The organism is Pseudomonas sp. P110(2024) (assembly GCF_057480795.1).
Genome location: NZ_JBLIYT010000014.1, coordinates 113455 through 165811, shown reverse-complemented (window position 1 = coordinate 165811; position 52357 = coordinate 113455). Strand labels below are relative to the sequence as shown.

Annotated in this window: 48 protein-coding genes and 2 tRNA genes (1 of these 50 cut by a window edge); 21 read left to right on the top strand and 29 right to left on the bottom strand. The window is 63.7% G+C overall.

All coding sequences use genetic code 11. From position 1 onward, the window contains the following. Window positions 1–239: 239 nt before the first annotated feature. The 9 genes from msrQ to mrcB form a co-directional block, all read right to left on the bottom strand. On the bottom strand, window positions 240–848 hold the full coding sequence (gene msrQ / locus AC25ND_RS21835) for a protein-methionine-sulfoxide reductase heme-binding subunit MsrQ (protein WP_028691213.1): 609 nt from the start codon (window positions 846–848) through the stop codon (window positions 240–242). Beyond that, complete coding sequence (msrP, locus tag AC25ND_RS21830; protein ID WP_486976584.1) at window positions 848–1861, bottom strand: protein-methionine-sulfoxide reductase catalytic subunit MsrP; 1014 nt, start codon at window positions 1859–1861, stop codon at window positions 848–850. The genes msrQ and msrP overlap by 1 nt, the downstream gene beginning before the upstream one ends. Before the next feature lie 77 nt (window positions 1862–1938). After that, window positions 1939–2790: a CDP-diacylglycerol--serine O-phosphatidyltransferase gene (gene pssA / locus AC25ND_RS21825; protein ID WP_028691215.1), complete on the bottom strand. Its 852-nt coding sequence runs from the start codon at window positions 2788–2790 to the stop codon at window positions 1939–1941. A 151-nt stretch (window positions 2791–2941) separates the two neighbouring features. Continuing rightward, window positions 2942–3958: a ketol-acid reductoisomerase gene (gene ilvC, locus AC25ND_RS21820; protein ID WP_028691216.1), complete on the bottom strand. Its 1017-nt coding sequence runs from the start codon at window positions 3956–3958 to the stop codon at window positions 2942–2944. A 54-nt stretch (window positions 3959–4012) separates the two neighbouring features. Then, complete coding sequence (gene ilvN, locus AC25ND_RS21815; RefSeq protein WP_003250040.1) at window positions 4013–4504, bottom strand: acetolactate synthase small subunit; 492 nt, start codon at window positions 4502–4504, stop codon at window positions 4013–4015. Between the two features lies 1 nt (window position 4505). Continuing rightward, window positions 4506–6230 (bottom strand): acetolactate synthase 3 large subunit, encoded by a 1725-nt coding sequence (locus AC25ND_RS21810; protein WP_028691217.1) that lies wholly within the window; start codon window positions 6228–6230, stop codon window positions 4506–4508. 407 nt (window positions 6231–6637) lie between these two features. Next, entirely contained in the window at window positions 6638–6970 is a 333-nt protein-coding gene (locus AC25ND_RS21805; protein ID WP_062360937.1) for a YqcC family protein, read from the bottom strand. Beyond that, the gene (locus tag AC25ND_RS21800) at window positions 6967–7746 is read right to left on the bottom strand and encodes a tetratricopeptide repeat protein (protein ID WP_028691219.1); all 780 of its coding nucleotides are present in this window, start codon (window positions 7744–7746) and stop codon (window positions 6967–6969) included. Before AC25ND_RS21800 ends, AC25ND_RS21805 begins: the two co-directional genes overlap by 4 nt. Window positions 7747–7772: 26 nt before the next feature. Next, on the bottom strand, window positions 7773–10094 hold the full coding sequence (gene mrcB / locus AC25ND_RS21795) for a penicillin-binding protein 1B (RefSeq protein ID WP_028691220.1): 2322 nt from the start codon (window positions 10092–10094) through the stop codon (window positions 7773–7775). Window positions 10095–10211: 117 nt separating this feature from the next. Here mrcB and AC25ND_RS21790 point away from each other — a divergent pair, with 117 nt between their 5' ends. The 3 genes from AC25ND_RS21790 to AC25ND_RS21780 all read left to right on the top strand — a co-directional run bounded on the left by AC25ND_RS21790 (window position 10212) and on the right by AC25ND_RS21780 (window position 12784). Beyond that, window positions 10212–11774, top strand: coding sequence for a bifunctional aminoglycoside phosphotransferase/ATP-binding protein (locus tag AC25ND_RS21790; protein WP_236179472.1), 1563 nt, complete (start codon window positions 10212–10214; stop codon window positions 11772–11774). A gap of 100 nt (window positions 11775–11874) precedes the next feature. Continuing rightward, window positions 11875–12228 carry a pentapeptide repeat-containing protein gene (locus tag AC25ND_RS21785; protein ID WP_088851449.1) on the top strand — a complete coding sequence of 118 codons (354 nt, stop codon included), beginning with the start codon at window positions 11875–11877 and terminating at the stop codon, window positions 12226–12228. Between the two features lie 277 nt (window positions 12229–12505). After that, window positions 12506–12784: a TfoX/Sxy family protein gene (locus tag AC25ND_RS21780; RefSeq protein WP_028691223.1), complete on the top strand. Its 279-nt coding sequence runs from the start codon at window positions 12506–12508 to the stop codon at window positions 12782–12784. 171 nt (window positions 12785–12955) lie between these two features. On the opposite strand, the gene AC25ND_RS21775 is transcribed toward AC25ND_RS21780, so the two are convergent. Genes AC25ND_RS21775 through AC25ND_RS21760 form a run of 4 tightly spaced genes read right to left on the bottom strand, consistent with a single transcriptional unit; the run spans window position 12956 to window position 16538 of the window. Next, a complete protein-coding gene (locus tag AC25ND_RS21775; protein WP_062360931.1) occupies window positions 12956–13840 on the bottom strand; it encodes a ChaN family lipoprotein in 885 nt (294 codons plus the stop codon). A gap of 12 nt (window positions 13841–13852) precedes the next feature. Continuing rightward, window positions 13853–14620: a heme ABC transporter ATP-binding protein gene (locus tag AC25ND_RS21770; RefSeq protein ID WP_069017547.1), complete on the bottom strand. Its 768-nt coding sequence runs from the start codon at window positions 14618–14620 to the stop codon at window positions 13853–13855. Further along, the gene (locus AC25ND_RS21765) at window positions 14620–15603 is read right to left on the bottom strand and encodes a FecCD family ABC transporter permease (protein ID WP_182321998.1); all 984 of its coding nucleotides are present in this window, start codon (window positions 15601–15603) and stop codon (window positions 14620–14622) included. Before AC25ND_RS21765 ends, AC25ND_RS21770 begins: the two co-directional genes overlap by 1 nt. A gap of 50 nt (window positions 15604–15653) precedes the next feature. Continuing rightward, on the bottom strand, window positions 15654–16538 hold the full coding sequence (locus AC25ND_RS21760; RefSeq protein ID WP_062360927.1) for a heme/hemin ABC transporter substrate-binding protein: 885 nt from the start codon (window positions 16536–16538) through the stop codon (window positions 15654–15656). 161 nt (window positions 16539–16699) lie between these two features. Between AC25ND_RS21760 and AC25ND_RS21755 the strand changes: the two genes are divergently transcribed. After that, complete coding sequence (locus AC25ND_RS21755; RefSeq protein WP_236179473.1) at window positions 16700–17017, top strand: Rieske (2Fe-2S) protein; 318 nt, start codon at window positions 16700–16702, stop codon at window positions 17015–17017. Here AC25ND_RS21755 and sfsA read toward each other — a convergent pair. Beyond that, window positions 17007–17720: a DNA/RNA nuclease SfsA gene (gene sfsA / locus AC25ND_RS21750; protein WP_028691229.1), complete on the bottom strand. Its 714-nt coding sequence runs from the start codon at window positions 17718–17720 to the stop codon at window positions 17007–17009. The two genes, AC25ND_RS21755 and sfsA, sit on opposite strands and share 11 nt — an antisense overlap. A gap of 3 nt (window positions 17721–17723) precedes the next feature. Further along, window positions 17724–18896: a pyridoxal phosphate-dependent aminotransferase gene (locus AC25ND_RS21745; protein WP_028691230.1), complete on the bottom strand. Its 1173-nt coding sequence runs from the start codon at window positions 18894–18896 to the stop codon at window positions 17724–17726. A gap of 212 nt (window positions 18897–19108) precedes the next feature. Here AC25ND_RS21745 and dksA point away from each other — a divergent pair, with 212 nt between their 5' ends. The 16 genes from dksA (at window position 19109) to AC25ND_RS21665 (ending at window position 39670) form a co-directional block, all read left to right on the top strand. Next, complete coding sequence (dksA, locus tag AC25ND_RS21740; protein WP_028691231.1) at window positions 19109–19552, top strand: RNA polymerase-binding protein DksA; 444 nt, start codon at window positions 19109–19111, stop codon at window positions 19550–19552. A gap of 100 nt (window positions 19553–19652) precedes the next feature. Beyond that, window positions 19653–20540 carry a tRNA glutamyl-Q(34) synthetase GluQRS gene (gluQRS, locus tag AC25ND_RS21735; protein ID WP_236179474.1) on the top strand — a complete coding sequence of 296 codons (888 nt, stop codon included), beginning with the start codon at window positions 19653–19655 and terminating at the stop codon, window positions 20538–20540. Window positions 20541–20764: 224 nt separating this feature from the next. Further along, window positions 20765–20941, top strand: coding sequence for a hypothetical protein (locus AC25ND_RS21730; RefSeq protein ID WP_003250005.1), 177 nt, complete (start codon window positions 20765–20767; stop codon window positions 20939–20941). After that, a complete protein-coding gene (locus AC25ND_RS21725) occupies window positions 20925–23900 on the top strand; it encodes a sensor histidine kinase (protein ID WP_028691233.1) in 2976 nt (991 codons plus the stop codon). The genes AC25ND_RS21730 and AC25ND_RS21725 overlap by 17 nt, the downstream gene beginning before the upstream one ends. 4 nt (window positions 23901–23904) lie before the next feature. Continuing rightward, window positions 23905–25347 carry a sigma-54-dependent transcriptional regulator gene (locus tag AC25ND_RS21720; RefSeq protein ID WP_069017543.1) on the top strand — a complete coding sequence of 481 codons (1443 nt, stop codon included), beginning with the start codon at window positions 23905–23907 and terminating at the stop codon, window positions 25345–25347. A 761-nt stretch (window positions 25348–26108) separates the two neighbouring features. After that, window positions 26109–27503, top strand: coding sequence for a polynucleotide adenylyltransferase PcnB (locus tag AC25ND_RS21715; RefSeq protein ID WP_028691235.1), 1395 nt, complete (start codon window positions 26109–26111; stop codon window positions 27501–27503). Window positions 27504–27505: 2 nt separating this feature from the next. After that, window positions 27506–27985 (top strand): 2-amino-4-hydroxy-6-hydroxymethyldihydropteridine diphosphokinase, encoded by a 480-nt coding sequence (folK, locus tag AC25ND_RS21710; protein WP_236179475.1) that lies wholly within the window; start codon window positions 27506–27508, stop codon window positions 27983–27985. 250 nt (window positions 27986–28235) lie between these two features. Further along, a complete protein-coding gene (panB, locus tag AC25ND_RS21705) occupies window positions 28236–29036 on the top strand; it encodes a 3-methyl-2-oxobutanoate hydroxymethyltransferase (RefSeq protein ID WP_028691237.1) in 801 nt (266 codons plus the stop codon). Beyond that, window positions 29033–29896: a pantoate--beta-alanine ligase gene (panC, locus tag AC25ND_RS21700; RefSeq protein ID WP_028691238.1), complete on the top strand. Its 864-nt coding sequence runs from the start codon at window positions 29033–29035 to the stop codon at window positions 29894–29896. Before panB ends, panC begins: the two co-directional genes overlap by 4 nt. Before the next feature lie 188 nt (window positions 29897–30084). Beyond that, complete coding sequence (pgi, locus tag AC25ND_RS21695; protein WP_028691239.1) at window positions 30085–31749, top strand: glucose-6-phosphate isomerase; 1665 nt, start codon at window positions 30085–30087, stop codon at window positions 31747–31749. 156 nt (window positions 31750–31905) lie between these two features. Continuing rightward, window positions 31906–33840, top strand: coding sequence for an acetate--CoA ligase (acs, locus tag AC25ND_RS21690; RefSeq protein WP_062360920.1), 1935 nt, complete (start codon window positions 31906–31908; stop codon window positions 33838–33840). A gap of 76 nt (window positions 33841–33916) precedes the next feature. Beyond that, window positions 33917–34219 (top strand): ArsR/SmtB family transcription factor, encoded by a 303-nt coding sequence (locus AC25ND_RS21685; protein WP_028691241.1) that lies wholly within the window; start codon window positions 33917–33919, stop codon window positions 34217–34219. Window positions 34220–34388: 169 nt separating this feature from the next. After that, the gene (locus tag AC25ND_RS21680; RefSeq protein WP_186596642.1) at window positions 34389–35372 is read left to right on the top strand and encodes a zinc-dependent alcohol dehydrogenase family protein; all 984 of its coding nucleotides are present in this window, start codon (window positions 34389–34391) and stop codon (window positions 35370–35372) included. 27 nt (window positions 35373–35399) lie between these two features. Then, window positions 35400–35753: an antibiotic biosynthesis monooxygenase family protein gene (locus AC25ND_RS21675; protein ID WP_028691243.1), complete on the top strand. Its 354-nt coding sequence runs from the start codon at window positions 35400–35402 to the stop codon at window positions 35751–35753. Window positions 35754–35784: 31 nt separating this feature from the next. Then, the gene (locus AC25ND_RS21670) at window positions 35785–36654 is read left to right on the top strand and encodes an oxygenase MpaB family protein (RefSeq protein ID WP_486976583.1); all 870 of its coding nucleotides are present in this window, start codon (window positions 35785–35787) and stop codon (window positions 36652–36654) included. Between the two features lie 79 nt (window positions 36655–36733). Continuing rightward, the gene (locus AC25ND_RS21665; protein ID WP_486976582.1) at window positions 36734–39670 is read left to right on the top strand and encodes a DUF748 domain-containing protein; all 2937 of its coding nucleotides are present in this window, start codon (window positions 36734–36736) and stop codon (window positions 39668–39670) included. A 69-nt stretch (window positions 39671–39739) separates the two neighbouring features. Here AC25ND_RS21665 and AC25ND_RS21660 read toward each other — a convergent pair whose 3' ends face one another. Continuing rightward, a complete protein-coding gene (locus AC25ND_RS21660) occupies window positions 39740–40153 on the bottom strand; it encodes a VOC family protein (RefSeq protein ID WP_028691246.1) in 414 nt (137 codons plus the stop codon). 61 nt (window positions 40154–40214) lie between these two features. On the opposite strand from AC25ND_RS21660, the gene AC25ND_RS21655 reads away from it, so the two are divergent. Further along, window positions 40215–40517 (top strand): heme-binding protein, encoded by a 303-nt coding sequence (locus AC25ND_RS21655; protein ID WP_028691247.1) that lies wholly within the window; start codon window positions 40215–40217, stop codon window positions 40515–40517. Window positions 40518–40611: 94 nt separating this feature from the next. On the opposite strand, the gene AC25ND_RS21650 is transcribed toward AC25ND_RS21655, so the two are convergent. The 13 genes from AC25ND_RS21650 to glmM form a co-directional block, all read right to left on the bottom strand. Beyond that, window positions 40612–40962: a BON domain-containing protein gene (locus tag AC25ND_RS21650; protein WP_028691248.1), complete on the bottom strand. Its 351-nt coding sequence runs from the start codon at window positions 40960–40962 to the stop codon at window positions 40612–40614. 260 nt (window positions 40963–41222) lie between these two features. Then, the gene (gene pnp, locus AC25ND_RS21645; RefSeq protein ID WP_028691249.1) at window positions 41223–43328 is read right to left on the bottom strand and encodes a polyribonucleotide nucleotidyltransferase; all 2106 of its coding nucleotides are present in this window, start codon (window positions 43326–43328) and stop codon (window positions 41223–41225) included. A gap of 248 nt (window positions 43329–43576) precedes the next feature. Then, the gene (gene rpsO, locus AC25ND_RS21640) at window positions 43577–43846 is read right to left on the bottom strand and encodes a 30S ribosomal protein S15 (RefSeq protein WP_486976581.1); all 270 of its coding nucleotides are present in this window, start codon (window positions 43844–43846) and stop codon (window positions 43577–43579) included. 149 nt (window positions 43847–43995) lie between these two features. Further along, window positions 43996–44913, bottom strand: coding sequence for a tRNA pseudouridine(55) synthase TruB (gene truB / locus AC25ND_RS21635; RefSeq protein WP_062360905.1), 918 nt, complete (start codon window positions 44911–44913; stop codon window positions 43996–43998). Window positions 44914–44916: 3 nt separating this feature from the next. Continuing rightward, window positions 44917–45315 (bottom strand): 30S ribosome-binding factor RbfA, encoded by a 399-nt coding sequence (gene rbfA / locus AC25ND_RS21630; protein ID WP_028691251.1) that lies wholly within the window; start codon window positions 45313–45315, stop codon window positions 44917–44919. A gap of 116 nt (window positions 45316–45431) precedes the next feature. After that, on the bottom strand, window positions 45432–47972 hold the full coding sequence (gene infB / locus AC25ND_RS21625) for a translation initiation factor IF-2 (RefSeq protein WP_186596636.1): 2541 nt from the start codon (window positions 47970–47972) through the stop codon (window positions 45432–45434). A gap of 27 nt (window positions 47973–47999) precedes the next feature. Next, on the bottom strand, window positions 48000–49481 hold the full coding sequence (gene nusA / locus AC25ND_RS21620) for a transcription termination factor NusA (RefSeq protein ID WP_028691253.1): 1482 nt from the start codon (window positions 49479–49481) through the stop codon (window positions 48000–48002). A gap of 59 nt (window positions 49482–49540) precedes the next feature. Further along, window positions 49541–49999, bottom strand: coding sequence for a ribosome maturation factor RimP (rimP, locus tag AC25ND_RS21615; protein ID WP_036986186.1), 459 nt, complete (start codon window positions 49997–49999; stop codon window positions 49541–49543). A 130-nt stretch (window positions 50000–50129) separates the two neighbouring features. Then, window positions 50130–50206: transfer RNA gene (locus tag AC25ND_RS21610), tRNA-Met, on the bottom strand. A 98-nt stretch (window positions 50207–50304) separates the two neighbouring features. After that, a tRNA-Leu gene (locus AC25ND_RS21605) sits at window positions 50305–50390 on the bottom strand. Between the two features lie 21 nt (window positions 50391–50411). Continuing rightward, window positions 50412–50804, bottom strand: coding sequence for a preprotein translocase subunit SecG (secG, locus tag AC25ND_RS21600; protein WP_028691255.1), 393 nt, complete (start codon window positions 50802–50804; stop codon window positions 50412–50414). A gap of 4 nt (window positions 50805–50808) precedes the next feature. Further along, window positions 50809–51564: a triose-phosphate isomerase gene (gene tpiA / locus AC25ND_RS21595; RefSeq protein ID WP_236179478.1), complete on the bottom strand. Its 756-nt coding sequence runs from the start codon at window positions 51562–51564 to the stop codon at window positions 50809–50811. A gap of 66 nt (window positions 51565–51630) precedes the next feature. Continuing rightward, window positions 51631–52357: the 3' portion of a phosphoglucosamine mutase gene (gene glmM / locus AC25ND_RS21590; protein ID WP_028691257.1), read on the bottom strand. The gene runs 614 nt beyond the window's last position; 727 of the gene's 1341 nt are visible here — the last part of the coding sequence; its start codon lies off the right edge, out of view — the gene reads right to left on this strand; it ends in the stop codon at window positions 51631–51633.

Below are 52357 nucleotides of genomic sequence, written 5' to 3'. Positions count from 1 at the left end.
TCACTTCAAACACTTGACTCGCTGCGATCTCTCGTAGCGGGAGGCGAATCATACAGCGTTACAACCTGCTGTCAACTGCCTTTTTCACCGCTGCCGATCAGATGATCGAAGCACCTCCGATACCACCTGAAACATTCAACCTATTGATTAACAAGAGGTTTTTCGTTTCGACTACGTCGGAAGTGGGGCGCATTGTAAGGGAATCTGAGAGGGCGTCAAGCTTTTATTAAAGAAAGATTTCAGGCCGCCCTCCCCCGCCCCATCAATCGTGGAACACGCCGCCATACCGGGGGAATGCGCAGCACCAGCAGCAAGACTCCGATAGCGGCATACACCGCCCATTCCTTCAGGTCCGAGCGCACGATCCACAGGAAGTGCAACAGCCCCAGCCCGAGAATCACATAGACCAGCCTGTGCAGCTTTTTCCACCGCGCCCCCAGGCGCCGCTGGCTGTACCGGTTGGAGGTAACCGCAAGCGCCAGCAGGCCAAGGAAACCCAAGGCGCCAACAATGATGTAGGGCCGCTTGCGCAGCTCGACGCCGAACTGCCCCCAATCCAGCCCCAGGATGAACACCATGTACGCCGTCATGTGCAGGACTATATAAGCAAAGCACCACAGCCCCAGCTGGCGCCGCACCACAATCCACCCCGACCACCCCGTCAGCCGCTGCAGCGGCGTCATGCCCAGGGTGATAAGCAAAAACACCAACGCCCCCAAACCAAGTCGGTCCATCATGATCTTCCCAGGATCCGGCCCAAGCAGCCCCATGGCAGCTTCATAGAACCACCACAGTGGAAATAGGCACCCCACGACGAAGATCGCCAGACGAAACCAGGGATAGCGCATCAGTAGTTCTTCCGCAGGTCGAGACCGGTATAGAGCGACGCCACTTCATCGGCATAGCCGTTGAACATCAGCGTATCGCGCACATTGGGACTGAACAGCCCGCTGGGCAAGCGGCGCTCCCGCGCCTGGGTCCAGCGCGGGTGGTCGACCGTCGGGTTGACGTTGGCATAGAAGCCGTATTCGTCCGGCGCCAGCCCCTGCCAGGTGGTCTGCGGCTGCTCCGCGACCAGGCTGATGCGCACGATCGACTTGATGCTCTTGAATCCGTACTTCCATGGCACCACCAGGCGCAGCGGCGCGCCGTTCTGGTTGGGCAGCTCGCGGCCATACATGCCCACCGCCAGAATCGCCAACCGGTTCATCGCCTCATCCAGGCGCAAGCCCTCCACATACGGCCAGTTGATCAGGGCGAAGCCGGAACGCTGGCCGGGCATGCTCTTGGGGTCTTCCAGGGTTTCGAAACGGATGTAGCGCGCCTTCGAGGTAGGCTCGACCTGTTTGAGCACCTGCGCCAAGGGGAAGCCCAACCAGGGAATCACCATCGACCAGGCCTCCACGCAGCGCAGGCGGTAGATCCGCTCCTCGAGCTGGTAAGGCTTGATGAAGTCCTCCAGCGCATAGCGCCCAGGCTTGGCCACCTCGCCATCGACCACCAGGCTCCAGGGTTCGGTCTTCAGACCGCCGGCATTGGCCGACGGATCGCCCTTGTCGGGGCCGAACTCATAGAAGTTGTTGTAGTGGGTGGCGTCCTTGAACGGCGTGATCGCTTCGCCACTGACGGTGATCGCCTGCCAGCGGGTGCTGGCCAGCTTGTCGCTGAACCAGCCGGGGGCGGCACCGCCCTCGACATCGGCATAGCGGGACACCTCGGCAGCCGCGCCCAACCGCGGCAACGCGCCCAGGGCCACGCCCGCCAGGCCTGCGCCTAGCAAGGTGCGACGGGAGAAGTAGATGGATTCGGGGGTGATCTCCGACGCTTTGCAGTCGGATGGTCGGGGAAGCTTGATGAGCATGGCGGCTCCACAGTACGGGTCACTGATGTACACGTAAGACTATGGAGCCTGCAGGTTATTCCGCGATTAAATCCTTGTCAGGATTTACGACGGCGCGCCCGCAACAGGAACTGGATCGGCCCCGATGCAGCATAGGCAAGGAAGATCAGCAGCAGGATGCGCGGCGGATCGCTGAACACCACGGCGAACACCAGCACCACGGCGAGGATGGCGACGAAGGGCACGCGACCCTTGAGGTCGAGTTCCTTGAAGCTGTTGTACTTGATGTTGCTGACCATCAGCATGCCCGCGGCCGCCACCAGCAGCGCCACCAGGAACGACAGCTTGGAGCCCTGGATGCCGTAGTCGCTGAACGCCCAGACGGTACCAGCCACCACGCCGGCCGCCGCTGGGCTGGCCAGGCCGATGAAGTAGCGCTTGTCGGCGGTGCCGACCTGGGTGTTGAAACGCGCCAGGCGCAGCGCGGCGCCGGCCACATAGATGAAGGCGACCATCCAGCCGACCTTGCCCATGTCCCCCAGTGCCCAGCCGAACGCCAGCAACGCCGGGGCCACGCCGAAGGCGACCATGTCCGACAGCGAGTCGTACTCGGCGCCGAAGGCACTTTGCGTATTGGTCATGCGGGCCACGCGGCCATCGAGGCCGTCGAGGACCATGGCGACGAAGATCGCGATGGCGGCGAAGGCGAAATACTTGCTCGCCTCCCGTGGATCACCCGCGCTCAGGGCGCTCTGCGCGCTCATCGAGCTGATGATGGAATAGAAGCCGGCGAACAGGTTCGCGGTGGTGAACAGGTTGGGCAGCAGATAGATACCGCGGTGACGCACCTTGCGCCCTTCGGCGTCGTGACCTTCTTCAACGTGCTCATCGACAGGTAGCAGGCTTTCGGCGTCGGAGGGCTTGTTCGGCTCTTCGGGACGTTCGCTCATGAAAAGTACCTTGCAACAGGGTGGAATATGTTCGACATGGGCTCGGCAAAACCGTTCTAACAGCGAGCCACTGGTCGCTTTATACCAGAAGCTGACCGCGCAAACGAAAAAACGCGGCCGAAGCCGCGTTTTTCATTTATTGACGCAAGACTCAGTTCTTGGTCTTGTCGACAATCTTGTTGGCCGAGATCCAAGGCATCATCGAACGCAGTTGCTCGCCGATGATTTCGATGCCGTGGGCGGCGTTGTTGCGACGCTTGGCGGTCATCGAAGGATAGTTGGTGGCGCCTTCGCTGATGAACATCTTCGCGTACTCGCCGTCCTGGATGCGCTTGAGGGCATTGCGCATGGCCTTGCGGGATTCTTCGTTGATGACTTCTGGGCCGGTGACGTACTCACCGTACTCGGCGTTGTTGGAGATCGAGTAGTTCATGTTGGCGATACCGCCTTCGTACATGAGGTCGACGATCAGCTTCAGCTCGTGCAGGCACTCGAAGTAGGCCATTTCCGGGGCGTAGCCCGCTTCGACCAGGGTCTCGAAACCGGCCTTGACCAGTTCCACGGTACCGCCGCACAGAACAGCCTGCTCACCGAACAGGTCGGTTTCGGTCTCGTCCTTGAAGGTGGTTTCGATGATGCCGGTACGGCCGCCACCGACGCCAGCGGCGTAGGACAGGGCGACGTTCTTGGCGTTGCCCGAGGCGTCCTGGTAGACAGCGATCAGGTCAGGGATGCCGCCGCCCTTGACGAACTCGGAGCGCACGGTGTGGCCCGGGGCCTTCGGCGCGATCATGATCACGTCGAGGTCGGCACGCGGAACGACTTGGTTGTAGTGGATCGAGAAGCCGTGGGAGAAGGCCAGGGTGGCGCCCTTCTTGATGTTCGGCTCGATCTCGTTCTTGTACAGCTGGCCCTGGAATTCGTCCGGGGTGAGGATCATGACCAGGTCGGCAGCGGCGACGGCGGTAGCCACGTCAGCCACTTTCAGGCCGTGGGCTTCTGCCTTGGCAACGGTGGCCGACCCTTTACGCAGACCGACGGTAACGTCCACACCGGAGTCCTTCAGGTTGCACGCCTGGGCGTGACCTTGCGAACCGTAACCGATGATGGCGACTTTCTTGCCCTGGATGATGGAAAGGTCGCAGTCTTTGTCGTAGAAAACTTTCATGAAAATACCCCTGTTATATCTCGGCCCCAGCGGAGCCATCGCTAGTTTTTGAAGTTAGATGCTGAGCACTTTGTCGCCACGGGCAATGCCGGTGACGCCACTGCGCACGGTTTCGAGAATCGATGCGGTGCCGATGGCCTGGATGAAGCTGTCCAGCTTGTCGCTGGTGCCGCTCAGCTGCACGGTGTACACGCTGGCGGTCACGTCGACGATCTGGCCACGGAAGATATCCGTGGTGCGCTTGATTTCGGCGCGCTGGGCACCGGTGGCCTTGACCTTGACCAGCATCAGTTCGCGCTCGATGTGGGCGCTTTCCGACAGGTCCACAAGCTTGACCACTTCGACCAGCTTGTTCAGGTTCTTGGTGATCTGCTCGATCACCTCGTCATGGCCAACGGTGGTCAGCGTCAGACGCGACAGAGTCGGGTCTTCGGTCGGTGCCACGGTCAGGCTTTCAATGTTGTAGTTGCGCTGGGAGAACAGACCGACCACGCGAGACAAGGCACCGGGTTCGTTTTCCAGCAGCAGGGAGATGATGTGCCGCATATCAGGTACGCTCCGTCTTGCTCAGCCACATGTCACGCATCGAGCCGTCCTTGATCTGCATCGGATAGACGTGCTCGGTCCGGTCGACCGCGATGTCGATGAACACCAGGCGGTCCTTCATCGCGAAAGCCTCTTCCAGTTTCGGCTTGAGGTCTTTCAGGCTGGTGATGCGGATGCCCACATGGCCATAGGCCTCGGCCAGCTTGACGAAGTCCGGCAGCGACTCGACGTAGGAGTGCGAGTGGCGACCGTTGTAGGCCATGTCCTGCCATTGGCGGACCATGCCCAGCACACCGTTGTTCAGGTTCACGATCTTCACCGGCAGGCCGTACTGCATGCAGGTGGACAGCTCCTGGATGTTCATCTGGATGCTGCCTTCACCGGTGACGCAGGCCACGTCCTGGTCAGGGAAGTTGAGCTTGATGCCCATGGCCGCCGGGAAACCGAAGCCCATGGTGCCCAGGCCACCGGAGTTGATCCAGCGGTTGGGTTTGTTGAAGCGATAGTACTGCGCCGCGAACATCTGGTGCTGGCCCACGTCGGAGGTGACGAAGGCATCGCCTTTTGTCACTTCGCACAGGGTCTCGATCACCTGCTGCGGCTTGATGAGGTTGCCGTCGCCCTTGTCGTAGGGGAACAGTGCACCGTCGCCGCGCCATTCGTCGATCTGCTTCCACCAGGCATCCAGCGCCGCCTTGTCGGGTTGCTCGCCGATCTCCTTGAGGATGGTGAGCATCTCGCTCAACACGCTCTCGACCGGGCCGACGATCGGCACATCGGCCTTGATCATCTTGGAGATCGACGCCGGGTCGATGTCGATGTGGATGATCTTGGCGTTCGGGCAGAACTTGGCCGGGCCGTTGACCACGCGGTCGTCGAACCGCGCGCCGACGGCGAAGATCACGTCGGCGTGGTGCATGGCCATGTTGGCGGTGTAGCTGCCGTGCATGCCGAGCATGCCGAGGAACTGGCGATCGGTGCCCGGGAAGCCGCCGAGGCCCATCAAGGTGTTGGTGACCGGCAGGTTCAGCGACTTGGCGATTTCGGTGAGGGCTTCGGAGCCGCCGCCGAGGATCACGCCACCACCGGAGTAGACGATCGGGCGCTTGGCCGCCAGGAGCATCTCGGCCGCCTTGCGGATCTGCCCGGAGTGACCACGAACAGCCGGGCTATACGAACGCAACTTGACCTTTTTCGGGTAGATGTACTCGAACTTCTCGGCCGGGTTGGTCATATCTTTTGGAATATCGACCACCACCGGGCCGGGACGGCCGGACTGCGCAAGATAGAAGGCTTTTTTCAGGACTTCGGGGATTTCCGAGGCGTGCTTGATCATGAAGCTGTGCTTCACGATCGGCCGGGAGATACCGATCATGTCGGTTTCCTGGAACGCGTCGGTGCCGACCATGGTGCTGGGCACCTGGCCAGACAGGATGACCATCGGAATGGAATCCATGTAGGCGGTGGCAATGCCGGTGATGGCATTGGTCGCGCCCGGACCGGAAGTCACCAGGACCACGCCGGCCTTGCCGGTGGCACGGGCGTAACCGTCCGCCATATGGGTGGCAGCCTGCTCGTGACGGACCAGGATGTGCTGGACTTCCGGTTCCTTGAACAGGGCATCGTAAACATGAAGGAGAGCACCGCCAGGGTACCCGTAGATGTGCTTAACGCCTTCGTCACGCAAGAAGCGGACGACCATCTCAGCGCCAGATAAAAGCTCCACGTTGTTCACCTCTAAAACGCCAGAATACCGCCCTCACTGAGCGGGTCTTAATAGGTTTACTGCCAAGCAGAGCATGAGCGAACGTCAGCACTGACTGAGCAAGTATTGGGAGTGCCCTGGTGTGTTGCGGGCCTTCCCACCCAGCGCGAGGTAACGCGTTGCGGGGTGTTACAAGTCGGCGCGGGTGTGCGCCTCATGATCTGCTTAGCGGGTCTGCTTCTGGCAGTCCCTCTACAGCGGAATCTGGATTCTTGTGATTCGGCGCGCACAAGTCAAGAGAAATTATTGCCAATTTTTCCGCAAGATGAATCTCCGCCACCACTAAAAAGGCCGGCAGCAGCAGATATAAGAAGATTTTCATAAAAAAGGGCCACAATCTGCGGCCCTTGATGGAAAAAGAGAAGAAATCAGGCGGAGGGGCTGATCAAATGGTCGAATGCTGCCAACAGGCGCCGTAGCTCGCGGCTTTGTTCCGGACGGTCGACAAACACCGTCTCGGCCATGACCAGGATGCCCGAGGCATTGGGCAGCGGGTGACCGTGCTCGAGAATCAGTTTCATCTGCGGCAGGAAGATCCACTGCAGCCACTGCTCGAAGGCCATGCTGTCGACGGCGAACGGCACCACGCTGGCCAGCGCCTCGGCGCTGGGCGTGGCATCACTCCACCAACCCTGGACCTTGAGCTCGCGCTCGATCAGCAGCAGGTGGTCGGCGATATCGAGGATGCGCTGCTCCATCACAGGTTGACCCGCGCCTTCTGCCGCGCCAGGGCGGCACCTGCGCTGTCACCTTGCTTCTCGCGGGCCTGGGCGATGGTGTTCCACAGCTGGGCCTGCAGGTCTGGGCGACCGTTGGCGTAGGTCAGCGCACGGCGTGCCAGTTGCTCGGACTGCGCCGCATCGCCCTGGGACAGGCGCACCTGAGCCAGGCGGAACAGCACCTGCGGCTCACGCGGGGCGATGCGCTGGGCACGCTCCAGGCTCGACGCGGCGCCGTTGAAGTCGCCACTGCCCTGCTGCTGCTGGGCGGTGGTCAGCAGCGCCAGCACCGGGCCGTCGAGCTGTTCGTCGGCGGACAGGCCGCCGCCGGACGTGTTGCCACGCGGGATACCGGTCGGGGCACTGGTCACCGGCGCCGGATTGCTCATCGAGGCGATATCGAACGGCTCGTCGGCGATCGGGTTGGGGTTGGTCGTGATCGGGCCGCTGCTGACCGGGCCCGGGGTGATCGGGCCGGTGCTGATCGGCGCCGGCCCGGTGCCTGCCGGGAACGACTGGATCGGCGCGCCGCCGGTCCCTTGCGGGATCATCACGGTGACGCCGGAGTCTTCCGGCAATGACTGGGCCTGGCTGCTGCCACCGCTGGTCGGATAGGCCGACGTGCGGTTGGCCGAGACGCGCTCGCTGTTGGAGACCCGGGTGCTCGAATCGACCACCGGAATGTTGCCACGCGGGACGCTGGCACAGCCGTGCAGCACGGTCACTGCCGCCACGGCAGGAATCCACCACTTGTTCACTTCACACCCTCTTCAGAAGCTCGCGCTCAATTCATCCAGCCCTTGACCCAGTCCATCACCTCTTCGGCCGGGTTCTGCTCGCCACCACAGGTGGCGCCAGCGGGTGGTTCACTGCCACGAATATACGGCATCTGCACCGCTCCCGGACAGCTGCCGTCGGAACCCTGGCCGCTGTATGGATCGATCCAGGCCTGCACCACGTTGTCCGGCTGCGGCATGTCCAGCGGCAGCGGGTCGGCCTTCTTCATGAAGCTGGTCCACACCTGCAGCGCGCCGGTGGCACCGGTGAACGGCGTCTTGCCGTTGTCGTCGCGGCCCAGCCAGACCACCGCCAGCAGGTCCTGGCTGAAGCCGGAGAACCAGCTGTCGCGCGAGTCGTTGCTGGTACCGGTCTTGCCCGCCAGGGTCAGCGAGCTCGGCAGCACGCTGTAGACCGAGCGGCCGGTGCCTTCGCGCATCACCCGCTGCATAGCGTTCTGCACCAGGTAGATCGAACCCGGATCGAAGGTCTGCTGGATCTGGAACGGGTAGCGCTTGAGCGGCTCGCCTTCGGCGGTAAGCACGCTGCGGATACCGCGCATCGGCGTGTTGAAGCCACCGTTGGCGATGGTCTGGTACATGGTCGCCACCTGCATCGGCGACATGCCGCCGGCGCCCAGCAGCATCGATGGGAACGCCGGCCAGTCGACCTGCACGCCAAGCCGACCGATGGTCTTGATCACGTTGGGCACGCCGACTTCAAGGCCGAGCTTGGCGGTCGACAGGTTGTAGGAATTGGCCAAGCCCTGGTACAGATAGATGGTGCCGTGAGGGCGGCGATCGTAGTTCTGCGGACGCCACACCTGGCCGTCGGCGCCCTTGACCGAGAACGGCTCGTCCTGCACCCAGCTGGTCAGGGTGAACTTGCTCGGTTGCTCCAGCGCGGTCAGGTAGACCGCCGGCTTGACCAGCGAGCCGATCGGCCGCACGGCGTCGATGGCGCGGTTGAAACCGGCAAAGCCCGACTGGCGGCTGCCGATCAATGCCTGCACTTCACCGGTCTCGGGGTTGGTGACGACCATGGCCGATTCCACTTCGTCGGCGCCCTTGCGCCCGGCAAGGCGCTTGAAGGTCTCGCTCATGGCGGTCTCGGCCTTCATCTGCAGGATCGGGTCGAAACTGGTGAAAATGCGCAGGCCTTCTTCGGTCAGGTCTTCATCGCGGTAGTCCTGGCGCAGCTGACGCTTGACCAAGTCGAGGAAGGCCGGGAACGAGCTGTCGGCCAGGCTGCCGCGCTTGGTCACGCCCAGCGGCATCTTCTTCGCCGCGTCGACCACCTCCTGCGTGGCCACGCCCTGCTCGGCGAGCAGGTCGAGCACCAGGTTGCGCCGTTGCAGGGCACGCTCGGGATAGCGGCGCGGGTTGTAGTAGGACGGGCCCTTGACCATGCCCACCAGCAGGGCGATCTGGTGCAGCTTGAGCTCCTGCAGCGGCTGGCTGAAGAAGAACTGGCTGGCCAGACCGAAGCCGTGCACCGCGCGCTGGCCGTCCTGGCCGATGAACACTTCGTTCAGGTAGGCCTCGAGGATCTCGCGCTTGTCATAGTGCAGTTCCAGAAGCAGCGACATCATCGCCTCGGTCAGCTTGCGGCTGAGGCTACGCTCGTTGGTCAGGAAGAAGTTCTTCACCAACTGCTGGGTCAGGGTACTGCCGCCCTGGCGCATGGCGCCGGAGGAGGTGTTGACCCACACCGCCCGGGCAATGGACTTGGGTGACACGCCGAAGTGGCTGTAGAAGTCGCGGTCTTCGGTGGCGATCAGGGTTTCCACCAGGTAGGGCGGCACCTGGTCGATCTTGATCAGGATGCGGTCTTCAAGGTTCTTCGGGTAGATGCCGCCGATCATCAGCGGCTCCAGGCGTACCACGTCGAGCTTGCCGCCATTGGCGCCGCTCAAGCCCGCGACATAGTCGCCGGAAAAGCGCACACGCACGAACTGCGCTGGCTCCATGCCCTCATAGAACTGGAAGCCACGGGTGTTGAGGTCGACGTTGTTGCCGTTGACCGACGCGGCGCCCGGGCCATTGGCCACGCCTTCGCGGCGATAGCCCAGGGCATCGAGTTCGGTGAGGAAGTCGTTCTTGCTCAGCTTCTGGCCGACGAACAGCTCCAGCGGCCGGGCATACACCTTGGCCGGGATGGTCCAGCGCTTGCCGGAGAACTTCTCCTGGACGGTGGCATCGAGGTAGACCGCGAAGCCGGCGATCACCACCAGGCCGACCAGGCTGAGCTTGAGTGCCCAGCCCAGCCAGGCGCGGGCGCGGCCGGTCGGGCGTTTTTTAGGGGTGCGGGAATTTCGGGTACGTGTCATGGCGGCGGATTATACGCACTTTGGAAAAGGGGGGCAGACGCCCCTCGGCGGTTTGCAGGGACGGCACCATTGACCATAATGTCCGATTCGAATTCCCTGACTCCTGAAGGATGATCCGTGAGCCAAGCCCTGATCAGCGCGCTGCAGAACCCCGCCCTCTATCCGCACCCGGTTGCGGGCTTCCAGCTCATCGAGACGCACATCTCCTGGGTTTTGCTCACCGGCGAGTACGCCTACAAGATCAAGAAGCCCATGAACTTCGGCTTCCTCGACTTCACCGGCCTGGACCAGCGCGGGCATTTTTGTAACGAAGAGCTGCGGCTGAACCAGCGCCTGACGGAAGGCCTGTACCTGGAAGTGCTGCCGATCACCGGCAGCGTCGAGGCCCCACAGGTCGGCGGCGAAGGCCCGGCGATCGAGTACGCGCTGAAGATGCGCCAGTTCCCCCAGGACCAGATGCTCAGCACCCTGCAGGCCAACGGCGAGCTGAACGCCGGTCACATCGACCAGATGGCCCGGCAGATCGCCGAGTTCCACCTGCAGGCGCCGAAAGTGCCGGTCGACCATCCGTTGGGCACCCCGGACGCGGTCATGGCGCCGGTGGAGCAGAACTTCGAGCAGATCCGCCCGTTCCTGACCGACAAGGTCGACCTGCAGCAACTGGACAACCTGCAGGCCTGGGCCCAGGACAGCTTCAAGCGCCTGCATAGCCTGCTCGAGGCGCGCAAGGTCAATGGTTTCATTCGTGAGTGCCACGGCGATATCCACCTGGGCAACGCTACCCTGATCGACGGCAAGGTGGTGATCTTCGACTGCATCGAGTTCAACGAGCCGTTCCGCCTGACCGATGTCTACGCTGACGTCGGCTTCCTGGCCATGGACCTCGAGGACCGCGGCCTGAAGTGCCTGTCGCGACGCTTCATCAGCCAGTACCTGGAACTGACCGGTGACTACCAAGGCCTGGAACTGTTGAACTTCTACAAGGCCTATCGCGCCCTGGTGCGGGCCAAGGTCGCGCTGTTCAGCCTGTCGCCCGACGCCGACGGCGTGCAGCGCGCCACCACCCTGCGCACCTACCGCAACTACGCCAACCTGGCCGAAAGCTACAGCGCTATCCCTTCGCGCCTGCTGGCTGTCACCCAGGGCGTCTCGGCGGTGGGCAAGAGCCATGTGGCGATGCGTCTTGTCGAGGCCTTGGGCGCGGTGCGCGTGCGTTCGGACGTGGAGCGCAAGCGCCTGTTCGGCAAGCAGTCGGCGGCCGACGCGGGCCAGCTCGAGGCGGGCATCTACGACAAGGAAGCCAGCATCGCCACCTACCAGCGCCTGCATGAGCTGGCGGCGATCATCCTGCACGCCGGTTTCCCGGTGGTACTCGACGCCACCTACCTCAAGCATGACCAGCGCAAGGCGGCGGCGGACGTCGCCAGCGAGACCGGCGTGCCGTTCCTGATTCTCGACTGCCAGGCCCCCGACGCGGTGATCGCCAGCTGGCTGGCCCAGCGCCAGGCCGAAGCCATCGACCCGTCGGACGCCACCCTGGAAGTGATCCAGGCGCAGCAGGCCAGCCGCGACCCGCTGGATGCCGAGGAGCAGAAGCACAGCAAGCGCGTGAACACCCAGGAAAGCGCCAGCATGGACCAGCTGATCGAGCAGATCCGCCAGCACCTGCCCGGCCTTTGAGCCACAAGGCGTGAAGCAGTCGACAGTTCACGCCTGAAGTCAGGCGCCCCTCCAGTGATGTCATTACAATATCATCACACCCCACGGAGGAGGCGCCGCCATGAATCAGCCCCGTCAGCTGGACAACGTCCTGTACACGATGATCCGCGACGAGAAGATCGCGGCGTTCAACCGCGAGAAGCCCAGCGATACGACTATCGACTTTCGAGGCGGTGATTTCCGCGGCCTGGACCTGCGCGCCCTGGATGTGCGCGGCATCGACTTCACCGACGCGTACTTTCGCGCCGCTGACCTGCGTGGGCTCGACCTGCGCGAAAACGGCCTGGAGGGCGCCAGCCTCGCCCACGCGCAGATCTCCGGGACCTACTTCCCGGCTGAGCTCAGCGCCGACGAAATCCTGATGTCAGTGAAGTTCGGGACGCGGATGCGATATCGCAGTGCTCGCCAAGGGTAAGTGCCTGGCCTGCGCCAGGCTGTGGATGGGAACTTTGTGGGAGCGGACACACGTGGGAGCGGGCTTGCCCCGCGATAGCGTCTGCCCCAGCGATCGCCATCGCGGGACAAGCCCGCTCCCACGCAACCCGCTCCCATAGGGTCCCACCCAGCGAAAGTACTGCATCCCGTCGGCGCCGATGGCAAAAGGCCGCGTTATTCACAACCCCCGCTACACTCCTCATTGACCTGCTCGCGATTTATCCCCACGACCCGTTCAGCCATCGCAAGGAGGCTCGATGAACGATGAATTGCAGCATCTGAAAAACCTTGGCAAGACCTCCGCGCAATGGCTGCACGCCGTCGGTATCCACAGTGCTTCGGACCTGCGCCGGCTCGGCGCGGTGGGTGCCTATCAAGCCGTGAGAACGCGAGGATTCCGGGCTTCGAAGGTGTTGTTGTACGCCATCGAGGGGGCCCTGCTGGACATGCACTGGAACGACCTGCCGGCCGAACGCAAGCAAGCGCTGAACCAGCAGCTCGACGCGAAGTGCCCGGCACAGAAAAACGAAAAATAATTCGCAAAAGGCATTGACCTCGAAATGAGAATCGTTATGATTATCACAACTGGTCGCGAGACTGGTTGGGTAACCTGAATGCTCCCTGGTTCGGACGCTCAGATTATCTCCTCATCAGGCTAATCACGGTTATTGACCCGGCACTTTGCCGGGTCTTTTTTTGCCCGCGATTCAGTGCGCCTTGCGCAGCTGGGCGCAGTAGTCCTGCTCCGGCGTCGCCGGGGTATACCAGACGAAGTCAGCCATGGCTGGCTCGACCGCCTCCCCCACTTCCGCCAGCAACAGCACCGTGCCCTCGGCATTGGCGCCGAGATCGGCCAGGTGCAGGGGCACGCCCAGGTCCTTGCGCGCATGGTAGCTGCCGGTGAGCAGCAGTGCCGGCTGTGGCGCGGCCAGCAGCCGCTCGGCGATGCGTCGGTCACGCTGCTGCTGCACCGCCAGCATCGCCGGTAGCTGGCTTTCCGGCAGCAGGTTGCAGTGGCCGGCGCGCACCTGGGCCAGCAGCGCCTGCACCACTGCCGGCGCATTGGAGCGCTCGCCCGGGGGTGTCGCTGGCTGGCGATAGGCCCGGCGGACTTCCTCCGGCGACAGGTTAGCGGCCAGCAGCGGGTAAGGTTGGGCCAGGGCCTCGCGGACGATCGGCCCGTACAGCGCCCAGTTCCAGCCGGGCTGCCAGTCGAGGGCCTTGGGCAGGTCGGCTGCCGGCGACACCTTGCCCTTCTGCGCATCGACCAGGGCCTGCTGCCGCGGCTCAAGCATTTCCAGCAGCAGGCTGCCCTGTGGCCGACGACTCTCCAAGGCACGCAGCAACCAGAGCTGCAGGCGGTGGTGGTCGGGGTTGTCGTGCTTTTCACCCACCAGTACCCGTGGCGCATCGGCCAAGCGCTGGACCAGCTGCCCGGGGCTCAATGCCTGGCCGCTGGACAAGTCGATGATCCGTCCCAACTGGGCGTTGGCACGGCCCTCAGTACCCTGCCAGGCCGGCGCGGGTGGCAGGCTCGCCTGGCAACCTCCCAAAGCCAGCACCAGACAGATGGACAGCAGGGGATGGCGCATGGTGCAAGCCTCTTAGCGAGTGATGATCAGCGGATGGCCGCGCTCCGGGTGCGGCTGGACCAGGACATCGATACCGAACACTGCCCGCAGCGCCGTTGGCGTCAGCACCTGTTGCGGCGTGTCCAGGGCATGGCAGCGGCCCTGTTCCAGCAGCAGGATATGGTCACAGTAGCGCGCCGCCAGGTTCAGGTCATGCAGGATGACCAGCACCGCCGCGCCACGGTCGGCGAAGCTGCGCACCGCCTGCAGCGTGGTGTGCTGGTGCAGCGGGTCGAGCGCGGAGGTGGGCTCGTCGAGCAGCAGCGTGGTGCCGGGCTCGCCGGGCCACAGCTGGGCCAGCACCCGCGCCAAGTGCACGCGCTGGCGTTCGCCGCCGGACAGCGCCAGGTAGCTGCGCTCGACCAGATACCCCGCATCCGCCGCCGCCAGCGCCGCATCGACGATCTCCCGGTCACGCTGACGGCCGCTGGCATGGGGCAGTCGACCTAAGCCGACCACCTCCTCGACACTGAATGCAAAGCCCAGGCTGGACACCTGCGGCAACACCGCCAGTCGCCGTGCCCGTTCCTGGCCCGGCCAGCCATCAAGGCTGCGACCATCGAGTTGCACCTGCCCGGCGCTGGGCGCCAGTTCGCCACACAGGGCGCCGAGCAGGCTGCTCTTACCGGCACCGTTAGGCCCGAGCACGCCGAGGACCTGCCCGGGCCGCAGCGTCAGGTTGATGTCGTGCAGCACTTGGCTGCCACCACGCTTGAGAGACAGCCCTCGGACGTCGAGCATCAGCTGCGCACCTTCACCAGTAGGAACAGGAAGAATGGCGCCCCGATGAACGCGGTGACAATGCCGATAGGCAATTCCGCCGGGGCCAGGGCCAGGCGCGCGATCAAGTCGGCGAACAGCAGCAGGGTACCGCCCGCCAGCAACGAGGCCGGTAACAGCACCCGGTGGTCCGGTCCCGCCACCAGCCGCACCAGGTGCGGCACCACCAGGCCAATGAAACCGATCAGGCCGGCGGCGGCAACCGCCGCCCCCACGCCCAGCGCCGTGCAGAACACCAGTTCGCGCTTGAGCCCTTCGACCTCGATGCCCAAGTGACGGGCTTCCGACTCGCCCAATAGCAAGGCGTTGAGTGCCTGCGCCCGGCGCGGCAGCCACAGGGCCACGGCCGCCGCCACCAGCAGCAGGGGCCATAGCCGCTCATAGCTGGCGCCGTTAAGGCTGCCCAGGTTCCAGAACGTCAGGGTGCGCAGCGTGGCATCGTCGGCCAGGTAGGTGAACAGGCCCACCGCTGAGCCGCCGAGCGCGGTCATCGCGATACCGGCCAGGAGCATGGTGGCCACATTGGTCTGGCCGTCACGCCGCCCCAGGCGGTAGACCATCGCCGTCACGCCCAGCCCACCGACGAAGGCGCAGAGCGACAGCAGGTAAGGCGCGAACCAGTCGGGAATGCTCCCCAGCCAACTGCCGCCGACGATCGCCACCGCCGCGCCCAGGGCGGCGCCACTGGCGACGCCGACCAGCCCCGGGTCGGCCAGCGGGTTGCGGAACAGCCCCTGCATCGCCACCCCGGACAACGCCAGCACGGCACCGACCGCCAGCCCCAGCAGGGTGCGCGGCAGGCGGATCTGGCCGAGGATCATCTCGGCCTGCTCCAGGCCTTCGCCGGGCACCGGCAAGCCGACCAGGCGCAGGCCGGCGCGGAGGGTATCGAGCAACGGCAGGCTGACCGGGCCCAGCGCCAGCGACAGCCAGACCGCGAGCAGGCACAGCAACGCCAGGGTAATGAACAACGTACGTGGTCGAACCCGCTGCCTCATGGGTTGAAGCTGGCCTTGGCGGCAGGATAGAAGCTGGCGGCCAGCTCATGCAGGGTGGCCGGCAGGCGTGGGCCCAGGCCGCCGACCAGCAGCGTCGGGTCGAGCGACAGCAGGCGCTTGTCGCGCGCCGCGCGCGAAGTCGCCAGGGCCGGGTTTTCCTTGATCAGTGCCTGCAAGGCCTGCTCGCCGCTGAGGGCTCGGTCGGAGAACACCACCACGTCCGGATTCAGCGCGGCGAGGGCCTCCACCGAGAAGTTCTTGTAGCCCTGGTGATCGGCGAGGTTGCGTCCTCCCGCCTGGCGCAGCACCCAATCCCCGGCGGTACCCTGCCCCGCGATCATCGGCTTGGCGCCGGCATGGCCGACCAGCAGCAGGACACCGGGCGCCTTGTGCCCGGCCTGGGCCTGTTCGACCTCCTTGTGCAGCACCTCCAGTTGCCGACGATAGTCGGAGGCCAGTGCCTCGGCCTTCTTCTCGTCATCCAGCAACGCCCCCAGGTGCTTGAGGTTTTCGTCCACCGCATCAAGCTCAGCCTTGCTGGAGAACAACTCGACTCGTACCCCGGCCTTGCGGATCTGCGCCAATACTGGCGGCGGCCCCATCTCCTCGGTACCCACCAGCACATCGGGGCGCAGGCTGAGGATGCCCTCGGCCGACAACTGGCGCTGGTAGCCGATGCTGGGCAGCGCCTTGAGCGACTCGGGGTGTTGGCTGGTGGTGTCGACACCGACCAGCCGCTGCTCGCCGCCCAGGGCGCTGATCCACTCGCTCAGGGCGCCACCAGCGCTGACCCAGCGCTGCGGCAGCTCGGCGGCCATGGTGTGGGCGGACAGGGCAAGACCGGCGCACAGGGCAATCAAAGCAGCGGGACGGCGCATCATCGGATTCCTTTGCAGAGGGCGGGCAGCACACCTTGTGGCGGGCGGCACAAGTGCGCACCATAGACAGCCTGGCGCGACGAATGCGGGCAATTTGATAATTATTCGCATTGAAGCGTCAAGCCATCCCTTTGTCACACGGCTTAACCGGAAACTCCGCTGCAATGCATTTTCTCTGCGCCTCCAACGACCTCGCCGAGGGCCATAGCCGCGCCTTCAGCGTAGCCGGCGTGCCGCTGTTCGGCGTGCGCCGCCAGGGCGAGGTCCACCTCTACCGCAACCGCTGCCCGCACCGGGGCATCCCGCTGAACTGGGCGGCGGACAGCTTTCTAGACGACAGCGCGAGCCTGATCCAGTGCGCCCATCACGGGGCCCAGTTCCTCATAGAAAGCGGCGAATGCATCACTGGCCCCTGCGCGGGCGAGTGGCTGGAGGCCCTGGACTGCCGGGAAGACAGCCAGGGCATCTGGCTCACGGAGTGAGCAGCACCGGCAGCGGACGGTCGATGACCAGTTGCTGCGCATCCAGGCGGGTGCCGTAGGCCAGTACCTCGACCCCTTGCGCCACGGCGGCGCGCAGGGCCTGGGCATAGGCGGCGTCGATCTCCTCGGCAGGGCGCACGGCCTCGATGCCGGTCAGGTTCACGCAATACAGCTGCACCGCGCGGATCCCCTGGCGCGCCAGGGTGGCCAGCTCGCGCAGGTGCTTGGCACCGCGCTGGGTGACGGCGTCGGGGAAGGCCGCCACCGGCGTGTCGGGGTAACCCAGGGTCACGCTCTTGACCTCGACATAGGCCTTGGCTCCGTCGGCATATTCCAGGTAGAAGTCGATCCGGCTGCGCTCCTCGCCATAGGCCACCTCACGCTTGAGCGTGGTGAAGCCGGCCAGCTCGCCGACCACGCCGGCGCGCAGGGCCTCCTCCACCACGGCGTTCGCGCGCCCGGTATTGACGCAGGCCAGCCGGCCCTGGGGCGTTTCGCTGATTTCCCAGGTACCCGGCAACTTGCGCTTGGGGTCGTTGGAGCGGCTGAACCACACCTGCCCGCCCTCGTGCATGCAATTGAGCATGGAGCCGGTGTTGGGGCAGTGGATGGTGATCTGCTCGCCACTGGCCAGCTCGATGTCGGCCAGGAAGCGTTTGTAACGGCGCAGCAGGCGCGCCTGTTCCAGGGGCGGAAACTGCATCGGTCAGCCCTGCCAGCTCTGCAGGCCACGGGCGATGCGCTGTACCGCCTCTTCCAGGCGCGGCAGGCTCTGGGTGTAGGCGAAACGCACATGATGACCGGCCTGGTGTCGGCCAAAGTCCAGGCCCGGGGTGAACGCCAGGTGCTCGGTTTCCAGGAAATGCCGGCAGAACGCGAAGGCATCGCCGCCAAACGCGCTGATATCGGCATACAGATAGAAGGCCCCTTGGGGTTCCACGGCAATGCCGAAGCCCAGCCCGCGTAAAGCCGGCAGCAGGTAGTCGCGGCGACGGGCGAACTCGGCGCGGCGCTCCTCGAGGATGGCCAGGGTTTGCGGCTCGAAGCAAGCCAGCGCGGCGTGCTGGGCCATGCTCGGGGCACTGATGTAGAGGTTCTGCGCCAGCTTTTCCAGGTCGCCCACCGCCGACGGCGGTGCCACCAGCCAGCCCAGGCGCCAGCCGGTCATGCCGAAATATTTGGAAAAACTGTTGAGGACGAATGCTTCATCGTCCACCTCCAGCACGCTCGGCGCATCCATGCCGTAGGTGAGACCGTGGTAGATCTCGTCCACCACCAGATGCCCATGACGCTCGCGGGTGGCCTTGGAAAGGCTGGCCAGCTCGTCGCGGTCGAGCACCGTGCCGGTCGGGTTGGCCGGCGAGGCGACCAGGGCGCCGACGGTGTCCTTGTCCCAATGGCGATCGACAAGATCGGCGGTCAATTGGTAATTGACGTCCGGCCCCACCGGCACCAGTTGCGCACCGCCTTCGACCAGGCGCAGGAAATGCCGGTTGCACGGATAACCGGGGTCGGCCAGCAGCCAGTGCTTGCCCGGATCGACCAGCAGGCTGCTGGCCAGCAGCAGCGCGCCGGAACCGCCCGGGGTGATGAGCACGCGCTCTGGATCGAGGTCCACACCGTAGCGCTGGCCATAGAACCCGGCGATCGCCTCGCGCAGTTGCGGCAGGCCACGGGCCGCCGTGTAGCGGGTATGCCCGGCGGCCAGGGCGGCCTGGCCGGCGGCGACGATCGGCGCGGCGGTGGTGAAGTCCGGCTCGCCGATCTCGAGGTGGATCACGTCGTGGCCCGCGGCCTGCAGCTCGTTGGCACGGGCCAGCAGGGCCATGACGTGGAAGGGTTCGATGGCGCGACTGCGCGCACTGTGTGGCTGAGCCATGGGCCTTCTCTCAATTGGGTCTAAACTGGTGATTCTACCTGTGCACGCCAACGAACGCGCCGGTGATGCCGCTGTCAAAAGCAGGCATAGGGCGGGGTAGCGCACCCCGGATCTATCTGGTAAGTTCGGCGGCTCGCAGTCGCAGGGCCGGCGGGCGCCGGAGATGGAAGCAGCCTGCGCATTGGATCAGATGAGTGAGAGGCGGTCTATTCATGTCCACCGTAGAAAAGCAAAAAGTCCAGACCATGTACGGTGTCGAACCCTACGTAGAGACCAAGGGTGAGGAGTACATGGGCGAGCTCATGAAGCAGCACTTCACCAAGCTCCTCAACGCCTGGAAAGGCGAGCTGATGGTCAGCGTGGATCGCACCGTGGACCACATGAAGGACGAAGCAGCCAACTTCCCCGACCCGGCGGACCGTGCCAGCCAGGAAGAAGAATTCGCCCTGGAGCTGCGCAACCGCGATCGCGAGCGCAAGCTGATCAAAAAGATCGACAAGACCCTCGACAAGATCAAGGCCGACGAGTACGGCTGGTGCGATTCCTGCGGCATCGAGATCGGCCTGCGCCGCCTCGAAGCCCGTCCGACCGCCGACCTGTGCTTCGACTGCAAGGAAATTGCAGAGAAGAAGGAAAAGACTGTCGGTAAAGGCTGATCCCGGACCCTCGCAGACGGGGCGTATCGGTTGTGGAAGCAGGCTAGCCCGCTTTCTACGACGGGTACGCCCCGTCTTCATTTATATAGCTGTGCAATCCATGAACGACTCCCGCTACATCGGCCGCTTCGCCCCCACCCCCAGCGGCTTCCTGCACTTCGGCTCGCTAGTCGCCGCCCTCGCCTCCTGGCTCGACGCCCGCGCCGTCAACGGTCGCTGGCTGCTGCGCATTGAAGACACCGACCCGCCCCGGGAGATGCCCGGCGCCCGTGACGCGATCCTGCAGACACTGGAGCGCTACGGGCTGGAGTGGGACGACGAGGTGGTGTTCCAGAGCCAGCGTCACGATGCCTATGCCACGGTAGTCGACCGCCTGTTCAACATGGGCCTGGCCTATGCCTGCACCTGCTCGCGCAAGCAGCTGGAAGGCCACAACGGCATCTACCCGGGTTTTTGCCGCAACGCCGGGCACGCCCGCGAAGGCGCGGCGATCCGTCTGCGGGTGCCGGAGCTGATCTACCGATTCAGCGACCGGGTCCAGGGCACGTTCGAGCAACACCTGGGGCGCGAGGTGGGCGACTTCGTCATCCAGCGTCGCGACGGGCTGTATGCCTACCAGCTGGCGGTGGTGCTGGACGATGCCTGGCAGGGTGTCACCGATATCGTGCGCGGAGCCGACCTGCTGGACAACACGCCGCGCCAGCTGTACCTGCAGGAGTTGCTGGGGTTCTCGCAGCCGCGTTACCTGCACATTCCATTGATCGTGCAGCCGGACGGGCACAAGCTGGGCAAGTCGTACCGCTCGCCACCACTGGAGGCGGACCAGGCGACGCCATTGCTGCTGCGCGCCCTGCGGGCATTGGGACAGCAGGCAGATCCGGCACTGGCGGGGGCCAGCCCACGTGAAGTGCTTGCGGCGGCCCGGCAGCAATGGCGGCCGGAGCAAATTGCGCGGCAGATGACGGTGCCCGAGGCGCAATTGCGCTAAAGCAGTACCGGCCCTATTGCGGGGCAAGCCCGCTCCCACGCAGACCACATTGGCATCGTGGGAGCGGGCTTGCCCCGCGATAGGGCCAGAACACGCAATACCAAAATCAAAAGCCCAACAAATTCAACCCCTTGGCGAACCCTACCGATTCCCGCTAGCATCGCCCCAGCCATTTGCGCCAATAATAAGTCCAAGCCCGCAGCGCCCAACCCATCGAGGCCAGCATGTACATCTATCGTTTGGTCCTGCTTCTGGTCGTGGGGATCTATCTGTTCTCCCCGGCCATCATGGACTGGTGGATCGAGCCGACCGGAGCCTGGTACCGCCCCTACCTGCTCTGGCTGATCCTGATCGTCGTCACCTTCATCCTGCAGAGCCAACGAGATGCCGATGAGCTTTAGCCTGACCCAGATGATCCTGATCAGCGCCGCCTACCTGCTGGTGCTGTTCGGCGTGGCCTGGATCAGCGAACGTGGGCTGATCCCGCGCGCGGTCATCCGCCACCCCTTGACCTACACCCTGTCGCTGGGCGTCTATGCCAGTGCCTGGGCCTTCTATGGCTCGGTCGGCCTGGCCTACCAGTACGGCTACGGTTTCCTCGCCTGTTACCTGGGTGTGTCGGGGGCGTTCCTGCTGGCGCCGGTGCTGCTCTACCCGATCCTCAAGATCACCCGCACCTATCAGTTGTCGTCGCTGGCCGACCTGCTGGCGTTTCGCTTTCGCAGCACCTGGGCCGGCGCGCTAACCACCATCTTCATGCTGATCGGCGTGCTGCCGCTGCTGGCCCTGCAGATCCAGGCGGTGGCCGACTCGATCAGCATCCTCACCGGCGAGCCGGTCAAGGCGCGGGTGGCGTTCGCCTTCTGCGTGCTGATCGTGCTGTTCACCATCTTCTTTGGCTCGCGCCATATCGCCACCCGCGAGAAGCACGAAGGCCTGGTGTTCGCCATCGCCTTCGAGTCGGTGATCAAGTTGCTGGCCCTGGGCGGCGTCGGCCTCTACGCGCTGTACGGCGTGTTCGGCGGCCCCCACGGCCTGGAAGTCTGGCTGCTGCAGAACCAGACCGCCCTCGCCGCCCTGCACACGCCACTGCAGGAGGGGCCGTGGCGCACCCTGCTGCTGGTGTTCTTCGCCTCGGCGATCGTCATGCCGCACATGTACCACATGGCCTTCACCGAGAACCTGAGCCCACGCTCGCTGGTCAGCGCCAGCTGGGGCCTGCCGCTGTTCCTGCTGCTGATGAGCCTGGCCGTGCCGCTGGTGCTGTGGGCCGGCCTGCGCCTGGGCGCCAGCACCAACCCCGAGTACTTCACCCTGGGCCTGGGCATCGCCGCCAACAACGAAGCGCTGGCGCTGCTGGCCTATGTCGGCGGGCTGTCGGCCGCCAGCGGGCTGATCATCGTCACCACCCTGGCGCTGTCGGGCATGGCCCTGAACCACCTGGTGCTGCCGCTGTACCAGCCGCCAGCCGAAGGCAACATCTACCGCTGGCTGAAATGGACCCGTCGGGCCCTGATCGTCGCCATCATCACCGCCGGCTTCGTCTTCTACCTGACCCAGAACACCCACCAGAGCCTGGCCAACCTGGGCATCGTCGCCTTCGTCGCCACCTTGCAGTTCCTGCCCGGCGTGCTTTCGGTGCTGTACTGGCCGACCGCCAATCGCCGCGGCTTCATCGCCGGGCTGCTGGCCGGCATGCTGGTGTGGATGGTGACCATGCTGCTGCCACTGCTGGGCAACCTGCAGGGCTTCTACATCCCGCTGCTGGACATGATCTACGTGCTGGACGACACCAGCTGGCACATGGCGGCCATCGCCTCGCTGGCGGCCAACGTCCTGCTGTTCACCCTGATCTCGCTGTTCACCAACGCCAGCAGCGAAGAAGTCAGCGCCGCCGAGGCCTGCGCGGTGGACAACGTGCGTCGCCCGCAGCGCCGCGAGCTGCACGCTGCCTCGCCCCAGGAGTTCGCCACCCAGCTGGCCAAGCCACTGGGCGCCAAGGCCGCGCAGAAGGAGGTCGAGCAGGCCCTGCGCGACCTCTACCTGCCCTTCGACGAACGCCGCCCCTATGCCCTGCGCCGCCTGCGCGACCGCATCGAGGCCAACCTCTCCGGCCTGATGGGCCCGAGCGTGGCCCAGGACATGGTCGAGACCTTCCTGCCCTACAAGTCCGGCAACGAGAACTACGTCACCGAGGACATCCACTTCATCGAGAGCCGCCTCGAGGACTACCACTCACGCCTGACCGGCCTTGCAGCCGAGCTCGACGCCCTGCGCCGCTACCACCGCCAGACCTTGCAGGAACTGCCCATGGGCGTGTGCTCGCTGGCCAAGGACCAGGAGATCCTGATGTGGAACAAGGCCATGGAGGAGCTCACCGGGATCGCCGCCAAGCACGTGGTCGGTTCGCGCTTGGTGACTATCGGCGAACCCTGGCGCGGCCTGCTGCAAGGCTTCATCAACGTGCCCGACGAGCACCTGCACAAGCAGCGGCTGGCACTCGATGGCCAGCCGCGCTGGCTCAACCTGCACAAGGCGGCCATCGACGAGCCGCTGGCCCCGGGCAACAGCGGCCTGGTGCTGCTGGTCGAGGACCTCACCGAGACCCAGGCGCTGGAAGACAAGCTCGTGCACTCCGAGCGCCTGGCCAGCATCGGTCGCCTGGCCGCAGGGGTGGCCCACGAGATCGGCAACCCGATCACCGGCATCGCCTGCCTTGCGCAAAACCTGCGCGAGGAGCGCGAAGGCGACGGCGAGATCATCGAGTTGTCCAGCCAGATTCTCGAACAGACCAAGCGCGTGTCGCGCATCGTCCAGTCGCTGATGAGCTTCGCCCATGCCGGCGGCAGCCAGCAGAACAGCGAGGAGCCGGTGTGCCTGGCCGAAGTCGCGCAGGACGCCATTGGTCTGCTGGCGTTGAACCGGCGCAATTTCGAAGTACAGTTCTTCAACCTCTGCGACCCGCAGCACTGGGTCGAGGGCGACCCGCAGCGCCTGGCCCAGGTACTGATCAACCTGCTTTCCAACGCCCGCGACGCCTCCCCGCCCGGCAGCGCCGTGCGCGTGCGCAGCGAAGTGAACGAACACACCGTCGACCTGATCGTCGAGGACGAAGGCAGCGGCATCCCGAAAAGCATCATGGACCGCCTCTTCGAACCCTTCTTCACCACCAAGGACCCGGGCGAAGGAACCGGACTGGGGCTCGCTCTGGTCTATTCCATCGTGGAAGAGCATTATGGGCAAATCACCATCGACAGCCCGGCCGACATCGAGCGCCAACGTGGTACCCGGATCCGCGTGACCCTGCCCCGGCATGTCGTAGCGACGTCCCCTGAAATTCGAGACCGTCGAGAGAATTGAATCAATGCCGCACATTCTGATCGTCGAAGACGAAACCATCATCCGTTCGGCCCTGCGTCGCCTGCTTGAACGGAACCAGTACCAGGTCAGCGAAGCCGGCTCGGTGCAGGAAGCCCAGGAACGCTTCAGCATTGCCACCTTCGATCTGATCGTCAGCGACCTGCGCCTGCCGGGCGCCCCGGGCACCGAGCTGATCAAGCTCGGCCAGGGCACACCGGTGCTGATCATGACCAGCTACGCCAGCCTGCGCTCGGCGGTGGACTCGATGAAGATGGGCGCGGTGGACTACATCGCCAAGCCCTTCGACCACGACGAGATGCTCCAGGCCGTGGCCCGCATCCTGCGCGACCGACACAACGCCCCGGCCACCGCGCCTGCCGCCGAACCTCGTGCCGGCAACGCCAAGGCCGTCAGCGACAAGGCCGGTAGCGCGGCCGCCAACGGCGAGATCGGCATCATCGGCTCGTGCCCGCCCATGCAGGACATGTACGTCAAGATTCGCAAGGTCGCCCCGACCGACTCCAATGTGCTGATCCAGGGCGAGTCGGGCACCGGCAAGGAGCTGGTCGCCCGCGCCTTGCACAACCTTTCGCGCCGGGCCAAGGCACCGATGATCTCGGTAAACTGCGCGGCGATTCCGGAAACGCTCATCGAATCGGAGCTGTTCGGCCACGAGAAGGGCGCGTTCACCGGTGCCAGCGCCGGGCGCGCGGGCCTGGTCGAGGCCGCCGACGGCGGCACCCTGTTCCTCGACGAGATCGGCGAACTGCCCCTTGAGGCCCAGGCCCGCCTGCTGCGCGTGCTGCAGGAAGGCGAGATCCGCCGGGTCGGTTCGGTGCAGTCGCAGAAGGTCGATGTGCGCCTGATCGCCGCGACCCACCGCGACCTGAAGAACCTGGCCAAGGCCGGGCAGTTCCGCGAAGACCTGTACTACCGCCTGCACGTGATTGCCCTGAAGCTGCCGGCCCTGCGCGAGCGCGGCAGCGACGTCAACGAGATCGCCAATGCCTTCCTCGCCCGCCAGAGCGCGCGCATCGGCCGCGACGACCTGCATTTCTCCCACGAGGCCGAGCAGGCCATCCGTCACTACAGCTGGCCGGGCAACGTGCGCGAACTGGAGAACGCCGTGGAGCGCGCGGTGATCCTTAGCGAGAGCGCGGAAATTTCTGCCGAGCTGCTGGGCATCGACATCGAGCTGAGCGACCTGGAAGACGACGACGTACTGGACAACCTGCCGAGCCTGGCCAGCGCCAACAACGCCAGCCACGAGCCGACCGAGGACCTGTCGCTGGAGGACTACTTCCAGCATTTCGTTCTCGAGCACCAGGACCACATGACCGAGACCGAACTGGCGCGCAAGCTGGGCGTCAGCCGCAAATGCCTGTGGGAGCGCCGCCAGCGCCTGGGCATCCCGCGGCGCAAGAGCAACGCCACCAGCGACAATTGATTCAACGCCGACAGATCGCGGGGAATGCCCGCTCCCACGCCAGCCTTACCTGGTCCGTGGGAGCGGGCATTCCCCGCGATGCGTTTGCGCGGTAACACATCAGTTCCCGCAAAAATCTGTTACCCCACCCTGTCAGGCGTAACATCTCCGAGGCGTAAGGTAACGAAATTTCTACATTTGCCCCGCGCCAAAACCTGCCTGAATCACTGAACCCCCCGATTTCATTGGGTTTTCAAAAGTTGGCACGGCACCTGCTATATATCTGGTACAAGAACAATAACAAGCACTGCAACTCAGAATAAGAACAAGACGAAACGACTCACGCACAATAAGAACAAGACGGCGGAGGCGCAGCTAACTGATTCTTTTGGAGAGGCGTTGTGTTTGGGGCTTGCCCCACGATCAGGCAGAGAACAACAAAAACTGCACTAAAAAGCAGCACCTGAACTGATTGGATCGACAGATCAGCATCAACTCGGCGACCAAAGCAATCCGTTTGCTCTTCACCCCTGGTTTGGGGGTCGTCCACAAGCTTTCAGATTTGTGGACAGGGCATTCAACAAAAACAAGAAGCCCGTAAAAAAACAATAAGAGCACGCAACGACTTGATGGGGAGCTTCGGCTCCCCATGTCGTTTCTCCCCTTCGTATCACCCCCTGCGACACCGCCTACACCATTCCCCCAGTAAATGCTAGAATCCCCGCCCATCATGCGGCCATTCTCCTATCCTTGGCCGATCATTCCTTCAAACAGTGCATCCCATGCTGAAGAAGCTGTTCCAGTCGTTCCGCCCGCCCGTTCGTGGCCAGCACCACAGGCGCACCACGCCTGAAGTGATCAACAAGAGCCAGCACTCGCTGCAGCGCAGCCAGTTCAGCCGCCATGCCGTGAGCATCGTCGAGCGTCTGCAGGCAGCCGGTTACCAGGCCTACCTGGTCGGTGGCTGTGTCCGCGACCTGCTGCTGGGCATCACGCCCAAGGACTTCGACGTCGCCACCAGCGCCACGCCCGAGCAGGTCCGCGCGGAGTTCCGCAACGCCCGCATCATCGGTCGGCGCTTCAAGCTGGTCCACGTGCATTTCGGCCGTGACATCATCGAGGTCGCCACCTTCCGTGCCCCGCACTCGGATGAAGACCAGTCCGATAGCCACCGCTCGTCGCATAACGCCAGCGGCCGCATCCTGCGCGACAACGTATACGGCACCCTGGAAGAAGACGCGCAACGCCGCGACTTCACCATCAACGCCCTGTACTACGATCCGGTCAGCGAGCGCATCCTCGACTACGCCAACGGTGTCCATGACATCCGTAATCGTCTGCTGCGCCTGATCGGCGACCCCACGCACCGCTACCAGGAAGACCCGGTACGCATGCTGCGCGCCGTGCGCTTTGCCGCCAAGCTGGACTTCGGCATCGAGAAGCACACCGTGCAGCCAATCCGCGAGCTGGCGCCCATGCTGCGTGACATTCCGCCGGCACGCCTGTTCGAGGAAAGCCTCAAGCTGTTCCTCAACGGCCAGGGCGCGATCACCTTCGAGATGCTGGTCGACCTGCAACTGTTCGAGCCGCTGTTCCCGGCCAGCAGCCAGGCCCTGGAAGAGCGCCCGACCTACACCCACACCCTGATCAGCCAGGCCCTGAGCAACACCGACCTGCGCGTCAAACAGGGCAAGCCGGTGACCCCGGCGTTTCTCTTCGCCGCCCTGCTCTGGCCGGCCCTGCCGGGACGTGCGCTGTACCTGCAGAGTCAAGGCGTGCCGCCGATCCCGGCCATGAACGGCGCGGCCCACGACCTGATCGCCGAGCAGTGCGCGCGCATTGCCATTCCCAAGCGCTTCACCCTGCCGATCCGCGAGATCTGGGACATGCAGGAGCGCCTGCCACGGCGCAGCGGCAAGCGCGCCGACATGCTACTGGACAACCCGCGCTTCCGCGCCGGCTACGACTTCCTGCTGCTGCGTGAAAGCGCCGGCGAGGAAACCGACGGCCTGGGCGAATGGTGGACCGACTACCAGGACGCCAACGACAGCCAGCGCCGCGACATGATCCGCGAGCTAGGCAGCCGCGACGACGGTGCCGGCGGCACTGCCGGCCCACGCAAGCGCAAGCGCAGCGGCGGCAAACGCAAGCGCGACGACGAGCAGGCCTGGGACTGAGCATGAACACCCGTGCGTTCATCGGCCTGGGCAGCAACCTGGATGAGCCCGCCGAGCAGCTGCGCAGCGCCCTGCAGGCGCTGGACCTGATCGCCGACACCCGCCTGGCGGCGGCCTCGGCGCTCTACACCAGCGACTCGCTGCTGCCCGGCCAGCCGCGCTACACCAATGCCGTGGCGGCCATCGACACGGCCTTGGCGCCGCTGGAGCTGCTCGACGCGCTGCAAGCCATCGAGAACGACCAGGGCCGCGTGCGCCAGGAGCGCTGGGGCCCACGCACCCTCGACCTCGACGTGCTGTTGTTCGGGGAGCAGGTCATCGACGTGCCGCGCCTGCAGGTGCCGCACTATCACATGCATGCCCGCCCCTTTGTGCTGTACCCGCTCGCCGAGCTGGTGCCCGCCGAATTCCGCCTCGCCGACGGTCGCGCACTGGCGCAACTGCTCGAAGATTGTCCGTTCGTCGGCCTGGAACGCCTGTAATTCGGGCGTTTCCGACCGCGGTAACGCCAGTAACACCGGTGCCGTAACAATGCGGTAACACGCCTGGTTGACTTCCCCCACCTCGCTCACGACTATAGGCGTCCCGCGGCGCCACTCTGCCGCAATCACCCATTTAGGCCCGGACGGACCTGTGCCCGAACATCACAGACGATGATGTGCCGCTCCGGAAGATGAATACACGCGTTGTACGCAGTTGTTGTTCACAGCGCCTGAACGAGGATTCCCCTACATGCCTGAAGTAACCCTGACCACCCTGCACGGCCTGAAGGCCAAGGGCGAAAAAATCACCATGCTGACCTGCTACGACGCGACCTTCGCCAAGGTCGCCAGCCAGGCCGGCGTGGAAGTCCTGCTGGTGGGCGACTCCCTGGGGATGGTCCTGCAGGGCCATGACAGCACCCTGCCCGTCACCAACCGCGACATGGCCTACCACACGGCGTGCGTCAAACGCGGCAATGATGGCGCGCTGATCCTCGCCGACCTGCCGTTCATGGCCCATGCCACTCCCGAACAGGCCTTTGCCAACGCCGCCGAACTGATGCGCGCCGGCGCCCACATGCTCAAGATCGAAGGCGCCGCCTGGCTGGCCGAAACCATTCGCCTGCTGGCCGAGCGCGGCGTGCCGGTGTGCGCGCACATGGGCCTGACCCCGCAGACGGTCAATGTGCTGGGGGGCTACAAGGTCCAGGGTCGCCAGGAAGCCCAGGCCCGGCAAATGCGCGCCGACGCCATCGCCCTGGAGCAGGCCGGCGCGGCCATGCTGCTGCTTGAGTGCGTGCCCAGCGAACTGGCGGCGGAAATCACCCAGGCGGTAAGCATTCCGGTGATCGGCATCGGCGCCGGCAGCGCCACCGATGGCCAAGTGCTGGTCCTGCATGACATGCTCGGGCTGTCGCTCAGCGGCCGTGTGCCGAAGTTCGTGAAGAACTTCATGGCCGGCCAGCCGGACATCCAGAGTGCCCTGGCCGCCTATGTCCGTGCGGTCAAGGAAGTCAGTTTCCCAGGCAGCGAACATGGGTTCAGCGCATGAATACCGTCAAGACCGTCCGTGAACTGCGCGCCGCCGTAGCCCGCGCCCGTGGCGAAGGCAAGCGCATCGCCTTCGTGCCGACCATGGGCAACCTGCACAGCGGCCACGCCGCCCTGGTGACCAAGGCCGCCCAGCGCGCCGACTTCGTGGTCGCCAGCATCTTCGTCAACCCGCTGCAGTTCGGCGCCGGCGAGGATCTGGACAAGTACCCCCGCACCCTCGCCGCCGACCAGGAAACACTGCTCCAGGCCGGCTGCCACCTGCTGTTCGCCCCCACCGTCGAGGAGATGTATCCCGACGGCATGGCGGTGCAGACCCGGGTGAGCGTGCCGCAGCTCTCCGAAGGCCTGTGCGGCGCCAGCCGCCCCGGCCACTTCGAAGGCGTGGCGACGGTGGTCAGCAAGCTGTTCAACATGGTCCAGCCGGACTTGGCCGTGTTCGGCGAAAAAGACTTCCAGCAACTGGCGGTGATCCGCGCCATGGTGCGCGACCTGAACATGCCGATCCAGATCATCGGCGAGCCGACCGTGCGCGCCGAGGACGGCCTGGCGCTGTCGTCGCGCAATGGCTACCTGACGCCAGAACAGCGAGCCACCGCCCCGGCGCTGTACCGCACCCTGAACGGCATCGCCGAGGCCCTGCGCCATGGCCAGCGCGATTTCGCGGCGCTGATCGCCGAGGGCCAGGCGCAACTGGAAGCGGCAGGCCTGCGCAAGGACTACCTGGAAGTGCGCCACGCCCTGACGCTGCGCCCGGCGATGATCGACGACCGTGACCTCGTGGTGATCGCGGCGGCGTACCTGGGTAATACCCGTCTGATCGACAACATATACCTGCACCTGGAAGAGCAGACCGCCTGACATCCGCGCGTGGGCGCGGCGAATCGTCGCCCCACGCACGCCAGGTATCCAGGTGGTGACAATTTTTAATCCACACCGTTTGCCTCGCCCCATTCCCGCCTTGGCGCCAATGCCTATAATGTCCAGCTTGCAACCGGCAACGAATGCCGCTGTCCAAGCCTGACCATGCACCAAGGAAACCACCCGCAATGGCGTATTACCGTACCCCCCACGATGTGACGGCGCTGCCCGCCTGGCAGGCGCTTCAGCAACACCGCGACGCCATGCAGGGCTTCAGCATGCGCGAAGCCTTCGCCGCCGACGGCAAGCGCTTCGAGCAGTTCTCCTTGAGCAGCTGCGGCCTGTTCCTCGACTACTCGAAGAACCTGATCACCGAGCAGACCCGTGACCTGCTGGTGAACCTGGCCAAGGAAGTCGACCTGGAAGCGGCCATCAAGTCGATGTTCAGCGGTGAGATCATCAACGCCTCCGAAGGCCGCCCGGTGCTGCATACCGCCCTGCGCCGCCCGGTCGGCGACAAGCTCAGCGTGAACGGCGTCAACGTGATGCCGGAAGTGCACAAGGTACTGAACCAGATCACCGAACTGGTCGGCCGCATCCACGACGGCCTGTGGCGCGGCTACAGCGAAAAACCGATCACCGACGTGGTCAATATTGGCATCGGTGGCTCGTTCCTCGGCCCCGAGCTGGTCTCCGAGGCGCTGCTGCCCTACGCCCAGCGCGGCGTGCGCTGCCACTACCTGGCGAACATCGACGGCAGCGAGTTCCACGAGCTGTCGGCCAACCTGCGCGCCGAGACCACCCTGTTCATCGTCTCGTCGAAGTCTTTCAACACCCTGGAAACCCTGAAGAACGCCCAGGCCGCGCGCACCTGGTACCTCGCCCAGGGCGGTTCGGAGGCAGAGCTGTACCGTCACTTCATCGCCGTGTCGAGCAACAAGGCCGCGGCCGTGGCCTTCGGCATCCGCGAAGAGAACATCTTCCCGATGTGGGACTGGGTCGGCGGCCGCTACTCGCTGTGGTCGGCCATTGGCCTGCCAATCGCCCTGGCCATCGGCACCGCCAACTTCAAGGAACTGCTGTCCGGCGCCTACACCATGGACCAGCACTTCCAGACCGCGCCGTTCGAAAAGAACATGCCGGTGCTGCTGGCCCTGCTGGGCGTGTGGTACGGCAATTTCTGGGGTGCCCAGGCCCATGCGATCCTGCCGTACGACCACTACCTGCGCAACATCACCAAACACCTGCAGCAGCTGGACATGGAATCCAACGGCAAGAGCGTTCTGCAGGACGGCAGCCCGGTGAAGACCGACACTGGCCCGGTGATCTGGGGCGGCGTCGGCTGCAACGGCCAGCACGCCTACCACCAGTTGCTGCACCAGGGCACCCAGCTGATCCCGGCCGACTTCATCGTTCCGGTGGTGAGCTTCAACCCGGTGGCGGACCACCATCAGTGGCTGTACGCCAACTGCCTGTCGCAGAGCCAGGCGCTGATGCTCGGCAAGACCCGCGAGGAAGCCGAGACCGAGCTGCGCGCCAAGGGCCTGAACGAGGCCGATATCGCCAAGCTGGCACCGCACAAGGTGATCCCGGGCAACCGTCCGAGCAACACCCTGGTGGTCGAGCGCATCAGCCCGCGCCGTCTTGGTGCGCTGGTGGCGATGTATGAGCACAAGGTGTTCGTGCAGAGCGTGGTCTGGGGCATCAACGCCTTCGACCAGTGGGGCGTCGAGCTGGGCAAGGAACTGGGCAAGGGTGTCTACCAGCGCCTGGTCGGCGCCCAAGAGGACAACGCCGAGGATGGTTCGACCCAGGGCCTGATCAACTACTTCCGCGGCCGTCACCGCGGCTGATCGACCAGCAAGACCAATCGCGGGGCAAGTCGCATCGGTGCGCCGATGCGACTTGCCCCGCGATGCTTTGCACCCGGGAACACCCCCACCTTCTACACTGTCCATCGAATAAGCCGTTGCAGTCCCTCGCCCCTAACAAGAGCAGGACCACCCGCCATGTTCGATCTCCGCGACTATCCCCAGGCCCTGGCCGTGAGCCAGTCCGCCGCCCTCAGCGACGACGACTACCGCCGCCTCTACCGCCAGTCGGTAGATGCCCCCGACACCTTCTGGGCCGAACAGGCCAGGCGCCTGGACTGGATCAAGCCCTGGTCGAGTGTGCAGCAATGCGACCTGAACACTGGCAGCGCCCGCTGGTTCGACGGCGCCCAGCTGAATGTCAGCCTTAACTGCATCGATCGCCACCTGGCCCAGCGCGGCGAGCAGACCGCCCTGCTCTGGGAGGGCGACGATCCCGCGGACAGCAAGGCCATCAGCTACCGCGAACTGCACCGCCAGGTCTGCCGCCTGGCCAACGCCCTGAAAGCCCGTGGCGTGAAAAAAGGCGACCGGGTTTGCATCTACATGCCGATGATCCCCGAAGCCGCCTACGCCATGCTCGCCTGCACGCGCATCGGCGCCATCCATTCGGTGGTGTTCGGCGGCTTCTCCCCCGACGCACTGCGCGACCGTATCCTCGACGCCGACTGCCGTACAGTGATCACCGCCGACGAAGGCGTGCGTGGCGGCAAGCGCATCCCCCTCAAGCAGAACGTCGACAAGGCCCTTACCAGTTGCCCGGCGGTGAGCAGCGTATTCGTGATCAAGCGCACCGGCGCTGACGTGGCCTGGAGCGAAAGCCGCGACCTCTGGTACCACGAGGTGACGGAAAAAGCCGGTGACGACTGCCCGGCCGAACCGATGAACGCCGAGGACCCGCTGTTCATCCTCTACACCTCGGGCAGTACCGGCAAACCCAAGGGTGTGCTGCACACCACCGCTGGCTACCTGCTGCAGGCGACCATGACCTTCAAGATCGTGTTCGACTACCGTGACGGCGAGGTGTTCTGGTGCACCGCCGACGTCGGCTGGGTCACCGGCCACAGCTATATCGTCTACGGCCCGCTGGCCAATGGCGCGATCTCGCTGATGTTCGAGGGCGTGCCCAACTACCCCGACACCTCGCGCTTCTGGCAGGTGGTCGACAAGCACCGGGTGAACATCTTCTACACCGCGCCCACCGCCCTGCGCGCGCTGATGCGCGAAGGTCCCGAGCCCTTGCAAAGTACCTCGCGCCAGAGCCTGCGCCTGCTCGGCAGTGTCGGTGAGCCGATCAACCCGGAAGCCTGGGAATGGTACTTCGAGGCCGTCGGACAGAAACGCTGCCCCATCGTCGACACCTGGTGGCAGACCGAGACCGGCGGCATCATGCTCACCCCCCTCCCCGGCACGCCAAGGCTCAAGCCGGGCTGCGCCACCCAGCCGATGTTCGGCGTGCAACCGGTACTGCTGGACGACAAAGGCAAGCTGATCGAAGGCCCCGGCGCCGGGCTGCTGGCGATCAAGGCCAGCTGGCCCGGGCAGATCCGTAGCGTCTACGGCGACCACCAGCGCATGGTCGACACCTACTTCAAGCCGATGCCCGGCTACTACTTCACCGGTGACGGAGCCCGCCGCGACGCCGATGGCGACTACTGGATCACCGGGCGCATCGACGACGTGATCAATGTCTCCGGCCACCGTATCGGCACCGCCGAGGTGGAGAGTGCCCTGGTGCTGCACGACAGCGTCGCCGAGGCCGCCGTGGTCGGTTACCCCCATGACCTCAAGGGCCAGGGGGTATACGCCTTCGTCACCCCCATGAACGGCGTCGTGCCGGACGACACGCTCAAGGCCGAACTGCTGGCCCTGGTCAGCAAGGAGATCGGCAGCTTCGCCAAGCCTGAACTGATCCAGTGGGCGCCCGCGCTGCCCAAAACCCGTTCGGGCAAGATCATGCGGCGCATCCTGCGCAAGATCGCCTGCAACGAACTGGACAACCTGGGCGACACGTCCACCCTCGCCGACCCGAGTGTGGTCCAGGGGCTGATCGACAAACGCCTGAATCAGTAAGCAGCTTCACAGGGCGGTCTCTGCCGGCCGCCCTGGGGCGATTTGACATATCGGTAAATCCCGATATTATCGCGTCATGGAACTGCTCGACGTATTCAAGGCACTCTCGAACCGCACACGCCTCGAGATCCTCAAAGGCCTGAAAGACCCGGTGAAACACTTTCCTCCGCAGGACGAAGGTGACGTTCACACCGTGGGTGTCTGTGTGAGCAGTATCCAGGAAGGCGTGGGGTTGTCGCAGTCAACGGTGTCCGACTACCTGGCCACCCTGCAGCGTGCAGGCCTGGTCGAGGTCCGCCGCATTGGCCAGTGGACCTACTACAAGCGCAACGAAACGGCCATCAGCGCGCTCGCGGAGCTGATCGGGAGCGAACTGTAGGGTTTGCTTTTATCTCAATATATCGGTATTTCCCGATATCCCGTTTTAACGAAACCAAGGAGCAATCACCGAGGTGCCTGCCAGGCGCCCAGAACCAGAAAGGCAGTTTGATCCCACTTATTATATCGATATTTCCCGATATCCCTTTTTATCGAAGCGAGGAAACACCATGAAAGCGTTAATACTGGATGCCTTCGGCGGCCCGGATGCGTTCGTCTATCGTGACACCGCCAAACCGGTGCCAAAGGCCGGGCAGGTGCTGGTCCGGGTGCATGCCACCTCCGTCAACCCGCTGGACTACCAGGTCCGCCGCGGCGACTATCCCGACCTGGTGCCGCTGCCGGCCATCACCGGGCACGACGTCTCCGGCGTCGTCGAAGCCGTCGGACCTGGGGTGACGGCGTTCAGCCCCGGTGACGAAGTGTGGTACACCCCGCAGATCTTCGAAGGCGCCGGCAGCTATGCCGAATACCACGTCGCCGCCGAAGGCATCGTCGGCCTGAAGCCGCCGTCGCTGAGCCATCTCGAGGCGGCAAGCCTGAGCCTGGTCGGCGGCACGGCCTGGGAGGCGCTGGTGGTCCGCGCGGCGCTCAGGGTGGGCGAGAGCATCCTGGTGCATGGCGGTGCCGGCGGAGTCGGTCATGTGGCGATCCAGCTGGCCAAGGCCATGGGCGCCAGGGTCTTTACCACGGCGCGCGAAGCGAACGCCGAATTCGTTCGGCGCATGGGCGCCGATGTGGTCATCGACCACGAGCGCCAGGACTATGTCGATGTCATCCTCAAGGAAACCGCTGGCCATGGCGTCGACGTGGTGTTCGACACCATCGGCGGCGATGCCCTGTCTCGCAGCCCGGACGCCTTGGCCCAGTTGGGCCGCGTGGTGTCGATCGTGGACATTGCGCAGCCGCAGAACCTCCTGCAGGCCTGGGGCAAGAACGCGAGCTATCACTTTGTCTTTACCCGCCAGCAGCGCGGCAAGCTTGATGAGCTGAGCGCGCTGGTCGAACGCGGCCAACTGCGGCCACATGTGGGCGCCGTCTACCCCCTGGCCGACGTTGCGCTCGCCCACGCCCGGCTGCAAAGCCCCAACAATGGCCTGCAAGGAAAGATCGCCATTGCGGTCGTGCCTGCGAACACCCCAACCAGCGTTTGACGCCCCCATCACCCAACGAGAACCGCCATGATCTACGAAATCGCCATACTTCCCATCCAGCCGGCACATATCGACAGCTTCAGGCACGCCTTCGCCGAAGTGGCCCCTCTGCTCAGCCGGGCCAATGGGCACATCAGCCACCTGCTCGCGCAAGGGATCGAAGCACCCTATCAATTCAACCTGATCGTGCAGTGGCAATCCCTCGAGGATCACACGCCTGGCTTCGAGGCCAGTGAAGATCACCAGGTCTTCATGGCCCACCTGTCGCCGTATTTTTCCGAGGAGCCCACGGTTTATCATGTCCAGGGTGGCACGTTCGAGACGCGCTCCACCTCAGGCCCGGCTGATGACCGGCTGAACGATAAACGCCTCAATTCATAGACGGCCGCCATGGCGGCCAGCACAGGTCGCCATGGAAGTCCTACGCCGTCGCATCGAAACCCAGGTAATGAGCCTCACCGGGCTGGCCCTCGGCCAGCTCGACCTGGAATCGCCCAAAGGCGATCCCGGCCTGTTCGGCCCACAGAGCATCAGCTGGCGGGTACATGGCGACTTCCCCAGCATGCTGGTGGGCGGGATCAGCGCGTTGATGCTGCAACTGCTGCACCCGCTGGCATTGGCCGGGGTGTGGGATCATTCGAATTTCCGTCAGGACCTGTTAGGACGCCTGCGCCGCACCAGTCAGTTCATCTCCGGCACCACCTTCGGCTCCACCCGCGACGCCGAGTGGCTGATCGACAAGGTCCGCACCATCCACCTCAAGGTTACCGGCACCGCGCCCGACGGCCGCCCCTATGCGGCCAGCGACCCAGACCTGCTGACCTGGGTGCATGTGGCCGAAGTCAGCAGCTTCCTCGCCGCCCACTTGCGCTATCGCAACCCCCGCCTGCCGCGTGCCGAACAGGACGCCTACTACGACGAGATCGCACTGATCGCCGAACGCCTCGGTGCACGTGACGTGCCACGCTCCTGCGCCGAGGTCGACGAGTACCTGCAACGCATGCGCCAGCAACTGCAGTGCGACGCACGCAGCCTGGAGGTGGTGGACATCCTGCTCAAGGCCCCGGCGCCCAGCCGGATGGCGGAACCGGTGGGCAAGCTGATGCTCAAGGCCGGCATCGACCTGCTGCCAGAGTGGGCTTGCGCCATGCTCGGCCTGCACCTGGGCGCGGTCGAACGGCGCATGATCCGCCTGGGCCTGAACAACACCGCCCCGGTACTGCGCTGGGCCATGCGCGACGGTTCGGCGCACCGAGCACGGCGGCGCATGGGCCTCGAATGAGGTATTTTGCTCCGTTCATCGGAACCGATTTAACGTGCCATACTCCAAGCACTCCAGCCTGATACAGACGATGCGACACATGCCCAAAGGATTGACCCGCGCTATCGGCGCACTGCTGGCCCTCGTGGCCCTGTACGGCCTGCTCGGCTTTTTCATTCTTCCAGGTGTCGCCCTGCGCATTGCCAACCAGCAGTTGGCGCAATACGCCACGGTGCCGGCACACCTGCAGCGCATCGAGCTCAACCCGTTCAGCCTTGAGCTGACGCTCTGGGGTCTGCAGATCGGCGAACCCGGCAAGGAGCAGGTCGGCTTCGAACGCCTGTACGCCAACCTCGCCCTCGACAGCCTGTGGACCAAGGCCCTGCGCCTCGACGCCGTGGAACTGGACAAGCCGCGCACCGAGCTGCTGTTCGCCAAGGACGGCAGCCTCAACCTGACCCAGCTGTTCAAGATTCCGCCGAGCGAGCCCAAGCCGGACGAGCCGCCCAGCGATCCGTTCCCGCTGCGCATCGCCAGCATCAAGCTCAGCGAGGGCTACCTGCACTTCCAGGACCTGCGCCCGAGCGAGCCGATCGAGTTCCTCTACGACTCGATGAACCTGGAACTGAAGAACCTCAGCACCCTGCCCGACGACAACGCCGACATGACCCTGGTGGCCAACGGCCCGTCAGGTGGGCGCATCGACTGGAGCGGCACCCTGAGCCTGACGCCGATCACCTCCGAAGGCACCCTCAAGGTCACCGACGGCAAGATGAAGCTGTTCTGGCCTTATGTGCGTGACGCCGTGCCGCTGGTGCTGGAAGACGGCATGGTCAGCCTCGACACCCACTACAAGCTCAACCTCGCCAAGGAAACCGAGTTCCTGCTCGACAACACCTCGGTGCGGGTCGCGCCCTTTGCCATAAAGGCCCCGGACGGTCGCCCGCTGGCACGCCTGGCCAGCCTGGAAGTCAGCGAGACCTCCATCGACCTGGCCAAACAGCTGGTCACCGTCGGCAAGATCCGTAGCGAGAAGCTGGAGACCTGGGCGGCCCTGGAGAAGGACGGCCAGCTCGACTGGCAGAAGCTGTTCGCCAGCCAGCCCGCCAAGGCCACGCCGAAGGAAAAGGCCGAGCCCGCCGCCGCCGAGCCGACCCCTGAAGAGCAGGCCGCCAAGGAGCCGGGCAAGCCCTGGCAGGTCCTGCTCAAGGATGTGCAGGCGCGCAACTACATGGTCCACCTGGCCGACCGTAGCCAGAAGGAGCCCGTGGCCCTGGATGTCGGCCCGCTCAACCTCGACCTGCAGAACTTCGACAGCCTCAACCAGTCACCCTTCACCCTCAAGCTCGACACCGGCGTGGGCAAGCAGGGCAAGCTGCAGGCCGCCGGCCAGGTCAACCTGGCACCGGTCACGGCGAAACTCGACGTGGCCACCCGCGACATCGACCTGCGGGTCGCCCAGGCCTACATCAGCCCGTTCATCCGCCTGGAGCTGCGCAGCGGCATGCTCTCCAGCGACCTCAAGGTCGACCTCAAGAGCACCGAACCACTGGCCTTCAGCATCACCGGCAAGGCCCAGGCCAACCAGCTGCACACCCTGGACACCATCAAGAACCGCGACTTCGTCAAATGGCAGCAGGTCAACGTCGATGGCCTGTCCTACGTGCACGGTGATGCCCTGTCGATCGACAAGGTCACTCTGCTGCAACCCTATGCGCGCTTCATCATCAACGAAGACCGTACCACCAACGTCGACGACCTGCTGATCCCGCAACCCGCGGACAAACCGGCTGCGGCGCCGAGCAAGTCGGCGGCGTCCGGCGGTGGCAAGGAACTGGGCATTCGTATCGGCCAGATCAGCATCAATGACGGTTCGGCCAACTTCGCCGACCTGACCCTTACACCCAACTTCGCCACCGCCGTGCAGCAGCTCAATGGCCAGATCGGCACCATCGACAACCGCAAGCCGCTGCCGGCCAAAGTGGACATCAAGGGCAAGGTGGACCGCTACGCGCCGGTCACCATCAAGGGCGCGCTCAACCCGTTCAACCCGCTGGCCAGCCTGGACATCGCCACCAGCTTCAAGCGTGTCGAGCTGACCACCCTCACCCCCTATTCAGGCAAGTTCGCGGGCATGCGCATCCGCAAGGGCCGGCTGAACCTGGACCTGCACTACCTGATCACCAACGGTCAGCTCAAGGCCGAGAACAAGGTAGTGATCGAGCAATTGCAACTGGGCGAGAAAGTCGACAGCCCGGACGCCGTGGACCTGCCGATCCGCCTGGCGGTGGCGCTGCTCAAGGACACCGAAGGCAGGATCTCCATCGAGCTGCCCGTGTCGGGCGACCTCAACAACCCGCAATTCAGCGTGATGCCGATCGTCTGGCAGACCCTGCGCAACCTGGTGCTGCGCGCGGCACAGGCGCCGTTCAAGCTGCTCGGCGGGCTGGTCTCCGGCGGCGGCGCGCAAGACCTGGGCAACGTCTCTTTCGCGGCGGGCTCCAGCGACCTGACCCCTGATGTGCAGGCCTCCCTCGACAAGCTCGCCTCAGCCCTCAAGGCACGCCCCGAACTGCGCCTGGAGATCGAAGGCACCGCCGCCCAGAGCAGCGACGGCCCGCTGATCGCCCAGCAGCGCCTGGAGCGCGAGTACCAGGCCACCTGGTACAAGATCCTCCAGCGCCGCGGCGACAAGGTACCGGCCAACGCCTCACTGCTGGTGGTGGACGACAGCGACAAGCCGGCAATGCTCGAAGGCATCTACCGTACCCGCTTGAAACAGCAGCCCCCGGCTGAATGGCAGGACCTGAGCCGTGACGAGCGTAGCGCCAAGCTGCGCGAGGCGGTGATCAAGTCCTGGGCGGAAAGTACCGTGCTGCTGCGCAACCTGGGCCAGGAGCGGGCCAGCAGCATCAAGGACTACCTCGTGGATAAGGGCCAGCTGGAAGATGACCGGGTGTACTTCATCGACACCAACCTCGGCCAGGCCGAGAGCGATGGCCGCGTGGTGACGCCGATGCACCTGGATGCCGAGTAAAGCATCTCGACCCAATCGCCCTCATCGACGGCTTGCCGGCGATGAGGGTAGCGCTGGCGATCAATACCATCAGGCCAGCCGTTGCCCCGACACCGCCGGGTGATACAGCGGCTGCACCTTGTTCCCCGCCGGGTCCAGCAAATGGAAGCTGCGCGCCCCATCGCCGTGATTGAACGGGCGATCCAGCAGCGTCACGCCATGGGCCTTGAAGTACTGGTACCAGTCTTCCAGCTCCTCCACGCTGTCGACGATGAAGCCATAGTGGTCCAGTGTCTGCAGCCCATTGGCCGCCCCTGCTCCGCGCCCCAGTGACAAGTTGTCGTTGCCACAGGTCAGGTAGACCAGGTCTTCATTGGCGCGGTTCAGCACCTCCATGCCTAGAACATCCACGTAGAAGCGCTCGCATTCCTCCAGATTGGGGACCAGCAAGGCGATATGACGCAGGCCATTCAGGCGGCCTGGTCGCACAGGTAGTTGGGACATGATCGCGGCTCCTATTTTTGTATACAATTCAGAAAAGAATTTAAAACAAAAGGAGATTCCTGTGTACTGTCTGTTTATCAAGACCCGCGTGAAACCCGGAACTGCCGAGGCCTTCCTCACTGCAATCAAGGCCAACGCCGCCGCTTCGGTGGCTACCGAACCGGGCTGCCTGGTGTTCGATGTGGCCCAGGATCGGGAAAATCCAGATGTGATCTACCTGTACGAGATCTACCAGGACGACGCTGCGTATGAGACCCATACCCAGACCGCGCATTTCCGGGACAGCAGGCCGCTGGTGGAACCGTTGATCGTGGAGCAGGTGTGCTTCGAGAGCGATGTGATCGCACGCAATCCGGTGAACTGAAGCGCGCCTGCATGAGCGCAAGCAAAAGCCCCGGCTAATGCCGGGGCTCTTGCTTGAAGGGGTGGCCAAATCCTTTTGGCCGACGGGACATTCCTTATTCGGACTTCAGGCCATCAGCAGACACGGCCTGCACGCCCTTGATCTTTTTGGCGATGGCAACCGCCATCTCCTTCTGCGCATCGGTAATGGCCACGTCCGAGGACAGGGACACTACGCCTTTGTTGGTTTCGACCTTGATGTCGCTGCCTGGCACGCCTTTCTCGGTCATCAAGTCGGCCTTCACCTTGGTGGTGATCCAGGTGTCGGAAGTAGCTTCCTTGGCTTTGGTCACCTCACCGGCCGCCAGCGTCATCGGGGCCTGGGTGGACTGGGCAGCGAACGCCGCGTTAGCCATGGTCAGGGTCAGAGCGGTGGCAGTAGCGGCAGCAATGGCGAACTTCTTCATGTGGGTCACTCCTGTTTTTTCGAAAGGTCTGCGCCGTGGTTCCTGGCGTCAGGTAGAAGTGATGTTGCAGGGCGTGTGCCAGCTTTTTGATTTTATTTTTTATCTTTTAAATCAATAAGTTAACAATTAACCAATAGATAGCTGGTCGTGCATTTTGCAAGCCCGGGCAAAATCCTGCATGCAAGATGCAAGTCCACAAGACAAAGCCGCAGGCATAAAAAAAGGACCCCGAAGGGTCCTTCCTTTCAGCCTGGGAAGGCTTAGACGCCCGATGCCTTGGCAGCGGCAACGTCCTTGATCGACAGCTTGATACGGCCGCGGTTGTCCACGTCCAGTACCAGCACTTCGACTTCCTGGCCTTCCTTCAGCACGTCGGTGACTTTCTCGACGCGAGCATCGCTCAGCATGGAGATGTGCACCAGGCCGTCCTTGCCCGGCAGAATGTTGACGAAGGCGCCGAAGTCGACAATGCGCTCGACCTTGCCGACGTAGATCTTGCCGATCTCGGCCTCGGCGGTGATGCCCAGGATGCGCTGCTTGGCAGCGTCCGCGGCTTCCTTGGTCTCGCCAAAGATCTTGATCGAGCCATCGTCTTCGATATCGATCGAAGCCTTGGTCTCTTCGCAGATGGCGCGGATGGTGGCGCCGCCCTTGCCGATGACGTCACGGATCTTGTCGGTATCGATCTTCATCGCGATCATGGTCGGGGCGTTGGCCGACAGCTCGGTACGCGACTCGCCGATGATCTGGTTCATCTGGCCGAGGATGTTCAGGCGCGCTTCCAGGGCCTGGCCCAGGGCGATTTCCATGATCTCTTCGGTGATGCCGTTGATCTTGATGTCCATCTGCAGCGCGGTGACGCCTTTGGCGGTACCCGCTACCTTGAAGTCCATGTCGCCCAGGTGGTCTTCGTCACCCAGGATATCGGTCAGGACGGCGAACTTGTCACCTTCCTTGACCAGGCCCATGGCGATACCGGCAACCGGTGCTTTCATCGGCACGCCGGCGTCCATCAGGGCCAGCGAGGCGCCGCAGACCGAAGCCATGGAGCTGGAACCGTTGGACTCGGTGATTTCCGACACCACGCGGATGGTGTACGGGAACACGTCGGCGGCCGGCAGCATGGCCTGGACCGAACGACGGGCCAGACGGCCGTGGCCGATTTCGCGACGACCGGCACCGCCCATGCGGCCACACTCGCCCACCGAGAACGGCGGGAAGTTGTAGTGCAGCATGAAGGGGTCTTTCTTCTCGCCTTCGAGGGTGTCCAGCAACTGGGCGTCACGGGCAGTACCCAGGGTCGCGACGACCAGGGCCTGGGTTTCGCCGCGGGTGAACAGCGCCGAACCGTGGGTCTTCGGCAGAACGCCGACTTCGATGTTCAGCGGACGCACGGTCTTAGTGTCGCGACCGTCGATACGCGGCTTGCCGTTGACGATGTTTTCGCGAACGGTGCGGTATTCGATTTCGCCGAAGATCTCTTTGACTTCGCCGGCCGACGGTTGGCCTTCTTCGCCGGAGAACTTGGCAATGGCTTGGTCACGCAGCTCGCCCAGGCGCGCGTAGCGGTCGGCCTTGACGGTGATGGTGTAGCCCTGGGAAACGGCTTCGCCGAATTCAGCACGGATGGCGTTGAACAGCTCAGTGTTGGCAACGGCAGGTTTCCAGTCCCAGGTTGGCTTGGCAGCTTCGGCAGCCAGCTCTTTGACCGCCTTGATCACGGCCTGGAATTCGTCGTGGGCGAACAGCACGGCGCCCAGCATCTGGTCTTCGGTCAGCTCCTGGGCTTCGGATTCGACCATCAGCACGGCGGACTCGGTACCGGCAACGACCATGTCCAGGCTCGAGGCAGCCAGTTGCTCGTAGGTCGGGTTCAGCAGGTAGCCGGTGCTTTCGTGGAAGGCGACACGGGCGGCGCCGATCGGGCCTTCGAACGGAATGCCGGAGATGGCCAGGGCAGCCGAGGTACCGATCATCGCGGCGATGTCCGGATCGGTCTTCTTGCTGGTGGAAACCACGGTGCAGACGACCTGGACTTCGTTCATGAAGCCTTCAGGGAACAGCGGGCGGATCGGACGGTCGATCAGGCGCGAGGTCAGGGTTTCCTTCTCGGAAGGACGGCCTTCACGCTTGAAGAAACCACCTGGGATCTTGCCGGCGGCGTAGGTCTTTTCCTGGTAGTGCACGGACAGCGGGAAGAAGCCCTTGCCCGGATCAGCCTGCTTGGCACCGACCACGGTCACCAGTACGGTGACATCATTGTCGACGGTGACCAGCACGGCGCCGGTGGCCTGACGGGCAATGCGGCCCGTTTCGAGGGTTACGGTCGATTGACCGAACTGGAATTTCTTGATTACCGGGTTCACGGTTTCCTACCTTCTTCAGTGGCTCTTGGGGGAACTGGTTCTTGCGAATTCTTGGGCAGAACGGGGAATCGGCCCCATTGACCGTCCAGATACAACACGAGGCTGGGAGCCTGGCGCCGGGCGGATGAACCGCACGACGGACCAGGCTGCCAACCTCGCAGATCGCGTGGCGTGTCCAACGCCAGGGTTGCCGGGCAACCCTGCCGATGCATGCGACACGCCATGCAACACCACTGGCCAGGCCGCTATTAGCGACGCAGACCCAGGCGACCGATCAGGGCGCTGTAACGGGTGGTGTCTTTGCCCTTCAGGTAGTCCAGCAGCTTACGACGCTGGTTGACCATACGGATCAGACCACGACGGGAGTGGTGGTCTTTATCGTTGGCCTTGAAGTGGCCTTGCAGCTTGTTGATGTTGGCGGTCAGCAGAGCAACCTGCACTTCCGGGCTACCGGTATCGCCGGCGGCTTGCTGGTATTCGACAACGATCTGAGCTTTTTCTTCGACGCTGAGGGCCATTTGGCTTCTCCTGATAAACGGATCCCGCGAACGGTCTCCAATAGGCCAGGGACAAGTCCCCGTATTAAAAAGAAGAGGTGTGACCGTGCCTAATAACAGCCACCCTCGTATCCACCGGTTTCAGCCGAAGCCTCTGCCCGTGGTTCCGGTCATTCCGACCGAATCAGCCGACGCGGCGCGATGCGCCCGTCTTCGCTCACTTCACCGATACCGATGAAGCGACCATTGTGATCCTGTACCCGAACCATGCCAAACTGCGGCGCGTCCGGCGCACGTACCGCCTGGCCATGCAGCCAGTAGAACGCGCTGTGCTCGGACAGCAGCACCAGTGGCCAGTCCTGCAGCCCGCTGTCCGAAGGCATGAGGAAGCGATCAAGCGCTTCGTTGCCGCCTTCGGCATGGGCTTGCTCGAGTTCCTCGAGCGTCACCGTTTGTGCCAGCTCGAAGGGGCCCGCCTGCGTACGGCGCAGTTCGGCGACATAGGCACCACAGCCCAGCGCCTCACCGATATCCTCCACCAGGGTGCGAATATAGGTGCCTTTGCTGCATCCAACCGACAGGCGCGCACGGGTGCCTTCGCACTCGAGCAACTCCAAGCGGCCAATAGTAACAGAACGCGCCTCGCGCTCCACTACCTCTCCTGCACGTGCCAGCTTGTAGAGCGGCTGGCCATCGCGCTTGAGGGCCGAGTACATCGGCGGCACCTGAAGGATTTCACCCTTGAAACGCGGAATCACGGCCTCGATGTCGGCGCGACCAACGGTTACTTCGCGGGTCTGCAGGACCTCGCCTTCGGCGTCCGCGGTGGTGGTGGTCTGCCCTAGCTGCATGACCGTCTCGTAGCCCTTGTCGGAATCGAGCAGGTACTGGGAGAACTTGGTCGCCTCACCAAAGCACAGTGGCAGCACGCCGGTTGCCAGCGGATCGAGGCTGCCGGTGTGGCCGGCCTTTTCCGCGTTGAGCAACCAACGAACCTTCTGCAGGGCGGCGTTGGAGGTGAATCCCAACGGCTTGTCGAGCAGGATGATGCCGCTGACATTGCGGCGGATACGTTTGACCTGGGCCACCGTTTACTCCTTGGCGTCCAGCTCGTCGGCATCCTTGTGCAGGCGGTCTTCGGCCACCGCACGCTCGATCAGCGCAGACAGGTGGACACCACGGCTGACGCTTTCATCGAAGTGGAAGTGTAACTGTGGCACGCTGCGCAGTTGCATCGAGCGCCCCAAGTGCAGGCGCAGGAAGCTGGCGGCGCTGTTCAGCGCCTTGAGCGACTGCTTCACTGCGTCGGGCGTTTCTTCGCCCATGACGGTGATGAAAACCTTCGCATGACCCAGGTCACGGCTGACGTCGACAGCGGTGATGGTCACCAGACCGACACGCGGGTCTTTGACTTCACGGCGGATCAGTTCTGCCAGCTCACGCTGCATCTGATCGCCGATACGTTGGGTACGGCTGTATTCTTTTGCCATTCTTGCTACCTGTAACGTAAAGCGGCAAACGCCCGGTCAGGCTTAAGCCTGACCGGGCGCTACCTTCAGAGGCGCCGCCAGCCGCCTTGCGACGGGGCCTGCACCCGGCTCGGCCCTTACAGGGTGCGAGCCACCTGGACTTTCTCGAAGACTTCGATCTTGTCGCCGACCTTGACGTCGTTGTAGCTCTTGACGCCAATACCACACTCCATGCCGTTACGCACTTCGGAGGCGTCGTCCTTGAAGCGACGCAGCGATTCCAGCTCGCCTTCGAAGATCACCACGTCATCGCGCAGTACGCGGATCGGACGGTTGCGGTACACGGTACCCTCGATGACCATACAGCCGGCGATGGCGCCGAACTTCGGCGAACGGAACACGTCACGCACTTCGGCCACACCCAGGATGTTCTCGCGAACATCGCTGCCGAGCATGCCGGTCAGGGCCTTCTTGACGTCTTCGATGATGTCGTAGATCACGTTGTAGTAACGCATATCCAGACCTTCCTGCTCGACGATCTTGCGCGCACCGGCATCGGCACGCACGTTGAAGCCGAACAGCACCGCGTTCGAGGCCAGTGCCAGGTTGGCGTCGCTCTCGGTGATACCACCGACGCCGCCACCAATGACGCGTACCTGAACTTCGTCATTGCCCAGGCTGCCGAGCGAACCCTGCAGCGCTTCGAGGGAACCACGCACATCGGTCTTGAGGACGATGTTGAGGGTCTTCTTCTCTTCCTGACCCATGGTCTCGAAGATGTTTTCCAGCTTGCCGGCGTGAGCACGGGCCAGCTTGACCTCGCGGAACTTGCCTTGACGGAACAGCGCAACTTCACGCGCTTTCTTCTCGTCAGCAACCACCGACATCTCTTCGCCTGCGTCCGGTGTGCCGTCCAGGCCAAGGATCTCGACCGGGATCGACGGGCCGGCTTCCTTCACAGGCTTGCCGTTCTCGTCGAGCATGGCACGTACGCGGCCATAGTTGGAACCGACCAGGACCATGTCGCCCTGACGCAGGGTACCGTCCTGAACCAGGATGGTGGCCACCGGGCCGCGGCCCTTGTCCAGACGCGACTCGACCACGACACCACGACCAGGAGCGGTCGGAGTGGCCTTGAGTTCGAGGATCTCGGCCTGCAGCAGGACAGCTTCGAGCAGTTCGTCGACGCCGGTACCCATCTTCGCCGAAACCTTGACGAACGGCGTGTCACCACCCCAGTCCTCGGAGGTCACGCCTTCGACCGACAGCTCGTTACGGATGCGATCGAGGTCGGCACCCGGCTTGTCGATCTTGTTCACGGCGACAACCAGCGGAACGCCAGCCGCTTTCGCGTGCTGCACGGCTTCGCGGGTCTGCGGCATCACGCCGTCGTCCGCCGCCACCACCAGGATGACGATGTCGGTCGCCTTGGCACCCCGTGCACGCATCTGGGTAAACGCAGCGTGGCCCGGGGTGTCGAGGAAGGTGACCATGCCACGGTCGGTTTCGACGTGGTAGGCACCGATGTGCTGGGTAATACCACCGGCTTCGCCGGCGGCAACCTTGGCACGACGGATATAGTCGAGCAGCGAGGTCTTACCGTGGTCAACGTGACCCATGACGGTCACGACCGGCGCACGCGATGTGGTCTCGCCTTCGAACTTCAGCGATTCGGCCAGGGAATCTTCCAGGGCCGTGTCGCTGACCAGGGTGACCTTGTGGCCCAGCTCTTCGGCGACCAGCTGAGCGGTCTCCTGATCGAGCACCTGGTTGATGGTGACCGGAGTACCCAGCTTGAACATGAACTTGACGACTTCAGCGGCCTTGACCGACATCTGTTGCGCCAGTTCCGAGACGGTGATGGTCTCGCCGATGGTCACGTCACGAATGACTGGACCGGTCGGGTTCTGGAAGCCGTGCTGGTTGCGCTTCTTGCCTTTGCCCTTGCCGCCGCGACCACGACGGAAACCATCGCTCTCTTCGTCGGTGGTGCGTGGCGCTGCACGTGGAGTCGGAGCCTTTTCCTTCTCCTTGACCTTGACCTTGACCGACATGCGCGGCGCTTCGCCACGACCGGCCGCAGCCGGGCCACCACCGCGACGATCGTCATCGCGGGTACGGCTTTCGTTACGACGGGTCTCGTCCTTCTTGCGCTCGGCGGCACGAGCGGCGGCGTCTTCGGACACCGGCGCGTTGGCCATTACCGGGGCTGCAACAGGTGCAGGCTCGGCCTTGGCCACTGGTGCAGCGGCCGGGGCCTCGGCAGCCTGACGGCGGGCCTGCTCCTCGTTGCGCTGGCGCACTTCGGCTTCAACCTTTTCGCGCGCGGCGTTTTCGGCGGCGCGGCGCTCTTCCTGCTCACGCTTCTGCTCAGCCTGGATTTCCTCCGGGCTGCGCTGCACGAATACTTTCTTCTTGCGTACTTCTACGCTGATGCTCTTGCTACCAGCGACACGCAGAGTGCTGGTGGTCTTGCGCTGCAAGGTGATCTTGCGCGGCTCTTCCGCCTTGCTCTTGTGGCTGCTCTTCAAATGAGTCAGCAGGGTCTGCTTCTCATTGTCGGTCACTACCTGACCGGCGTCGGTGTGCGGCAGACCTGCCTCACGCATCTGCTGCAGCAGGCGCTCTACCGGTGCCTCGACCTCTTGGGCCAGTTCTTTCACCGTGACTTGCGTCATGCACTTCTCTCCTCAGGCCGCGCCTAATTACTCGAACCAGTGGGCTCGGGCGGCCATGATCAACTTGCCGGCACGCTCTTCGTCGATGCCGTCGATGTCGAGCAGGTCGTCAATCGACTGCTCGGCCAGGTCTTCGCGGTTAACCACGCCGCGCACCGCCAGTTCCGCCGCCAGGTCCTTGTCCATGCCCTCAAGGGAGAGCAGGTCGTCGGCCGGATGGGCGTCTGCCAGTTTTTCTTCGGTAGCGATGGCTTTGGTCAACAAACGGTCCTTGGCACGAGCGCGCAGCTCATTGACGATATCTTCGTCAAAGCCATCGATGTTGAGCATTTCTTCCAACGGTACGTAGGCAATTTCTTCGAGGCTGGTGAAGCCTTCGTCGACCAGCACCTGTGCCAGCTCTTCGTCGACTTCCAGTTCCTCAATGAAGTTACGCAGGATGTCGCCTGTCTCAGCCTGTTGCTTGGCCTGGATGTCCTTCTCGGTCATCACGTTCAGGGTCCATGCAGTCAGCTGGCTCGCCAGACGGACGTTCTGGCCGCCACGTCCGATGGCCTGAGCCAGGTTGTCCTCGGCCACGGCGATATCCATCGCATGGGCGTCCTCGTCAACGATGATCGCAGCAACCTCTGCTGGCGACATGGCGTTGATGACGAACTGCGCCGGGTTCTCGTCCCACAGGACGATATCCACACGCTCGCCACCCAGCTCGCCGGATACGGCCTGGACACGCGAACCACGCATGCCGATGCAGGCGCCTTGCGGGTCGATGCGCTTGTCCTTGGAGCGGACGGCGATCTTGGCGCGCGATCCCGGATCACGGGAGGCGGCCATGACTTCGATGAGGCCTTCGGCGATTTCCGGCACTTCGATGCGGAACAGCTCGATCAGCATCTGCGGCGCAGTGCGCGACAGGATCAGCTGAGGACCACGGTTCTCGGTGCGGATTTCCTTGAGCAACGCACGCAGGCGCACGCCGACACGGAAGGTCTCACGGGGAATGATGTCTTCGCGGGCCAGCAGCGCCTCGGCGTTGTTGCCCAGGTCGACGATGACGTTGTCGCGGGTGACCTTCTTCACGGTACCGGAGATGATCTCGCCCACGCGCTCGCGGTAAGCGTCGACCACCTGGGCGCGCTCGGCCTCGCGGACCTTCTGCACGATGACCTGCTTGGCGGTCTGGGCGGCGATGCGGCCGAACTCGATCGACTCGATCTTCTCTTCGATCACGTCACCGATCTTGGCGTCCGGGTGCGTGTCCTGGATCTTTTCCAGCCAGGTCTCGATCGCCGGATCGTCCAGGTCGTTCTCGTCGACCACGGTCCAGCGGCGGAAGGTCTCGTAGCTACCGGTGTGGCGGTTGATTTCCACACGCAGGTCGACTTCGTCCTCAAAACGTTTCTTGGTTGCAGTGGCCAGGGCCACTTCCAGCGCCTCGAAAATGACGCCGGGCGGTACACCCTTTTCGTTGGATACCGATTCAACAACCAGCAGTACTTCTTTGCTCATCGTACGCCTCGCCTTGCGCAAGCCATTGGCCCCGGGTGTTTCGCCGGGTCCGGCACGTCTCAGTCAAAACTGGGAATAATATTGGCCTTGTCGATCGAGTCGATCGGCAACAGGAACTCGTGCTGGTCCACCTGGACCACCACATCCTGCTCCTCCACACCGCGGAGAAGGCCCTGGAAGTTACGACGGCCCTCGAAGGGCGTACGCAGCTTGATCTTCACCTGCTCGCCGGCATGCGCAGCAAACTGTTCCAGAGTGAACAGCGGGCGGTCCATGCCTGGAGAGGACACCTCGAGGGTATATTCAGAGCTGATCGGATCTTCCACATCGAGAATGGCGCTGGCCTGACGGCTGACGGCTTCGCAGTCGTCCACCAGGATCCCGTCTTCTTTGTCGATGTAGATACGCAGTACCGAATGCTTGCCTTGGGAGACGTATTCGATCCCCCAGCATTGGTAGCCCAGGCCCTCGACAACCGGGGCCAACAAGGCCTGCAACTGTTCTAGCTTGCTCGACACCTGAACCCCCTCGTGCATGCTGTGCAAATAAAAAATGGGCGAAGCGCCCATCCCTGAAAGCGCCGTTGGACAACGGCGCCGAAAACTGTTCGGCTAGCAAAAAGCCCCTGAAAAGGGGCTCTGCTGAAGCTGGTTGCGGGGGCTGGATTTGAACCAACGACCTTCGGGTTATGAGCCCGACGAGCTACCAAGCTGCTCCACCCCGCGACAAAGCTGGGGCGAAAGTATAAGACTGAACCCTTTGCCGGGTCAATCCGACCTCCACCTGCAAGAAAGCCCGCTAAAGCGGGCTCTCATGCTTCAATTGGTACCGAGAAGGGGACTCGAACCCCTACACCCTATGGGCACAACCACCTCAAGGTTGCGTGTCTACCAATTCCACCACCTCGGCAATACTACTTCTTGAAACCCGTTACTGCTGCTCTTTGGCTGGAGGAGGTACGTCACCAGAGTTGGTGGTTTCGCTCTTCTGCTGCTGGAGCACCGGTACATCATCATTGACTGCCGGCTTTGGCTCTTTGACTTCCAGCACTGCTGGATCTGGCAGACCAGCTTGAGTCAGCTGGTGAGCCTGCTGCTTGGCGAAATATCCTAACCCAAGTGCAGTCAAAAAGAAAGTGGCAGCAAGTATAGCAGTAACTTTACTCAAAAAGGTAGCGGAACCTTGGCTTCCGAACACAGTATTTGAAGCACCTGCGCCGAAAGATGCACCTGCTTCCGCACCTTTACCCTGTTGCAGCAGCACCATTACAACCAGTGCCAACGCTGCCAACAGATGAAAAACAACTACGACTGTTTCCAGCATTTGTTCAGTTTCCTGCGGCGCGACAAATTGCACCGAATTCGTCTGCGTTCAGGGACGCTCCACCAATGAGCCCCCCATCGATATCCGGCATGCCGAACAGTTCAGCCGCATTGGCCGCCTTCACGCTGCCGCCGTAGAGAAGTTGCACGTTTTCTGCAACTTCGGCGTCCTTCGCCGCCAACTGCTTGCGGATGGCTGCATGCACATCCTGGGCTTGCTGTGGCGAGGCCGTCAAACCAGTACCAATGGCCCAAACAGGCTCATAGGCAATAACTGCATTGGCGAAAGCCTTGATACCGAACACGTCGATAACACTGCTTAGTTGACGCCCTACAACTTCAAGCGTCTCACCTGCCTCGCGCTCTGCAAGAGTTTCCCCTATACATAGCACTGGCGTCAAACCACTTTTCTGAGCGGCTGCAAACTTCTGATTCAGCACTTCATCGCTTTCACCAATAATCTGGCGACGCTCGGAATGCCCAATCAATACATATTTGCAACCGACTTCAGCCAACTGACTCGGTGCAACTTCGCCGGTCAGCGCGCCTTGCTCAGATTGTACCGCAGAATTCTGTGCGCCTACGTTGATTCCTTTTCCCTCCAAGCCATCAATCACTTGATTGATGAACAGGGATGGCGGAAACACCGCGACTTCCACTCCGCTCGGCATGGACAACTTGCCCAAGCCCTGGGTCAGCTCTACGACGCTGGCGCGGGTACCGTGCATCTTCCAGTTACCAGCTACCATGGGGCGACGCATGCTTTACCTCGTCGGTCAAAGTGGGCGCAGATCTTACCCAACCCGATCTGCGCTGGCAAGCCTATTTCAGGCACAAACTTCTTCGACCAGCTTGGCCAGGGCCTCGGCATGGCCACGTACCTGGTTTTCATCGTCGCCCTCGACCATCACCCGCACCAGCGGTTCGGTACCGGACTTGCGCAGCAGCACCCGCCCACGACCGGCCATGGCCTCGGTGGCCTTGGCACTGGCTTCCTTGACCAGGGGGTTTTCCAGCGGGTCGTTCTTGCCCGCCGCGAAGCGCACGTTGATCAGCACCTGCGGGCACTTGCGCACGGCCTGTCGGGCCTGGGCAAGGTTTTCGCCACGGCGCTTGAGCGCCATCAGCACCTGCAGCGCGGCGATGATCGCATCACCGGTGGTGGTGTGGCTGCCACACACGACATGACCGGAGTTTTCGCCACCCAGCAGCCACTCGCGCTCGAGCAGTTCGGCCATGACGTAGCGGTCGCCCACCTTGGCCCGCACGAACGGGATGTCCAGTTCCTTGAACGCCAGCTCCAGGCCCAGGTTGCTCATCAGGGTGCCGACCACGCCGCCTTGAAGCTTGCCGCGCTCCTGCATGTCGCGACCGATGATGAACAGCAGTTCGTCACCGTCGACGATGGCGCCGGTGTGATCGACCATCAGCACGCGGTCGCCGTCGCCATCGAAGGCGATGCCGATATCCGCATGGCCAACCAGGACCGCCGCCTGCAGCGACTCGATATGGGTCGAACCGCAGTTCTCGTTGATGTTCAGGCCATCCGGGGCG

Bases quoted from the DNA above. Each gene is read 5' to 3' on its own strand.
- pgi (WP_028691239.1), top strand. From the start codon at position 30,085: ATGGCGTATTACCGTACCCCCCACGATGTGACGGCGCTGCCCGCCTGG.
- rbfA (WP_028691251.1), bottom strand. From the start codon at position 45,315: ATGGCAAAAGAATACAGCCGTACCCAACGTATCGGCGATCAGATGCAG.
- tpiA (WP_236179478.1), bottom strand. From the start codon at position 51,564: ATGCGTCGCCCCATGGTAGCTGGTAACTGGAAGATGCACGGTACCCGC.
- AC25ND_RS21685 (WP_028691241.1), top strand. From the start codon at position 33,917: ATGGAACTGCTCGACGTATTCAAGGCACTCTCGAACCGCACACGCCTC.
- msrP (WP_486976584.1), bottom strand. From the start codon at position 1,861: ATGCTCATCAAGCTTCCCCGACCATCCGACTGCAAAGCGTCGGAGATC.
- AC25ND_RS21755 (WP_236179473.1), top strand. From the start codon at position 16,700: ATGCATTTTCTCTGCGCCTCCAACGACCTCGCCGAGGGCCATAGCCGC.
- nusA (WP_028691253.1), bottom strand. From the start codon at position 49,481: ATGAGCAAAGAAGTACTGCTGGTTGTTGAATCGGTATCCAACGAAAAG.
- AC25ND_RS21650 (WP_028691248.1), bottom strand. From the start codon at position 40,962: ATGAAGAAGTTCGCCATTGCTGCCGCTACTGCCACCGCTCTGACCCTG.
- AC25ND_RS21745 (WP_028691230.1), bottom strand. From the start codon at position 18,896: ATGGCTCAGCCACACAGTGCGCGCAGTCGCGCCATCGAACCCTTCCAC.
- ilvN (WP_003250040.1), bottom strand. From the start codon at position 4,504: ATGCGGCACATCATCTCCCTGCTGCTGGAAAACGAACCCGGTGCCTTG.
- pssA (WP_028691215.1), bottom strand. From the start codon at position 2,790: ATGAGCGAACGTCCCGAAGAGCCGAACAAGCCCTCCGACGCCGAAAGC.
- AC25ND_RS21660 (WP_028691246.1), bottom strand. From the start codon at position 40,153: ATGTCCCAACTACCTGTGCGACCAGGCCGCCTGAATGGCCTGCGTCAT.
- AC25ND_RS21680 (WP_186596642.1), top strand. From the start codon at position 34,389: ATGAAAGCGTTAATACTGGATGCCTTCGGCGGCCCGGATGCGTTCGTC.
- panC (WP_028691238.1), top strand. From the start codon at position 29,033: ATGAATACCGTCAAGACCGTCCGTGAACTGCGCGCCGCCGTAGCCCGC.
- msrQ (WP_028691213.1), bottom strand. From the start codon at position 848: ATGCGCTATCCCTGGTTTCGTCTGGCGATCTTCGTCGTGGGGTGCCTA.
- gluQRS (WP_236179474.1), top strand. From the start codon at position 19,653: ATGAACGACTCCCGCTACATCGGCCGCTTCGCCCCCACCCCCAGCGGC.
- rpsO (WP_486976581.1), bottom strand. From the start codon at position 43,846: ATGGCCCTCAGCGTCGAAGAAAAAGCTCAGATCGTTGTCGAATACCAG.
- AC25ND_RS21775 (WP_062360931.1), bottom strand. From the start codon at position 13,840: ATGCGCCATCCCCTGCTGTCCATCTGTCTGGTGCTGGCTTTGGGAGGT.
- AC25ND_RS21770 (WP_069017547.1), bottom strand. From the start codon at position 14,620: ATGCTCGACGTCCGAGGGCTGTCTCTCAAGCGTGGTGGCAGCCAAGTG.
- ilvC (WP_028691216.1), bottom strand. From the start codon at position 3,958: ATGAAAGTTTTCTACGACAAAGACTGCGACCTTTCCATCATCCAGGGC.
- AC25ND_RS21780 (WP_028691223.1), top strand. From the start codon at position 12,506: ATGAACGATGAATTGCAGCATCTGAAAAACCTTGGCAAGACCTCCGCG.
- AC25ND_RS21760 (WP_062360927.1), bottom strand. From the start codon at position 16,538: ATGATGCGCCGTCCCGCTGCTTTGATTGCCCTGTGCGCCGGTCTTGCC.
- AC25ND_RS21720 (WP_069017543.1), top strand. From the start codon at position 23,905: ATGCCGCACATTCTGATCGTCGAAGACGAAACCATCATCCGTTCGGCC.
- mrcB (WP_028691220.1), bottom strand. From the start codon at position 10,094: ATGACACGTACCCGAAATTCCCGCACCCCTAAAAAACGCCCGACCGGC.
- acs (WP_062360920.1), top strand. From the start codon at position 31,906: ATGTTCGATCTCCGCGACTATCCCCAGGCCCTGGCCGTGAGCCAGTCC.
- panB (WP_028691237.1), top strand. From the start codon at position 28,236: ATGCCTGAAGTAACCCTGACCACCCTGCACGGCCTGAAGGCCAAGGGC.
- AC25ND_RS21665 (WP_486976582.1), top strand. From the start codon at position 36,734: ATGCCCAAAGGATTGACCCGCGCTATCGGCGCACTGCTGGCCCTCGTG.
- AC25ND_RS21675 (WP_028691243.1), top strand. From the start codon at position 35,400: ATGATCTACGAAATCGCCATACTTCCCATCCAGCCGGCACATATCGAC.
- AC25ND_RS21725 (WP_028691233.1), top strand. From the start codon at position 20,925: ATGCCGATGAGCTTTAGCCTGACCCAGATGATCCTGATCAGCGCCGCC.
- sfsA (WP_028691229.1), bottom strand. From the start codon at position 17,720: ATGCAGTTTCCGCCCCTGGAACAGGCGCGCCTGCTGCGCCGTTACAAA.
- folK (WP_236179475.1), top strand. From the start codon at position 27,506: ATGAACACCCGTGCGTTCATCGGCCTGGGCAGCAACCTGGATGAGCCC.
- AC25ND_RS21785 (WP_088851449.1), top strand. From the start codon at position 11,875: ATGAATCAGCCCCGTCAGCTGGACAACGTCCTGTACACGATGATCCGC.
- secG (WP_028691255.1), bottom strand. From the start codon at position 50,804: ATGCTGGAAACAGTCGTAGTTGTTTTTCATCTGTTGGCAGCGTTGGCA.
- infB (WP_186596636.1), bottom strand. From the start codon at position 47,972: ATGACGCAAGTCACGGTGAAAGAACTGGCCCAAGAGGTCGAGGCACCG.
- AC25ND_RS21715 (WP_028691235.1), top strand. From the start codon at position 26,109: ATGCTGAAGAAGCTGTTCCAGTCGTTCCGCCCGCCCGTTCGTGGCCAG.
- AC25ND_RS21730 (WP_003250005.1), top strand. From the start codon at position 20,765: ATGTACATCTATCGTTTGGTCCTGCTTCTGGTCGTGGGGATCTATCTG.
- AC25ND_RS21670 (WP_486976583.1), top strand. From the start codon at position 35,785: ATGGAAGTCCTACGCCGTCGCATCGAAACCCAGGTAATGAGCCTCACC.
- dksA (WP_028691231.1), top strand. From the start codon at position 19,109: ATGTCCACCGTAGAAAAGCAAAAAGTCCAGACCATGTACGGTGTCGAA.